This window comes from Streptomyces sp. NPDC054834, assembly GCF_053611185.1.
The window spans coordinates 111,951-168,860 of record NZ_JBSGZV010000009.1; the positions used below are offsets into that span (position 1 = coordinate 111,951).

The 56,910-nt window shown below is 71.9% G+C and carries 50 protein-coding genes, 1 tRNA gene, 2 pseudogenes and 1 riboswitch (2 of these 54 running past the window's edge); of the genes and pseudogenes, 13 read left to right on the forward strand and 40 right to left on the reverse strand.

All coding sequences use genetic code 11. The features are described from left to right. The 3 genes in view from ACWGJM_RS15080 to ACWGJM_RS15090 are tightly spaced (each overlapping or abutting the next) and all read right to left on the reverse strand, a layout consistent with a single transcriptional unit that may run on beyond the window. Positions 1-984, reverse strand: the 5' portion of a protein-coding gene (locus ACWGJM_RS15080; RefSeq protein WP_453412107.1) for a DegT/DnrJ/EryC1/StrS aminotransferase family protein. The gene continues 297 nt to the left of window position 1, outside the view; only the first 984 of its 1,281 coding nucleotides appear in the window; the start codon lies at positions 982-984; its stop codon lies off the left edge, out of view. Continuing rightward, positions 978-2,033: a 4-hydroxy-2-oxovalerate aldolase gene (dmpG, locus tag ACWGJM_RS15085; RefSeq protein WP_266529219.1), complete on the reverse strand. Its 1,056-nt coding sequence runs from the start codon at positions 2,031-2,033 to the stop codon at positions 978-980. Before dmpG ends, ACWGJM_RS15080 begins: the two co-directional genes overlap by 7 nt. Beyond that, positions 2,030-2,920 (reverse strand): acetaldehyde dehydrogenase (acetylating), encoded by an 891-nt coding sequence (locus tag ACWGJM_RS15090; RefSeq protein ID WP_453412108.1) that lies wholly within the window; start codon positions 2,918-2,920, stop codon positions 2,030-2,032. The genes dmpG and ACWGJM_RS15090 overlap by 4 nt, the downstream gene beginning before the upstream one ends. A 278-nt stretch (positions 2,921-3,198) precedes the next feature. Here ACWGJM_RS15090 and ACWGJM_RS15095 point away from each other — a divergent pair, with 278 nt between their 5' ends. From ACWGJM_RS15095 to ACWGJM_RS15135, 9 genes are all read left to right on the forward strand, one after another. Further along, positions 3,199-5,232: an amino acid adenylation domain-containing protein gene (locus tag ACWGJM_RS15095; protein WP_453412109.1), complete on the forward strand. Its 2,034-nt coding sequence runs from the start codon at positions 3,199-3,201 to the stop codon at positions 5,230-5,232. 6 nt (positions 5,233-5,238) lie between these two features. Then, on the forward strand, positions 5,239-6,060 hold the full coding sequence (locus ACWGJM_RS15100; protein ID WP_453412110.1) for a thioesterase II family protein: 822 nt from the start codon (positions 5,239-5,241) through the stop codon (positions 6,058-6,060). Continuing rightward, the gene (locus tag ACWGJM_RS15105) at positions 6,050-7,240 is read left to right on the forward strand and encodes a cytochrome P450 (protein WP_453412111.1); all 1,191 of its coding nucleotides are present in this window, start codon (positions 6,050-6,052) and stop codon (positions 7,238-7,240) included. The genes ACWGJM_RS15100 and ACWGJM_RS15105 overlap by 11 nt, the downstream gene beginning before the upstream one ends. 13 nt (positions 7,241-7,253) lie before the next feature. Continuing rightward, on the forward strand, positions 7,254-7,934 hold the full coding sequence (upp, locus tag ACWGJM_RS15110) for a uracil phosphoribosyltransferase (RefSeq protein WP_453412112.1): 681 nt from the start codon (positions 7,254-7,256) through the stop codon (positions 7,932-7,934). 67 nt (positions 7,935-8,001) lie between these two features. Then, positions 8,002-9,276 carry an ATP-grasp domain-containing protein gene (locus ACWGJM_RS15115; protein WP_453412113.1) on the forward strand — a complete coding sequence of 425 codons (1,275 nt, stop codon included), beginning with the start codon at positions 8,002-8,004 and terminating at the stop codon, positions 9,274-9,276. Positions 9,277-9,303: 27 nt separating this feature from the next. Next, entirely contained in the window at positions 9,304-10,578 is a 1,275-nt protein-coding gene (locus tag ACWGJM_RS15120) for a histidinol-phosphate transaminase (RefSeq protein WP_453412114.1), read from the forward strand. Positions 10,579-10,613: 35 nt separating this feature from the next. Next, on the forward strand, positions 10,614-11,042 hold the full coding sequence (locus ACWGJM_RS15125; RefSeq protein ID WP_266529243.1) for a cobalamin B12-binding domain-containing protein: 429 nt from the start codon (positions 10,614-10,616) through the stop codon (positions 11,040-11,042). Further along, on the forward strand, positions 11,042-12,313 hold the full coding sequence (locus ACWGJM_RS15130) for a methylaspartate mutase (protein ID WP_453412115.1): 1,272 nt from the start codon (positions 11,042-11,044) through the stop codon (positions 12,311-12,313). Before ACWGJM_RS15125 ends, ACWGJM_RS15130 begins: the two co-directional genes overlap by 1 nt. Before the next feature lie 96 nt (positions 12,314-12,409). Continuing rightward, entirely contained in the window at positions 12,410-15,310 is a 2,901-nt protein-coding gene (locus ACWGJM_RS15135; RefSeq protein ID WP_453412116.1) for an AfsR/SARP family transcriptional regulator, read from the forward strand. Here the strand turns inward: ACWGJM_RS15135 and ACWGJM_RS15140 are convergent. The 3 genes and pseudogenes from ACWGJM_RS15140 to ACWGJM_RS15150 all read right to left on the reverse strand — a co-directional run. Further along, entirely contained in the window at positions 15,276-18,395 is a 3,120-nt protein-coding gene (locus ACWGJM_RS15140; protein WP_453412117.1) for a BTAD domain-containing putative transcriptional regulator, read from the reverse strand. The genes ACWGJM_RS15135 and ACWGJM_RS15140 overlap by 35 nt on opposite strands. 220 nt (positions 18,396-18,615) lie before the next feature. Beyond that, complete coding sequence (locus tag ACWGJM_RS15145) at positions 18,616-18,735, reverse strand: CorA family divalent cation transporter (RefSeq protein ID WP_453412118.1); 120 nt, start codon at positions 18,733-18,735, stop codon at positions 18,616-18,618. Between the two features lie 2 nt (positions 18,736-18,737). Next, positions 18,738-19,126 (reverse strand): annotated as a pseudogene (locus tag ACWGJM_RS15150) (CorA family divalent cation transporter); the annotation flags it as partial. Positions 19,127-19,199: 73 nt separating this feature from the next. Here ACWGJM_RS15150 and ACWGJM_RS15155 point away from each other — a divergent pair. After that, positions 19,200-19,571: pseudogene (locus ACWGJM_RS15155) on the forward strand (tyrosine-type recombinase/integrase); the annotation flags it as partial. A gap of 99 nt (positions 19,572-19,670) precedes the next feature. Here the strand turns inward: ACWGJM_RS15155 and ACWGJM_RS15160 are convergent. The 13 genes from ACWGJM_RS15160 to ACWGJM_RS15220 all read right to left on the reverse strand — a co-directional run bounded on the left by ACWGJM_RS15160 (position 19,671) and on the right by ACWGJM_RS15220 (position 30,813). Then, positions 19,671-19,744: transfer RNA gene (locus ACWGJM_RS15160), tRNA-Pro, on the reverse strand. Between the two features lie 97 nt (positions 19,745-19,841). Then, entirely contained in the window at positions 19,842-20,201 is a 360-nt protein-coding gene (locus ACWGJM_RS15165; RefSeq protein ID WP_453412119.1) for an MmcQ/YjbR family DNA-binding protein, read from the reverse strand. Positions 20,202-20,647: 446 nt separating this feature from the next. Continuing rightward, positions 20,648-21,196 (reverse strand): GNAT family N-acetyltransferase, encoded by a 549-nt coding sequence (locus ACWGJM_RS15170; protein WP_453412120.1) that lies wholly within the window; start codon positions 21,194-21,196, stop codon positions 20,648-20,650. Further along, positions 21,193-21,771: a helix-turn-helix domain-containing protein gene (locus ACWGJM_RS15175; RefSeq protein WP_453412121.1), complete on the reverse strand. Its 579-nt coding sequence runs from the start codon at positions 21,769-21,771 to the stop codon at positions 21,193-21,195. Before ACWGJM_RS15175 ends, ACWGJM_RS15170 begins: the two co-directional genes overlap by 4 nt. A gap of 46 nt (positions 21,772-21,817) precedes the next feature. Further along, positions 21,818-22,720 carry a LysR family transcriptional regulator gene (locus tag ACWGJM_RS15180; RefSeq protein WP_453412122.1) on the reverse strand — a complete coding sequence of 301 codons (903 nt, stop codon included), beginning with the start codon at positions 22,718-22,720 and terminating at the stop codon, positions 21,818-21,820. A 31-nt stretch (positions 22,721-22,751) separates the two neighbouring features. Continuing rightward, entirely contained in the window at positions 22,752-23,945 is a 1,194-nt protein-coding gene (locus tag ACWGJM_RS15185) for a glycine C-acetyltransferase (RefSeq protein ID WP_453412123.1), read from the reverse strand. Positions 23,946-24,012: 67 nt separating this feature from the next. Further along, on the reverse strand, positions 24,013-25,041 hold the full coding sequence (tdh, locus tag ACWGJM_RS15190) for an L-threonine 3-dehydrogenase (RefSeq protein WP_453412124.1): 1,029 nt from the start codon (positions 25,039-25,041) through the stop codon (positions 24,013-24,015). A gap of 182 nt (positions 25,042-25,223) precedes the next feature. Continuing rightward, positions 25,224-25,799: a GAF domain-containing protein gene (locus tag ACWGJM_RS15195; RefSeq protein WP_453412125.1), complete on the reverse strand. Its 576-nt coding sequence runs from the start codon at positions 25,797-25,799 to the stop codon at positions 25,224-25,226. Then, entirely contained in the window at positions 25,796-26,395 is a 600-nt protein-coding gene (locus ACWGJM_RS15200) for a GTP-binding protein (protein WP_453412126.1), read from the reverse strand. Before ACWGJM_RS15200 ends, ACWGJM_RS15195 begins: the two co-directional genes overlap by 4 nt. Then, positions 26,373-26,744 (reverse strand): DUF742 domain-containing protein, encoded by a 372-nt coding sequence (locus ACWGJM_RS15205; protein ID WP_453412127.1) that lies wholly within the window; start codon positions 26,742-26,744, stop codon positions 26,373-26,375. The genes ACWGJM_RS15200 and ACWGJM_RS15205 overlap by 23 nt, the downstream gene beginning before the upstream one ends. 2 nt (positions 26,745-26,746) lie before the next feature. Continuing rightward, complete coding sequence (locus ACWGJM_RS15210; protein WP_361446690.1) at positions 26,747-27,181, reverse strand: roadblock/LC7 domain-containing protein; 435 nt, start codon at positions 27,179-27,181, stop codon at positions 26,747-26,749. A 62-nt stretch (positions 27,182-27,243) separates the two neighbouring features. Then, positions 27,244-29,214, reverse strand: a complete 1,971-nt coding sequence (locus tag ACWGJM_RS15215; protein WP_453412128.1) for a sensor histidine kinase — start codon at positions 29,212-29,214, stop codon at positions 27,244-27,246. Positions 29,215-29,535: 321 nt separating this feature from the next. Continuing rightward, on the reverse strand, positions 29,536-30,813 hold the full coding sequence (locus tag ACWGJM_RS15220) for an MBL fold metallo-hydrolase (protein ID WP_453412129.1): 1,278 nt from the start codon (positions 30,811-30,813) through the stop codon (positions 29,536-29,538). Positions 30,814-30,987: 174 nt separating this feature from the next. Between ACWGJM_RS15220 and ACWGJM_RS15225 the strand changes: the two genes are divergently transcribed. Both ACWGJM_RS15225 and ACWGJM_RS15230 read left to right on the forward strand, forming a co-directional pair. Beyond that, complete coding sequence (locus ACWGJM_RS15225; protein ID WP_453412130.1) at positions 30,988-32,166, forward strand: Glu/Leu/Phe/Val dehydrogenase dimerization domain-containing protein; 1,179 nt, start codon at positions 30,988-30,990, stop codon at positions 32,164-32,166. Between the two features lie 55 nt (positions 32,167-32,221). After that, positions 32,222-32,836, forward strand: coding sequence for a TetR/AcrR family transcriptional regulator (locus ACWGJM_RS15230; protein WP_453412131.1), 615 nt, complete (start codon positions 32,222-32,224; stop codon positions 32,834-32,836). Positions 32,837-33,176: 340 nt separating this feature from the next. Here ACWGJM_RS15230 and ACWGJM_RS15235 read toward each other — a convergent pair whose 3' ends face one another. From ACWGJM_RS15235 to ACWGJM_RS15245, 3 genes are all read right to left on the reverse strand, one after another. After that, positions 33,177-33,962, reverse strand: a complete 786-nt coding sequence (locus tag ACWGJM_RS15235) for an SGNH/GDSL hydrolase family protein (protein ID WP_453412248.1) — start codon at positions 33,960-33,962, stop codon at positions 33,177-33,179. A gap of 206 nt (positions 33,963-34,168) precedes the next feature. Beyond that, positions 34,169-35,092: a M23 family metallopeptidase gene (locus ACWGJM_RS15240; RefSeq protein ID WP_453412132.1), complete on the reverse strand. Its 924-nt coding sequence runs from the start codon at positions 35,090-35,092 to the stop codon at positions 34,169-34,171. 4 nt (positions 35,093-35,096) lie between these two features. Next, a riboswitch (cyclic di-AMP (ydaO/yuaA leader) is annotated at positions 35,097-35,256 on the reverse strand. 307 nt (positions 35,257-35,563) lie between these two features. Then, a complete protein-coding gene (locus ACWGJM_RS15245) occupies positions 35,564-37,636 on the reverse strand; it encodes an alpha-galactosidase (protein WP_453412133.1) in 2,073 nt (690 codons plus the stop codon). Between the two features lie 169 nt (positions 37,637-37,805). Here ACWGJM_RS15245 and ACWGJM_RS15250 point away from each other — a divergent pair, with 169 nt between their 5' ends. Beyond that, positions 37,806-38,603, forward strand: a complete 798-nt coding sequence (locus tag ACWGJM_RS15250) for a tyrosine-protein phosphatase (RefSeq protein WP_453412134.1) — start codon at positions 37,806-37,808, stop codon at positions 38,601-38,603. Between the two features lie 46 nt (positions 38,604-38,649). Here ACWGJM_RS15250 and ACWGJM_RS15255 read toward each other — a convergent pair whose 3' ends face one another. The 18 genes from ACWGJM_RS15255 to ACWGJM_RS15340 all read right to left on the reverse strand — a co-directional run. After that, complete coding sequence (locus tag ACWGJM_RS15255) at positions 38,650-38,772, reverse strand: DUF6126 family protein (RefSeq protein WP_453412135.1); 123 nt, start codon at positions 38,770-38,772, stop codon at positions 38,650-38,652. Continuing rightward, the gene (locus tag ACWGJM_RS15260; protein ID WP_453412136.1) at positions 38,769-39,392 is read right to left on the reverse strand and encodes a helix-turn-helix domain-containing protein; all 624 of its coding nucleotides are present in this window, start codon (positions 39,390-39,392) and stop codon (positions 38,769-38,771) included. Before ACWGJM_RS15260 ends, ACWGJM_RS15255 begins: the two co-directional genes overlap by 4 nt. Before the next feature lie 85 nt (positions 39,393-39,477). After that, positions 39,478-40,863, reverse strand: coding sequence for an aspartate aminotransferase family protein (locus ACWGJM_RS15265; RefSeq protein WP_453412137.1), 1,386 nt, complete (start codon positions 40,861-40,863; stop codon positions 39,478-39,480). After that, positions 40,860-42,833, reverse strand: coding sequence for a 1-deoxy-D-xylulose-5-phosphate synthase (dxs, locus tag ACWGJM_RS15270; protein ID WP_453412138.1), 1,974 nt, complete (start codon positions 42,831-42,833; stop codon positions 40,860-40,862). The genes ACWGJM_RS15265 and dxs overlap by 4 nt, the downstream gene beginning before the upstream one ends. A 36-nt stretch (positions 42,834-42,869) precedes the next feature. Continuing rightward, the gene (gene ispG / locus ACWGJM_RS15275; RefSeq protein ID WP_453412139.1) at positions 42,870-43,985 is read right to left on the reverse strand and encodes a flavodoxin-dependent (E)-4-hydroxy-3-methylbut-2-enyl-diphosphate synthase; all 1,116 of its coding nucleotides are present in this window, start codon (positions 43,983-43,985) and stop codon (positions 42,870-42,872) included. 4 nt (positions 43,986-43,989) lie between these two features. Then, positions 43,990-45,012, reverse strand: a complete 1,023-nt coding sequence (gene hpnH / locus ACWGJM_RS15280; RefSeq protein ID WP_453412140.1) for an adenosyl-hopene transferase HpnH — start codon at positions 45,010-45,012, stop codon at positions 43,990-43,992. Positions 45,013-45,017: 5 nt separating this feature from the next. After that, the gene (locus ACWGJM_RS15285; RefSeq protein ID WP_453412141.1) at positions 45,018-45,671 is read right to left on the reverse strand and encodes a phosphorylase family protein; all 654 of its coding nucleotides are present in this window, start codon (positions 45,669-45,671) and stop codon (positions 45,018-45,020) included. Then, positions 45,671-47,740 carry a squalene--hopene cyclase gene (shc, locus tag ACWGJM_RS15290; RefSeq protein WP_453412142.1) on the reverse strand — a complete coding sequence of 690 codons (2,070 nt, stop codon included), beginning with the start codon at positions 47,738-47,740 and terminating at the stop codon, positions 45,671-45,673. Before shc ends, ACWGJM_RS15285 begins: the two co-directional genes overlap by 1 nt. A 129-nt stretch (positions 47,741-47,869) precedes the next feature. After that, entirely contained in the window at positions 47,870-48,934 is a 1,065-nt protein-coding gene (locus tag ACWGJM_RS15295) for a polyprenyl synthetase family protein (protein WP_453412249.1), read from the reverse strand. 68 nt (positions 48,935-49,002) lie between these two features. Next, positions 49,003-50,481 carry a hydroxysqualene dehydroxylase HpnE gene (hpnE, locus tag ACWGJM_RS15300; RefSeq protein WP_453412250.1) on the reverse strand — a complete coding sequence of 493 codons (1,479 nt, stop codon included), beginning with the start codon at positions 50,479-50,481 and terminating at the stop codon, positions 49,003-49,005. Next, positions 50,436-50,576 carry a DUF6380 family protein gene (locus ACWGJM_RS15305; protein WP_453412143.1) on the reverse strand — a complete coding sequence of 47 codons (141 nt, stop codon included), beginning with the start codon at positions 50,574-50,576 and terminating at the stop codon, positions 50,436-50,438. The genes hpnE and ACWGJM_RS15305 overlap by 46 nt, the downstream gene beginning before the upstream one ends. After that, the gene (gene hpnD / locus ACWGJM_RS15310; RefSeq protein ID WP_453412144.1) at positions 50,576-51,538 is read right to left on the reverse strand and encodes a presqualene diphosphate synthase HpnD; all 963 of its coding nucleotides are present in this window, start codon (positions 51,536-51,538) and stop codon (positions 50,576-50,578) included. Before hpnD ends, ACWGJM_RS15305 begins: the two co-directional genes overlap by 1 nt. Next, entirely contained in the window at positions 51,535-52,431 is an 897-nt protein-coding gene (gene hpnC, locus ACWGJM_RS15315; RefSeq protein ID WP_453412145.1) for a squalene synthase HpnC, read from the reverse strand. The genes hpnD and hpnC overlap by 4 nt, the downstream gene beginning before the upstream one ends. A gap of 360 nt (positions 52,432-52,791) precedes the next feature. Then, positions 52,792-53,580 carry an ABC transporter ATP-binding protein gene (locus ACWGJM_RS15320; protein ID WP_453412146.1) on the reverse strand — a complete coding sequence of 263 codons (789 nt, stop codon included), beginning with the start codon at positions 53,578-53,580 and terminating at the stop codon, positions 52,792-52,794. Further along, positions 53,573-54,502: an ABC transporter permease gene (locus ACWGJM_RS15325; RefSeq protein WP_453412147.1), complete on the reverse strand. Its 930-nt coding sequence runs from the start codon at positions 54,500-54,502 to the stop codon at positions 53,573-53,575. Before ACWGJM_RS15325 ends, ACWGJM_RS15320 begins: the two co-directional genes overlap by 8 nt. Positions 54,503-54,551: 49 nt before the next feature. Continuing rightward, a complete protein-coding gene (locus ACWGJM_RS15330; protein WP_453412251.1) occupies positions 54,552-55,424 on the reverse strand; it encodes a glycosyltransferase family 2 protein in 873 nt (290 codons plus the stop codon). An 8-nt stretch (positions 55,425-55,432) separates the two neighbouring features. Continuing rightward, positions 55,433-56,212, reverse strand: coding sequence for a CDP-alcohol phosphatidyltransferase family protein (locus ACWGJM_RS15335; protein WP_453412148.1), 780 nt, complete (start codon positions 56,210-56,212; stop codon positions 55,433-55,435). After that, positions 56,190-56,910 carry the 3' portion of an iron-containing alcohol dehydrogenase family protein gene (locus ACWGJM_RS15340; RefSeq protein ID WP_453412149.1) on the reverse strand. 341 nt of this gene lie beyond the right edge of the window, so only the last 721 of its 1,062 coding nucleotides appear in the window; the start codon falls outside the window, past its right edge — the gene reads right to left on this strand; its stop codon occupies positions 56,190-56,192. Before ACWGJM_RS15340 ends, ACWGJM_RS15335 begins: the two co-directional genes overlap by 23 nt.

Here is a 56,910-nt window from a genome sequence, read left to right on the forward strand (position 1 = left end):
CGGCCGGACGAAGAAGGTGAACAGGTGGTGGGGGTGGTGGATGTCCTCGGGCACGTCGGCCAGCCGCACCTGCGGGAACTCCGCCAGCGCCTGGGCGAGGCGCCCGGCGATCCACCGCCGCCGCCCGGCCAGCTCCCCGAGACGCTCCAGCTGGACGAGCCCCACGGCCGCCCCGGCCTCGCTGAGCGTGGCGTTGCTCCCGGGGTGCCGGATACGCAGGCACTCCTTCTCGTACGAGTCCCCCGCCCACATCATCCAGGGCTCCGAGCGGTCGTACGGCCCGGCCGGCAGCGGTGACGGCACGAGGACCCCGTCGGCGGCGTTGGAGCGGATGCGGTCGACGCGCTCGGCCCACTCCGGGTCGTCGAAGGTGAGCATGCCGCCCTCGCCGAGCGTCGTGATGTTCTTGCTGGAGTGGAAGCTGAAGCACCCGATGTCGCCGAGCACGCCCGGCCGCCGGCCGCGGTAGAGGGCGCCCAGCGCGTGCGCGCAGTCCTCGATCACCCGGACGCCGTGCCGGCGGGCCACCCGCATGATTTCGTCCATGCGGGCCGGCCGGCCGCCGTAGTGGACCAGGATCAGGGCCCGGGTCCGCGGGGTGATCAGCGACTCGAACGAGTCGACGTCCACGTTCAGGGTGTCCGGCTCCACGTCGCAGAAGCGGACCGTCACGTCGTGGGCCAGCAAGGGGTCGGCGGTGGCCTTGAAGGTCTGCGGGGTCACGATCACCTCGTCACCGGGGGCGAGGTCCAGCAGGTGCACGGCGAGCGCGACGGCGACGGTTCCGCTGGTGACGGTCATCGCGTACCGGCTGCCGACGTGCTCGCGCATCGCCTGCTCGAACGCGTCCCGCCACCGCCCTTGCGAGAGGCTCTCGCCGGAGCGGACGACCTCGCCCAGCGCGGCCAGCTCGGCCTCCCCGAGGATGCTTCCCACAGCGGGGGCCGGCACGAAGTACCGGGAGTTCTCGTTCACGGTCAGCATGAGCCGGTCCCACGGCCCGCCGGGCTTCCCCCGTCCCGGGCGGCGCGCAGGGCCAGCGCCACCTCCACGATCAGGTCCTCCTGGCCCGCGACCACCTGACGCCTGCCGAGTTCGAAGAAGACGTCGCGCGGGTCGACCCCTTCCCGCGCTGCGATGTCGAGCACCGGTTTCTTGAACCCGGAGAACACGCCGGCCAGCCCGCTGACGATGGAGACGGAGTCGATGGTGGGCGGCGCCGGCATCAGCTCCCGCCCGGCGATGTCCGCGGCGTCCAGGAGCCGGTACAGGTCGATGCCCGTCCGGAATCCCAGCCGTTCCAGCACCGGCACCAGGACCTCCAGCTGGGTGTTGCCGGCGCCGGCGCCGAAGCCCCGGGCACACGCGTCGAGGATGCCGGCCCCCGCCTGAGCCGCCGCGATCGAGTTCGCCACGGCCATGCCGAGGTTGTTGTGCCCGTGGAACATCACCGGCACGTCAACGGCGGCGCAGATGGCCCCGATGCGGGCCGTGACGTCCGAGGGCAGGAAGTGCCCCGAGGAGTCGAGGATGCCCACGCCGGTGGCGCCGTACCCGACCAGGCGCGCGCACTCCTCGGCGAGCTGGTCGGGGCTCGCCATGTGCGTCATCAGGAGGATGCCGTGCGCCTCCACGCCCTCGTCGCGCAGGAAGCCGAGGTGCCGCTCGGCGACGCTGGCCTCGGTGCAGTGCGTCGCGATGCGCACCAGGTCGACCTCGTACGCGAGGGCGTTCTTGATGTCCTGGGTGGTGGCCCAGCCCGGGAACATGAGGACCCCGAGCTTGCTGGTCGTCAGGGTCTCCCGGGCGATCGACATCATCTCGTCGTCGCTCAGCCGGGCCCGGCCGACCTGGAGGGACGAGGCGGCCAGCCCGTTGCCGTGGCCGACCTCGACGACCGGGACGGCCGCGGCGTCCGCGGCCTTCAGATAGGCGCGGAACTGCTCCGCGCCGAGGCTGTGCCGCACGGCGTGCTGGCCGTCGCGCAGCGTCGGGTCGTGGATCTGGACCGGCCTGCCCGCTTCCTGGCTCATGCCGTCTCCCTGCCTGCCAGTGCGAGCCGGTCCGCCGCGTAACACTCGGCGGCCTGGATCGCGGCGGAATTGATGATGTCGAGATTCCCGGCGTAGTGCGGCAGCCGGTCGCCGGACGAGGTGACCTCCACGGAGACGAAGGCCGTGGAGTCGTTGACGGTGCACACGCTGACGCCGAATCCCTTGACGTACGTACGGATCTCGTCAGCCGCTCTCGTCACCAGCGCGCGCACCGAGTCGGTGGTGAGGTCCCGGCCCCGCAGGTACATGGCGACCCTGAAGGTGGCCGCGGGCCGGGCGGGGCTGATGTTGACGAGCGCCTTCACGTCCTCGACGCCGGTGAACCAGCGGATCGCGTCCTGCGTGGTCTGCACGTACTCGTCGAGGTTCAGGCGCGAGGCGCGGCCCACGCTCAGGGTGGCGGCCGTGGTCACGACCTCGACGCAGTCGATCTCGTGCACTCTCGCGATCGCGTGCAGGATCGGTACGCACGCCTGCCCGCCGCAGGTCACCATGCTGATGTCGCGGTGGGAGCCGATGTCCTCCCGGTTGACGGTCGGGACGATCATCTGCCCGACTCTGCTGGGCGTCAGGTCGACGATCATCGCCCCGGACGCCGCGAGCTTCTCCGCGTGCTCGGCGTGGAACGACGCGTTGGTGGCGTCGAACACCACGTCGAAGTCCTCCTCGGCGTCGACGAGGGACTGGATGCCCCCGGTCGCCACCGGCAGCCCGCGCCGAGCCGCCCGCCGCAGCTCGGCGGCGTCGTGCCGCCCCGCGACGAGCCGCAGGTCGAGACAGTCTGAGCGCATGATCTTGGTCGCCAGGTCCATACCGATGAGTCCGGCGCCGAGGACCGATACGGACAGCCGTCCAGTTGCTTGCATGTACGGTCGCCTTTCCGTCAAGGTGCGGCGTGATCCGCCCTGGGACCGCCCGCGGAGGCCGGCCGCGGTGGTCCCTACGCGGCCCAGCCTGGAACCGGGGCCTTGCCGACGGCTCGCCGTCGCGCTGACCGGTCGTCGCCGCGGGCGGGGCAAGCGAGGCGGCGAGGTCCTTGCAGGGACGCGGCGACATGCTGTGCGGGCACCACCCCGGGGGGCTTCCCCCGCTACAACGCCAGTCCGTACGCCGCACCTTTAGCATCCGAAGGGGACTGCGAGCCGTGGTCAACCCGATTCATGACGACAACGGTGTCTCTCTGGTCCTGGTGAACAGCGAGAACCGGCACGCTCTGTGGGCCGGCGGCCTCGACGTACCGCCGGGCTGGCGCGTCGCGCACCGGGCGGCGAGCCGCCGGGAGTGCCTGGAGTACATCGGCGCCCACTGGCCGGACATCCGGCCCGCGAGACTCCCGGACGCCGGGAAGGACGCGGGCGCCTGCCTGCACGACCTGTTCGCCGCCCAGGCCGCGCGCACCCCCGAGGCGCCGGCCCTGATCTGGCGGGACCAGGAGCTGACGTACCGTCAACTCGACGACGACTCCAGCAAGTTGGCCGCACACCTGCGGCAGCGCGGCGTCGGGCCCGGCGCGTTCGTGGGCCTGTGCGTCGAGCGGTCGCCGCAGATGATCACGGCCCTGCTCGGCGTCCTGAAGACCGGCGCCGCCTACGTGCCCCTCGACCCCGAGTACCCGGTCGAGCGACTGCGGTACGTCCTGTCCGACACGGGCGCACGCCTGCTCCTGACCCAGGAGCCGCTTCGCCCGCTCTTCCCGGACTACGACGGCGAGATCGTCTGCCTCGACCAGCACCGGCAGGACATCGACGCCCTGCCCACCGCGCCCGCGCCGGACAGCCCCGTCCCGGTTCCTGCGGACGCCGCCTACGTCATCCACACCTCCGGCTCCACGGGCCGCCCCAAGGGCGTCCTGGTGACGCACCGCTCCCTGGCGAACCACAGCTCCGCCGTGAACCGGCACTTCGCGTTCGCCCCCGGCGACCGCGTCCTGCAGTGCAGGCCGGTGAGCTTCGACGCCGCCGCCGAGGAAATCTTCCCGCCGCTCCTGCACGGCGCGGCCCTCGTCCTCGGCAGCGACCCCCTGCGCCAGACGTTCCGGGCCCTGACCCAGCAGGTCATCGACACCGGCACGACCTTCCTGAGCGTGCCCACGGCCTTCTGGCACAGCTGGGTCGCGGAGGAGGACTGTCTGCTGCGGCTGGCCACGGAGTCCGGGCTGCGCACGATGATCGTGGCCGGCGAGAAGGCGGCCCGCCAGGCGCTGCTGACCTGGAAGAAACGGGTCGGCGAGGACATCCGCTGGTTCAACGTCTACGGCCCCACCGAGGGCACCATCACCACGACGGTCCACGAGCCGGGCGCCGACTGGGAGGCCGGCGAGTACGGCTCCGTCCCGATCGGCCGCCCCATCGACAACGTCCGCACGTACGTCCTCGACGACGCCCTGCGGCCGGTCCCGGCGGGAACGCCGGGCGAGCTGTTCATCGGCGGGGCGGGCGTGGCCGTCGGCTACCTCAACGCGCCGCAGACCACCGCCGAGCGGTTCCTGCCCGACCCCTTCTCCGGCGTGCCCGGCAGCCGGCTCTACCGCACCGGGGACCTGGTGCGCGCGGACGCCGACGGCTGCCTGGAGTTCCTCGGCCGCCGGGACCACCAGGTGAAACTGCGCGGCTACCGCATCGAACTCGGCGAGATCGAGACCGTGCTCGCCGAGCACCGGGACGTCCGGTCGTGCGTCGCCCAGGTGACCGGCGACGGCCCCGACAGCACCCTCGTGTGCTTCGTGACCGCCGACGAGCGGACCGCACCGCCGGCCGCCGAACTGATCGCCCACCTGCGGAGCCGGCTGCCCTGGTACATGATCCCGACGGCCGTCCACGTCCTGGACGCCTTCCCCATGACCCCCAACGGGAAGATCGACCGGACCGCCCTGCTCGCCCTCGAACCCGACGACGACGGCGAGGCCGTCCACATCGCGCCGCGCACCCCCGTGGAAGCGGTCCTGGCGGACATCTGGGACGACATCCTCGGCCGCCGCGGCATCAGCGTCGACGCCGACTTCTTCCAGGTGGGCGGACACTCCCTGCTCGCCGCGAGCCTCATCGCCCGCATCCGCGCCCGGTTCGACGTCGCCATGACGGCCCGCGTGCTGTTCGAGTCCCCGACCATCGCCGGGCTCGCCGAAGCCGTCACCCGGGCGACCGGCGACGGCGCGGCGGACCGCGCCGGGCGGAGCTGACCGGCGGTGGCACCGCGACAGATCGCCGCCGCGCGGCCCGACAGCCCCTGGCTGCGCACCTTCGGGCCGCCGGAGCCTTCGGCCCCGGCCCGGCTCGTGTGCTTCCCGCACGCCGGGGGCGCGGCCAGCTACTTCCGGGACTGGGGCGGCCGGGACCTCGCCGGGGCCGAGGTGTGGGCCGTCCAGTACCCGGGCCGCGAGAACCGGATCCGGGAGGAGTTCCCGCCCGACCTGCACACCCTCGCCGACCAGGTCACCGAGGAGCTGCGCGGACTCCTCGACCGTCCCGCCGTCTTCTTCGGGCACAGCATGGGCGCCGTCGTCGGCTACGAGGTCCTGCGCCGCCTCACGGCCGGCAGCCGGGGCGGCGCCGTACGCCACCTCGTGGTCTCGGGGTGCGGCGCCCCCCACCGGGTGCGCCCCTTCGCCGGACAGGAAGGCGCCCACCTCCTGGACGACGACCGGCTCGTGGCCCTCCTCAAGGAGCTGGGCTCCGGCAACGCGGGCCTGCTGGACGACCCGGACATGCGCTCGGCCTTCCTGCCGGCGGTCCGCGACGACTACCGCATCGTCCAGTCCTACGTCCCGCGCGCCGGCGGCCCGCCCCTGCGGACCGACGTCACCGCGTTCGTGGGCCGCCGGGACGAGGCGGTCGGCGTCGGCGACGCGAGCGCCTGGGCCGGCGCGACCCGGGGCCGCTTCACGCTCCGCACCTTCCCCGGCGGCCACTTCTACCTGGGAGAACACCCGGACGACGTCCTGCACGCCCTGCGCGAGGTCCTCCGTCCCGCCACCACGATCGACACCGGGAGAGCTGATGAACGTTGACCTGTCCGACCCGCTCCTGTACCGGGACTCCGACCCCGGACCGGTCTGGTCGCGGTTGCGCGCCGAACACCCCGTCTACCGCAACGAGCGGGCCAACGGGGAGCACTTCTGGGCGGTGATGACCCACGGCCTGTGCACGGACATGCTGACCGACCCCCGCGTGTTCAGCTCCCAGAACGGGATGCGCCTCGACTCCGACCCGCAGGTCCTCGCCGCCGCAGCCGGCAAGATGCTCAACATCACCGACCCGCCCCGGCACGACAAGATCCGCAAGGTCGTCAGCTCGGCGTTCACCCCGCGCATGGTGAGCCGGCTGGAGGCCACCATGCGCAAGACGGCCGCCAAGGCCATCGACGAGGCGCTGGCCGCAGGGGAGTGCGAGTTCACGCGCGTCGCCCAGAAACTGCCGGTCTCGGTCATCTGCGACATGCTCGGCGTCGCGCCCGCCGACTGGGACTTCATGGTCGAGCGCACCCGCTTCGCCTGGAGCTCCACCGCCCTCGACGAGGCCGAGGAGGCGCGCAAGATCCAGGCCCACACCGAGATCCTGCTCCACTTCCAGGACCTCGCCGCGCAGCGCAGGCGGGAGCCGAAGGACGACCTCATGAGCGCCCTGGTGTGCGGCGAGATCGACGGCGCCCCGCTGACCGACCAGGAGATCCTCTACAACTGCGACGCCCTGGTCTCCGGCGGCAACGAGACGACCCGGCACGCCACTGTCGGCGGACTGCTCGCCCTCATCGACAACCCGGACCAGTGGCACCGCCTGCGCGACGAGCCCGCCCTCATGCCCTCGGCGATCCAGGAGATCGTGCGCTACACCTCGCCCGTCATGCACGCGCTGCGCACCGCGACCGAGGACGTCGAGTTCGGCGGCGAGCTGATCAGCGCCGGGGACCACGTCGTCGCGTGGCTGCCCTCGGCCAACCGCGACGAGATGGTCTTCGACGACCCCGACCGCTTCGACATCGAGCGCGAACCCAACCGCCATCTGGGCTTCATCCAGGGCAACCACTACTGCATCGGCTCCTCGCTCGCCAGGCTCGAACTCACGGTGATGTTCGAGGAACTCCTGGCGCGGGTCGAGGTCGCCGAACTCGCCGGCCAGGTCCGCCGCCTGCGCTCGAACCTGCTGTGGGGGTTCGACTCGCTTCCCGTGAAATTCGTTCCGAGGGCCTGAGGAGAGCTGCCCCATGACCACGCCGACCGCCCCCTCGATCGACAAGTACCTCGGCACCAACGTCCGTCTGCTGCCCCAGACCGACCAACTGTGCGCCCTGCACACCGCGATCCGCGACCGGGACGCCCGCCGCGAGGACTTCGTCCGCTACGCGCGCCGGATCATCCGCCTGCTGATCGAGGCGGGCATGGACCTGCTGCCCTTCGAGCCGCACGAGGTCCGCACCCCGACCGGCGCCGCCTACCAGGGGCTGCGCTTCGCCTCCGGGCTGTGCGGGGTCACCGTGGTGCGCGCCGGGGAGAGCATGGAGGGCGAACTGCGGGACGTCTGCCCGGGGATCAGGATCGGGAAGATCCTCATCCAGCGGGACGAGACGACCAAAGAGGCCCGCCTCTACTACACCGCCCTGCCCGCCGACATCGCCCGGCGGCACGTCCTGCTGCTCGACCCGGTCATGGCGACCGGCGGGACCGCGCTGGCGGCGCTGCGGGTGCTGACGGACCTCGGCGTGCCCGAGGAGAACATCGTCTTCGTCAACTTCATCACCGTCCCCGAGGGCATCAGCGCCGTCAGCGAGCAGTACCCGCGGGTGCGGATCGTGACCTCCGCCATCGAGGAGCGGCTGACCGAGGACGCGTGGATACTGCCCGGCATCGGGGACTTCGGGGACCGCTACTTCGGCACGGACGCCTGACGCGTGCGCGGCGGCTTCCCCGACCGGCCTGGAAGACCGTGAAACGACGACTGATCGAAGGATGCACATGAAGGCCGAACAGGGGCCGTTTCTCCTGCTGAACACCAAGGAGATCGTCTCGCGCCTGCACGAGTGGTTCCCCGACGCCGCGCGGGAGCTGGTCGTGGTGACCACGAGAGCGGACATCCCCTCCGCCGACATCGCCGCGTACGCACAGCGCTTCCTCCACCTGGAGGTGGTGCCCAACCTCTGGGAGCTGCCGGACGACGAACTCCTGGACCTCGCCCGGCGGTTCGGCGTACGCCGGATCCTGTCGCTCGGCGAGCGCGAGGTGCTGCGCGCGGCGCGCATGCGGGCCGAACTCGGCCTGCCCGGCCAGAGCCTCGCCTCGGCCACGGCGTACCGGGACAAGCACGTCATGAAGTCGACCCTGGCGGCGGCGGGCATCGACGTCGCCCCCATGCGCAAGTTCCGGTCCAACGACGAACTCGCCGAGTTCACGTGGAAGGTCGGCTTCCCGGTCGTCGTCAAGGAACTCGACTCCGGCGCGTCGAACGGCACCGTGGTCCTGATGGACGAAGAGGACCTGCGCGCCCTCCCGGAGCGTGCCACCGGAACCCCCCGGCTGGCCGAAGCCTGGGTCGAGGGCGACTTCTACCACGTCAACGGCCTCATGAAGGACGGCGAGGTGGTGCTGGCGGTGCCCTCCCGCAACCTGTACTCCGACTGGTTCTCGGTCGCCTACGACGCCCCGACCATGACGGGGATGATGCCCGACGAGCACCCCCTGTCCGAGCGGCTGCGCAGCACCGCGCGGCAGGTCGTGGCCGCGCTGCCCGCCGTACCCGACCTGTGCGCCTTCCACCTCGAACTGTTCCACACCGCCGACGACCGCGTGGTCGTCTGCGAGATCGCCTGCCGGGCGGGCGCGGCCCTCGTCACCGACGTCCACGAAGCCGTGCTGGGTATGAACTTCTACGGCGCGAGCCTGCTCGGCCAGGCCGGACGCGGTGACCATGTCGAGATCCGCCCGACCGGCGAACGGCTCGGCTTCGTCTGGTTCCCGCCGGCCAAGGGAGTCCTGCGCGCGCTGCCCGACACGTGCCCGCTGCCGGGGACGGTGAGCTACCGGCCCTGCGGCGACGTCGGACGCCTCTACGGCAGCTCCCCCGGACTCGGCCGGCCCGTCGCCGAGATGGTCTTCCGGCTCACCGAGCCGGACACCGGGGCGGAGCTGCGGCGGATCGAGGAGTGGTGGGACGACAACGTCGTCTGGGAGCACCGGACCAACGCGGTGCCCGAGCGCTGGAAGACGCCCCGAAGGAAGCCGGCCGACGCGTAGCGGCCCGGCGATCGGACCGGAGGACCTGTGTACGAACTGCTGAAGACGATCATGATCGAGGAGCTGGAGGTGGAGGCCGACCATGTGTCCCCGGACGCGAGCCGCGAGGACGCGGGCCTGGACTCCCTCGCCACCTTCGAACTCTCCCTGGCGCTCAGCCAGCGCCTCGGCGTCACCATCGCCGACGAGGACCTGTTCGGCCTCAAGACGCTGGCGGACATCGCCGAGTTCCTGGAGAAGCTCACCGGAGGGGGAGCTCCCCAGGACGCCGGGCTCGCCCGGCTGCTCGGCGGCGAGGACGGCTTCCACCCCGACCGCCCCGCCCCCGCCCACCAACTCGCCCGCAACGAAACCCCGTTCCAGCCCCCCGAGTCCGTGCTGGACGCGATCACCCGCGCCGCCGCCGAGGCCAACCGGTACCCGGACCCGGCCTGCGGAGCGCTGCGCGCCGCACTCGCCCGGCACTACGACCTCTCCCCGGACCGCGTCGCGGTGGGCGCGGGATCGATCACGCTCCTCCAGGCACTGCTCACGGTGACCGCCGAACCGGGAGCAGCCGTCGCCTACTCGTGGCCGTCCTTCGACGGCTACGAGGTGCTCGCGGACCTCGCCGGATTCCGCACGGTACGCGTCCCGCTGGCCGAGGACGGGCACGACCTCGACGCCCTGGCCGCGGCGGTCGACGAGCACACCCGCCTGGTGCTGCTCTGCAACCCCAACAACCCCACCGGCACCGCGTCGGGCGAGGCCGACCTCCTGCGGTTCCGCGACGCCGTCCCGCGCACGTGCCTGGTCGTGCTCGACGAGGCGTACTGCGAATACGCGCGGGACCCCGGCCTCGGTGCCCGCCTGCTCACCGCGTGGCCGAACCTGATCGTCGCCCGCACCTTCTCCAAGGCGTACGGCCTCGCCGGCCTGCGCGTCGGCTACCTGCTCGCGGAGCCCGGCCTGATCTCCCGCGTCCAGCGCATGGTCATGCCGTTGAGTGTCAGCGACGTCGCCCAGGCCGCCGCCGTCGCGTCGCTGGCGGCGGAGAAGGAGCTCCTCGGCCGCGTCCAGGACACGGCCGCCGAACGGGACCGCGTCCGCGCCGCACTGCTCGCCCTGGGATTCGACGTGCCGCCCTCGGAGGCGAACTTCCTCTGGCTGCCGCTCGGCGCTCGTGCCCAGGAGTTCGCCGCCGCGTGCGCGTCGGCCGGAGTCGACGTACGGCCCTATCCGGGTGACGGCGTGCGCGTGACGACAGGAACCGCGGAGGACAATGACGCGTTCCTGGCAGCGGCCGAGATGAACCGCCCGTGAATTCTGTTTCCCGTGGAAACGGAAGGACATTCGTCGTGACCAGTGTTTCGTCGGATTCCCACATGTGGAACCTCGTTTTTCTCCAGTTATTGCTTGAGGAGAACGGCGGACAGGTGGTCAACCTCGGCGCGTGCACTCCGGACGAACTGGTCATGTCCGAATGCCTCAGAATCCGTCCGGACGCCTTGGTCATCAGCACGGTCAACGGGCACGGCCATATCGACGGCCTACGGCTGATCAGAAAGATTCGCGGGCATTCGGGGCTCGCCTCCATGAAAGTCGTCATCGGGGGAAAGCTCGGCGTCCACGGTTCCCGGCACGCGGGGTCCCGGGCGGAACTGGTCGCGAACGGCTTCGACGCGGTGTTCGAGGCGGACGCCGATCTCGACCGGTTCCTCGACTGCCTCGGACTGGGCACGCCCGCGCCGAAACGCGTCGCCTCTACGGAAATCCGGAGTACCTGATGGCACCTCCTGCCGGACCCGGACGCTTCACCCGGTTCGTCCGGCGGGCGTCGAGCGAAGGGAAACTGGTCGTCCAGCCGCGCATGGGGTTCGGCACGGTCGAGCAGATGCGCGCGGGACTCGATGCGGTCAGGAACGTCGACGCGGCCACGATGGGCACCATCACCGTCGACAGCTACACACGGGTGAACGATCACGCCTCGGCCCTTCTCGCTCTGGAGAAGGGCGCGGACCTCAACGGGTTCCCGCTGGTGGCCCACGGCGCGGCGGTGACCCGCGAGGTGCTCGCCGGGATCGCGGGCGACGACTTCCCGGTGCAGGTGAGGCACGGCTCGGCGTTGCCCCGCGAGTTGTTCGAGGGACTGGTGGCGGCCGGCGCCGACGCCACCGAAGGCGGCCCTGTCTCCTACTGTCTGCCGTACAGCCGCGTCCCTCTGGCACAAGCCGTCGACGCCTGGGCGGAATGCTGCGAGATGCTCGCGGGAATCAGCGAACCGGTGCATCTGGAGAGTTTCGGCGGCTGCATGCTGGGACAGTTGTGCCCGCCGAGCCTGCTGATCTCCCTGAGCGTTCTGGAAGGCTTGTTCTTCCGCGAACACGGACTGCGGGACATTTCCGTCAGCTACGCCCAGCAGACGAATCAGCAACAGGACATCGAGGCGATCCACGCCCTGCGCGCCCTGGCGAAGGAATGGCTCGGAGACACCGACTGGCACGCCGTCCTGTACACCTACATGGGCGTTTATCCCCGCAGCCGACAGGGGGCGTACGGGCTGCTCGAAGCGAGTGCGAGGCTCGCCGCCAGATCCGGGACCGAGCGGCTGATCGTCAAGACCGCGGTGGAGGCCAGCAGAATCCCGTCGATCACGGAGAACGTCGACGCCCTGGAACGCGCCGCGAGGGCGGCCGAGCGGGAGGCGGTGGCCGAACCGGCCGGAATTCCGGACTCCGGGATCTACGAGGAGGCCCAGGCGATCATCACGCACACGCTGACCCTCAGCAGCGATGTCGGAAAGGCGCTCGTCCGCGCGTTCGCCCTCGGGCACCTCGACATCCCGTTCTGCCTGCACCAGGACAACGCGAACCGCTGCCGGGCCCGCATCGACGACCGTGGCCGGCTCACCTGGGCCGACCCCGCAGGGGTGCCGATTCCCCGGGCGCGCGATCTGGCCGGGAACCGGCAGCGGCTCACCGCCCGGGGCCTCCTCGACATGCTCAGTTACAACGAACGGCGCTACGACCACCCGTCCCGGACCAGCCACCCTCGTTGACGGGCCGCACGGCGAGGAAGATCACGAACTAGGGTTGGAGCGTTCAAGATCCTCCTACCGGGACCAGTGAAGATGAAAGAAGACCAGGATCATCACATGCGGTTCGCGGTCCTGGGGTCGGTCAAAGTGTGGCGGAGAGGCGCCGAGTTACCCCTCGGACCACCGAAGCAGCGCGCCTTGCTGGCGTTGCTCCTGCTGCACGCCGGACAGACCGTCGGCCTGAGCCAGATCGTCGACGTCCTGTGGCACGGCGACCCTCCGAACAGCGCCGTGAACGTCGTCCACCGCCACATCGGCTCCTTGCGGAAACTGCTGGAGCCCGACCTCCCGCCCCGCGCCCCGGGCGCCGTGCTGGTGCGCCGCGCCGGGGGGTACGGCATCGACGCCGACGCCACCACCCTCGACCTGCTGCGCTTCCGTGAACTTCTCGCCCGCGCCCGCGACGCCGCCGACGACGGCGAGGTGAGCGCCGCCGCCGAGCTCTACACCCAGGCCCTCTCCCTCTGGCGCGGAGAAGCAGCGCAGGGAGTCTCCCCGGACATCCGGGTGCATCCCCTGTTCTCCGCCGTCGACAGCGAACACCTGGCGGCCCTGCGCGAGGGCGCCGACCTGATGCTGGCGCTGGGCACACCCGCCCCGGTCCTGCCCCTGCTGCACCGGGCGATCGCGCGGTACCCGCTGGACGAGGCGGTGCACGCCCGGCTGATCCAGGCGCTCGCCCGGACGGGGCGTCAGGCGGAGGCGTTCGGCCTGTTCCAGGAGATGAGCCTGCGGCTGAAGAACGAGCTCGGCATCGAGCCGGGCCGCGAGCTCCGCCTCGCCCACGCGAGCCTGCTGCGCAGCTCGGAACAGGCCGCGACACCGAAGGACGAGCGCCGGGAAGCCCCGCCGGCGGAGAACCCCACGCCGCCGAACGCGCCGGCTACGGTCCGTCCCACCCAACTCCCGCTGGACCTACGCACCTTCGTCGGCCGCCGGGACGAACTGGCCCGGATCACCAGCGCCCTCGACAAGCTCGACGAAGCCTCCGCGACCAGCTCGGCGGTGATCAACACCATCGAGGGAATGGCCGGCGTGGGCAAGACGGCCCTCGCCGTGCACCTCGCCCACCGCCTCGCGCCCCGGTTCCCCGACGGCCAGCTCTACGTCAACCTCCGCGGCTTCGACGCGAGCGGACCCTGCGTCACCGCCGCCGAGGCCCTGCGCTCGTTCCTCATCGCCCTCGGCGTCTCCGCCCGCCACCTGCCCGCCGACCTCGACTCCCAGATGGCCCTCTACCGGAGCATCCTCGCGGACCGCCGGGTTTTGATCGTCCTCGACAACGCGCGCGACTCGCAGCACGTACGCCCCCTGCTGCCGGGCAGCTGCACCTGCCTCGTCGTCATCACCAGCCGCACCCAGCTGCGCGGCCTCGTCGCCACCCACGGAGCCGCCCCCCTGATCCTCGGCCCGCTCAGCGAGGCGGAGTCCCGTGAGGTCCTCGCGCGCCACCTGGGCCAGGACCGCACCGCCGCCGAACCCGAGGCCGTCGACGCGATCGTGGAGTTCTGCCACCGCCTGCCCCTCGCCCTCGCGGTCATCGCGGCGCGCGCGGCCACCCTGCCCGGCTTCTCCCTCGCCTCCATCGCCGCCGAACTCCGGGCCGACCACGACAGCCTCGACGCCTTCGCCGACGACGACCCCTACACCGACCTGCGCACCGTCTTCTCCTGGTCCCTCGACGGCCTCGGCCCCGAGGCGGCCAGGCTCCTGCGGCTGCTGTCCCTGCACCCCGGACCGGACCTGTCCGCCTCGGCCGCGGCGAGCCTGGCCGCGCTGCCGCCGCGCCGGACCACGACGCTGCTGGCCAAGCTCGCCGACGCCCACCTGATGATCCGGCCGCTGCCGAACCGCTTTGTCTTCCACGACATGCTCAAGATCTACGCGTCCGAGCAGCTCCAGGACCACGACGACGCCGACACGCGCGCAGCAGCCGTACGGCGGCTGCTCGACCACTACGTCCACGGCGCCCACGCCGCCACGACCGCGCTGACCCCCGACCGCATCGACGCCGCCCCCGACGCCCCCGCCGAACCGGGCGTCGAACTGGAGCCCCTCACCGACCCGGCCTCGGCCGCCGCCTGGCTGGAGCGGGAACTGCCCGTGCTGCTGGCCACCGTGGAGCGGGCCGGGAGCACGGGCTACCCGGACCGCGCCTGGCTGCTGGCCCAGACCCTGGAGCTGTACCTGGACCGCAGGGGCCGCTGGCAGGACCAGATCGACATCCAGTCCATCGCCGTGGACGCCGCCCTCGCGCTCCAGGACCGGCGCCGCGAGGCGAAGGCCCGCCGGGCCCTGGGATTCGCGTACGGGCGCCTCGCCCAGGACGACCGGGCCCACACCGAACTCCAGGAAGCGATGGCCCTGTTCACCGGACTCGGCGATCAGGGCGGCCAGGCCCGCACGCACCGGTCGCTGGCCTTCCTGGCCAACGTCCGCGACGACCACGACGCGGCCCTGCGCCACTACGCGCAGGCCCTCGACCTGTACCGGGCGGTCGGCAACCTCACCGGACAGGCGCTCGTCCTCAACGAGACGGGTTGGACCCACATCCTGAACGGCGCCTACCAGCAGGCCTTGGCCGTGTGCGCCCAGGCGGTGGCCCTGCACCAGGGGAGCGGCGACACCAACGGCGAGGCCGCGGCCTGGGACAGCCTCGGCTACGCCCACCACCACCTGGGCCACCACGAGGAAGCCCTCCGCTGTTACGAGCGCGCCCTGAAGCTCTACCAGCACATGAACGACCGCTACCTGGAGGCCGACACCCTCCTGCACATGGGAGACACCCACGAGGCCCGGGGAAACCGCGCCGCCGCCCTGCCCCTGTGGCGGGAGGCGGTGCGGATCCTCGACGGACTCGGCCACCCCGAGGCCGGACAGGCCCGCGCCCGGCTGAGAGGCGAAGGAGCCGACGACCCGGCCGCTACGAAACGGACGTCAGGGGACACAGCCGGGTGAACGGCAGAGTGCGGCTCACATAGGCGAACTCCCCGCGGGACCTGACCTCCGCGGCCGACGACCGCAGCGTCCGCCTGGCGTCCTCGACCGCCCCGCTGCTGTGCTGGGCGTGGGCCAGCAGGCCCAGGTGGAGCGGCAGCCGGATGAGCAGCCGCCGCTCGCGCAGCTCGGCGACCGCCGACTCCAGGCTGTCGAGCGCGGCGGCCTCGCCGGTCTGCTGGAGCGCCCAGCTCCGGCACACCTGGAGCATGGCGGTCCAGTGGCTCAGCCCGTGGGCGCGGGCGATGTCCAGGCCCCGGCCACTGGAGGCCGCCGCCCCGTGGGGGTCCTCGCCCAGGGCCGCTATCAGGGAGTGGAAGTAGTACGCGCTCGCATGGTCGACCGGCGTGCCGTCCCGGCCGGTGGCCACGAGCAGCTCCTCGCACAGCGCCCGCGCCTCGTCGGTGGCGCCGAGCAGCCACAGGGTGAGGACGCGATGGTTCGTGGCCAGGAACCGCGGGTCGTGCTGGGAGCGGCGGATCATGCCCTCCCGCTGTTCGGGGGTCAGCTTCTCGGCCATTCGCTCCGCCTCGGTCAGGGAGGTGAGCGCGTCGGCGGTCTCGCTGGGCAGCTGGAGCAGCCCGCGCGCGATCCGCTCGTAGAACCGGATCTCCGGGGCGCCGGACCGCTCGGCGAGGGCGCGCAGCTGCTCCACGTGCCGGGCGCCCTCGGCGTGCCGGCCGGTGACCAGTTCGGCCGCGAACTGCTGCAGCAGCATGGCGCCCTCCTCGGTGGTCCGGCCCGCCGTGGCGGCGGACAGCTTCCGGATGCGCCCGGCCTCGGCCGCCACCTGCCGGTCGCCGTAACCGCGGGTGACGCTCGCCGTGTAGAGGAGCGTGGTGCGCAGGTCCAGCGTCTGCTCGGATGCCGCGTCACCGTCCCGGGGCGAGGCGCAGAGCAAGGTGTGCGCGTGCTCGAACCAGGTCTGCGCGCGCCGGTAGTCGCCGTCGCCGATGGCCTGTTCGCCGGCGCGCCTGAGGTGCGGCAGCACGTCCTCGGCCGGCAGGGCCAGCACGGCCTGCCAGGCGTGCTCGGCCATTTGCTCGCTCACCTCGGGGGAGCCGCCGTGGCGGGCGCCGAGCACGCCGACGGCGCGCGCGTGCAGGGCCGCCCGCTCCTGGCAGCGCAGCTCCGCCAGGAGGACATCGCGGATGAGGCCGTAGCGGAAGACGAGCCGGTGCGGGTCGTCGGGGTCGCTGCGCATGAGCCCGGTCCCCAGGACCTCTTCCAGGACGTCGTGGCCGGCCCCGCCGTCGTCCAGCATGGCGGTCAGCGAGGCCAGCGCCGCCTCGCCGCCGAGCACGGCGCAGCACTGGAGGAGGTGCAGGACGCGCGGGGGCAGCTCGGCGAACCGCCGGCGCAGCATGCTGCGGACGCCCGTCGGGATCCCGGCGCGGACGACGTCGGCGGCACGGGGGTCGCGCAGGCGCCGCGCCCCGCCGGCGTCGGCGAGCAACTGGTCGAGGAGGTAGGGGTTGCCGGCGCTGCGCTCGTACAGCGCCCGTACGACGGACGCGTCGACGCCGGGCCCGGCCTGGGCCGTGACCGCGGCCCGGACGTAGTCCTCGGTGAGGTTGTCCAGGTGCACGACCTTGGTGCGGGAGTCGGCCAGGAGGTCGACGAGCGGGCCGTCGGTGTCGGGCCCGGCCCCGAGACCGGGTTCGCGGACCGTGATCACCACGCTGACGGGCCGCCCCTGTGTGCGGCTGCTGAACAGTCCCAGCACGTCGAGCGTGAGCCGGTCCGCCCGGTGCACGTCTTCGAGGACGAGCAGGAGCGGGCTGTCGTCGGCGCACTGGAGGATCGCCTCGCACAGCACGTCCTGGGCGAGGAAGTCCAACTGGTCCGAGGGGGGTTCCGACAGCGTTGTCATCGGATGCCGTTCGGCGCACTGCTTGCGCAGGTCGTCGAAGGACACCCCGTACAGGATGTCGAGCCGGCGCAGCACCTGCTGCCACACCCAGCCGACGGGCATCCCCTCGCTGCCGCGGCAGTTGACGCGGATCACCTCCGCCTGCGGGTGCGGCGGCTGCGCCTGATCCGTGGCCCGCGCCACCAGTTCGGTCTTGCCGACGCCCGCCTCGCCGACGACGGCGGTGGTGTGCCCGCTGCCGCGCAGGGCGCCGGTGATGGACGACCGCAGAGCGTCGAGGGCGTCGTCGCGGCAGGGGAAGGCGGACCAGGCCGCCGGTGCCGTACCCCGCTGTCCGGCCTCGGGGACGGCCGCCGGACCGTCCGCCGGCGCGGGCCCCTCCGCCTCCCGCTCGGCCACGGCGCCGGGCCGGACGCGTACCTCGACGGCGGCCGGGGCGGGCGTCTGGTCGTCGAGTTCGTGGCGCAGCAGGGCGAGGTGGACGCGCTGGAGCTCGCGGGCCGGGGCGACCCCGAGTTCCTCGGAGAGGTAGGCGCGCGTCCGGTCGTACAGCTGGAGCGCCTCGGCCTGCCGGCCCAGGCGGTACAGGCCCGTCATGAGGCTGCCGACCAGGCGTTCGTCGGTGGGCTGGAGGGACACCTCGCGGCGCAGCAGCGCGACGGCGTCACCGGCCTCGCCGAGCGCGAGGAGCGTGTCGGCGTGGGCCGCGACGGCGGTGGTCCGCAGGAGGCTCAGGCGGGCGGCCTCCTCCGCGAGCGGGGTGTAGGCCGCGAGGTCCAGGAAGGGGTCGGCCCGCCATAATCGCAGCGCCTTGTCGAACACGTCGCGGGCGTCATGGAGCCGGCTGTCGGCCACATGGCGCTGCCCCTGGGAGACGAGGCTCTCGAACCGGGACAGGTCGAACGTGCCCGGCTCCACCGTCAGGACGTACCCGGGGGCCTGGTAGCGCAGCGGGGCGATCGGCCCGTGCCGCCCCGTCAGCACCCGCCGCAGGTGGGACAGGTACGTCTGCAGGGTGGCCTGCGGGCGTCTGGGGAGGCTGTCGCCCCACAGTTCGTCGACGAGCTGCTCGGCGGGCACCACCTGGCCCAGCCGGATCAGCAGCAGTCCCAGCACGGCCCGGTGCCGTGGGGGACCGAGAGGCACCTGCTCGGCCCCGCGCCGAGCCGTCATCACACCGAAAGCCTCGAACGACAGATCTGCCAGGGACGCGGTTTGTTGCTCTTGAGCTGTGTACGCCATGCCGGGGGCTCTTGCCTTTCGACGGTCACTTGACGGGCGGTCGATCGTACGGCGGGGCAGGTGCTGAAACAGTGCCGATCAAGTGACGCACTGAACACGCCATGACACGGACGGGTACGAGCCATGTGCCGGGCGCCGGGCGGCGGACGGCTCAGAGCCAGTCGCGGCGCTTGAAGACGACGTACAGGCTCACGCACACCACGCCCATCAGCGCGATGGCGAACGGGTACCCGAACGCCCAGCGCAGCTCCGGCATGTGTGTGAAGTTCATGCCGTCTCCTCCATGCGCCGGCGTACGGCGGAGAGGTCGGGGGCGTCCGCGTGACGGACCGTCAGGACGAAGCCGGGGCCCGGGGAGACGTGGAGTTCGCCGAAGTCGATCTCCTCGGGCGCGTCCAGGTACCGTGCCGCGCGCAGGACGACGAAGAGGGTGTCGCCGTAGCGTTCGAGCTTGGGGCGCTGGTGGGCCTCGTTCGCGTCCTCGACGGCGAGGGGTGCAGGTCGAACTCGGTCGTCAGGGAGTGGAGTTCGGACTCCGCGGGGCGGGCGAGGCCGATCCAGGCCATGCTGTCGGGCTGTTCGCGCAGTTCGCGGTAGGTGTCGGCGAGGATGGCGGGGGAGGAGACGCGGACGCCGTCGCGGTAGAGGGCCGCGTCGATCACACCGCCGGGTTCCGTGCCGCCCGCCTCCCCTTCGGGGCGCCGTACCTCCTTGCAGGGAAACCTCGCGCCACGCCTCGTCGCCCAGCGCATCCTGTCCGCCGGCCCGAATCCCGACGCCCGCCTGTTCACCGGCCCGCGCGGCGGACGCATCTCCACCGCCGTCCTGCGCGACGCGACACACTGGGACGACGTGGTCACCAGGCTCGGCTACGAGCAGCTGCGCCGCCACGACCTCCGGCACACCGGACTGACCTGGTTCGCCGACGCAGGCGTGCAGGTCCACGTCCTGCGACGCATCGTCGGCCACGGCTCCCTGACCACCACTCAGCGCTACCTGCACCCGGACGTACACAAGATCACGGCCGCCGGGGCGGCGCTCTCCGCGCACCTCAGCGTGCTGCGCGCACCACGCTCACTGCCGAGTCCGATCGTCGTGACCCGCTGACCTCGGTCAAGGACGCCGGTCCCCAACTGGTCCCCAACAATGGTCAAGGGCCGGTTCCGGATGTCTCCGAAACCGGCCCTGACCTGCGACTGTCTCCAGTCGGGACGACAGGATTTGAACCTGCGACCCCTTGACCCCCAGTCAAGTGCGCTACCAAGCTGCGCCACGTCCCGGTGCCCGTTGACCTGGGGTTTCCCTGGTCGAACGCGCATGGAAACCATACCGCACTCGGGTCGGTGGTCGCGCACTCCTTTTCCGGTGCGGGCCGTGTCACTCCCCGCCGGACCGTCCCAGCTCCGGATGGGCTTCCAGCAGGCGGGGCGGGGCCGCCTGACGCCAGGAGTCGGCGAGGATGTCACGCAGTTCGCCCTCGTCCTCCAGAGCGGCGAGCCGGGCCCGGACCCAGGCGAACTGGGCCTCGTGGTCGGCGATCCAGAACTTCTCCGGCTCGGCCATGACCAGTTCGTCGCGCTCCTCCTTCGGGCACCGCACGGCGATGGAGGTCTCGTCCTCGGGCAGCGTGGCGAACATCTTCCCGGCCACCCGGAACGTGGGCATGCTCCAGGCGGTCTTCTCCGTGGTGTCCGGCAGGGACAGGGCGATACGGCGTACGTCTTCGGCGTCCGGCATGCCCCGCACGGTAACCCCTCGCACTGACAGTCACCGGGCCGCGGCCTCGGGACGCTTGTGGTTGCGACTGTTCGCGCTGGTTGACACGTGGTCGCGATGGTTGCCACGAAGCCGGGCGGGAAGCTCAGCACCGCCACCGGACCCGCCCGCCCGCCCCAGAACGGCGGCAACCGTGGTCGGTGAAGCGGCGGATGCGAGCAGCAGGAGATCCAGCACGAGGCCGGAACGAGGGTGACCCGCAGGGTGTGTCGACCGAGTACGCGGCGCCACTGGCCAGCCTGATGGTCGAGGTCTTCGACGGCCGCAGGGCCGACGTGACCGACACCGTCGTCCTCCGGTGGAGCCTGACAAGACCAACAGCCCAAGATCATGATCAAGTTCAGAGAACACGTCAAGCTCGGCAGGACCCTCTACTCGGTGCCGTGGCGGCACATCGGCCGCAAGACCTATGGCACGGTGTCATCTGTCGCGACCAGTCGCACGAGGTGCTTGTAGTAAAGCGTCGTCGGGCGCAGCACTCCGGCGGGGCTCGCCGCGTAGTCGGGGATGACGCCGGCCCGGGTCCAGCCGGCGGAGCGGTACAGGTGCTCGGCGGGGCTGCCGGTCTCGGTGTCCAGGTGCAGCAGGGTGATCCCGGCCGCGCCGGCCGCCTGCTCCTCGGTGGCCAGCAGCCTGCCGCCGAGGCCCTGTCCGCGGGCGTTCCGGTGGACCATCAGCTTGACGAGTTCGGCGCGGTGCCGGCTGTTGGGCTTGCCGGGGAAGGCCAGGCCGACGGTGCCGGTCACCCGGCCCGCGCCGTCCAGGGCCACCCAGACCGCGAGGTGCCCGGCGGCCACGGCCGCCGCCCGCTCCCGCCACCAGGCGGCGGCCTCCGCGCGGCCGAACGGGGCGAGGAAGCCGACCGAGGCGCCGCCGGCCACGGTGTCGGCGAGCAGGTCCGCCAAGCCGGCCACGCCGTCGCGCACCTCGGCGTCGTTCCAGCGGAGGACTCTCATGGCCGCACCACCGCCAGCAGGTAGCGCGCCTCGCATGGACCGGTGCTGCGGAAGCGGGTCGGCCCGAAGACGCGCATCCGCAGGCAGTCGCCCGCCTCGACGCGGTGGTCCGCCTCCCCCACGGTCACGTCGAGTACGCCCTCCAGGAGCCACAGGTGCTGTTCCAGTCCGGGCACGGGCGGACGGTCGTAGGCGATGTCGGCGCCCGGCGTGAGCCGGCCCTCGACCAGTTCGCCGCGCAGACCGGCGTGCGACGGGGACACGGACCGGCGTACGAAGCCGGAGGCGCGGTCCTCCCACACCTGCTGCTCGGCGGCCCGTACCAGGGGGGCGGGTGCCGTCTCGACCTCGCTGAGGAGCTGGGACATGGTCCGCCTGTAGACATGGCAGAGCCGGTTGAGGAGCGCGGCCGTGGGGCTGGTCTCCGCCCGCTCCGCCCGTGACAGGGTGGACCGGCTCACTCCGCTGCGTTCCGCCAACTCCCCGAGGGACCAGCCGTGCTGGGACCGGAGTTCGGCGAGCCGGGCACCGATGCGGTCGTCGATGGGGTCCGCTTCCCCAAGGTCTTCTCTCATATCCGGGACGATATCCCGGATATGAGACGTGCGGGTTACGGAAGCCTCACGCCCGCGCCGCCTCGCCCAGCGCGTCCAGTACGGGGCGGATCAGCGGGTGTCCCTCGGCTCCCCGCCGTACGGCGGCGAAGACGCGGCGGGTGGGGGCCACGCCGTCGACGGGGCGGACGACCACGCCCGTCAGGTCCATGCCGCGCAGGGCCGAGCGCGGGACGAGGGCGACTCCGACATCGGCCGCGGCCAGGGCGACGACCGCGCGGAAGTCGTCGGAGGAGTGTTCGAGGCGGGGCTGGAATCCGGCGTTCTCGCAGGCCAGGACCACCACGTCGTGGCACGGGTTGCCGGGGTAGGGGCCGATCCACGGGTCCTTGGACAGGTCCGCGAGAGGCACCTCCCCGGCTTCCGCCAGCCGGTGGGTGACCGGGACGACCGCGTCGAAGGGCTCGGCGTACAGCGGGACATGGGTCAGCCGGGGGTCGTCGGCGGGGGGCGCCCCGCGGTACTCGACGGCGACCGCCACGTCCACCTGCCGGTCGAGGACCATCGGCAGGCTGGCGTCGCCCTCGGCGTCCTGGACGCGGATGCGTATGCCGGGCGCGGACTCGGCGAGGCGGGCCACGGCCGGTGCCACGACCTGGGCGATGCCGGTCGCGAAGGCGGCCACCGTGACGGTGCCGGCCTCGCCCGACCCGTACGCGGCGAGTTCCGCCTCGGCCCGCTCCAGCTGGGCGAGGACCGCGTTGGTGTGGCCGAGGAGGATCTCGCCGGCCGGGGTCAGCCGTACGCCCTTCGCGCCGCGCTCGACCAGCCGGTGGCCGGTCTCCTGCTCCAGGGCCGCGAGCTGCTGGGAGACGGCGGAGGGCGTGAGGTAGAGCGCGGCGGCAGCCGCGGTGACCGTACGGTGGTCGGCCACCGCACGGAGGATGTGGAGCCGCCGCGCTTCGATCATGCGGTCAATTATCGCAAGGTGTCCGCGCTGGTCAGGCCTCCAGCTCGGCACGCGCCGCCACGAACGCGTCGACCGCGCGGTTCACGTCCTCGGTGGAGTGGGCGGCGGAGAGCTGGACGCGGATGCGGGCCTGGCCCTGCGGCACGACCGGGTAGGAGAAGCCGATCACGTACACGCCCCGTTCGAGGAGCAGCTCGGCCATGCGGCCCGCCTTCGCCGCGTCGCCGATCATGACGGGCGCGATGGCGTGGTCGCCGGGGAGGACGTCGAAGCCCTGCTCGGTCATCCGGCGGCGGAACAGCGCGGTGTTCTCGTTCAGCCGGACCCGCAGGTCGTCGGCCGCCTCCAGCAGGTCGAGCACCTTCAGCGAGGCCGCCGCGATCACGGGCGCGAGGGTGTTGGAGAAGAGGTACGGGCGGGAGCGCTGGCGCAGCAGGGCGACGATCTCGGCGCGGGCGGCGACGTAACCGCCGGAGGCGCCGCCGAGCGCCTTGCCGAGGGTGCCGGTGACGATGTCGACGCGGTCCATGACGCCGTGCAGTTCGGGCGTGCCGCGGCCGGTGGGGCCGACGAAGCCGACCGCGTGGGAGTCGTCGACCATGACCATCGCGTCGTAGCGGTCGGCGAGGTCGCAGATCTCCGCGAGGGGCGCCACGTACCCGTCCATGGAGAACACGCCGTCGGTGACGATCAGGCGGCGCCGGGCGTCGGAGGCCTCCTTGAGCTTCGCCTCCAGGTCGGCGAGGTCGCGGTTGGCGTAGCGGAAGCGGCGGGCCTTGGACAGGCGGATGCCGTCGATGATGGAGGCGTGGTTGAGGGCGTCGGAGATCACCGCGTCCTGCTCGCCGAGAAGGGTCTCGAAGACACCGCCGTTGGCGTCGAAACAGGAGGAGTACAGGATCGTGTCCTCCTGGCCGAGGAAGGCGGACAGCCGCGCCTCCAGCTCCTTGTGCACCTCCTGGGTGCCGCAGATGAAGCGCACGGACGCCATGCCGTAGCCCCAGCGGTCCAGGGCCGCGTGGGCGGCGGCGACGACCTCGGGGTGGTCGGCGAGCCCGAGGTAGTTGTTGGCGCAGAAGTTGAGGACCTCGCCGGGGCGGCCGCCCGCGGTGACGGCGACGGTCGCGGACTGCGGGGTGCCGATCACGCGCTCGGGCTTGTGCAGGCCGGCGGCGCGGATCTCGTCGAGGGTGGCGCGCAGGTCGTCGCGCACGGAGTCGAACATGGGGAAGCTCCTGAAGGTGCTCGCGCGGAAAGGGTCCGGGGTGCGTGAAGGGCGTGCGTGAAGGGCGTTACGCGGTCCAGTCGAGGATGACTTTCCCGCCGCGGCCGCTCGCCGCGTCGGCGAACGCCGCCTCGAAGTCCCGGTAGTCGTACCGGCCGGTGATCACGGGTGCGAGGTCCAGGCCGCCTTCCAGCAGCACCGACATCGCGTACCAGGTCTCGAACATCTCCCGGCCGTAGATGCCCTTGATGGTGATCATCTTGGTGACGATCCGGGCCCAGTCGACGGGGAACTCTTCGGCCGGCAGGCCGAGCATGGCGATCCGGCCGCCGTGCGTCATGTTGGCGATCATGTCCCGCAGGGCCTCGGGGCGGCCGGACATCTCCAGGCCGATGTCGAAGCCCTCGCGGAGGCCCAGTTGCCGCTGGCCGTCGGCGACGGTGGCGTCGGAGACGTTCAGGGCGAGGGTCGCGCCGGTCTTGCGGGCGAGGTCGAGCCGCTCCTCGCTGACATCGGTGATCACCACGTTCCGGGCGCCCGCGTGCCGGGCCACGGCGGCGGCCATCAGGCCGATCGGGCCGGCGCCGGTGATCAGGACGTCCTCGCCGACCAGCGGGAAGGACAGCGCGGTGTGCACGGCGTTGCCGAACGGGTCGAAGATCGCGGCGACGTCGAGGTCGACGGGGACGCGGTGCACCCACACGTTGGCGGCGGGCAGGACGACGTACTCGGCGAACGCGCCGTCACGGCCGACGCCGAGGCCGACGGTGGCACGGCACAGATGACGGCGCCCGGCCAGGCAGTTGCGGCACTTGCCGCACACCAGGTGGCCCTCGCCGCTGACCCGGTCGCCGATCCGTACGTCGGCGACGTCCCGGCCGGTCTCCACGACCTGGCCGACGAACTCGTGCCCGACCACCAGCGGGGTGCGGATCGCCTGCTGCGCCCAGCCGTCCCAGGACCGGATGTGCAGGTCGGTGCCGCAGATGCCGGTCCGCTGGACCTTGATCAGTACGTCCCCGGGTCCGACGGCGGGCTCGGGCACGTCCGCGAGCCACAGCCCGGGCTCCGCCTTTTCCTTGACCAGCGCCTTCAACGCTACGGCTCCTGTGGGTGTGATCCCGGTCCGCGGGCATGCCGAAGGCACCCGTGTCCGGGGAGAGGAGTGGATTCGCGTAGCAATCTGCCTCAAGTGGCGGCTGTGGTCCATCGAGGATTTCTTAAGCGGTGCCACAGCTCCGCTTCACAAGGCCCACTTCAGGGGCCTCGCGGCGGCGGTCACAGCGGGAATCCGTCGTACGCGCGCCGCTCGAGGCGTACGGCCAGTTCCGCGGCCCGGGCCTTGATGGTCTCCAGTCCCGCCTTCCCCCAGGGCCGGGGGGTGACGTCGGCGACGCACACCGTGCCGAGCACCATCCCCGTGCTGTCGATGAGCGGGGCGCCCAGGTAGGAGTGGATGCCGTACTCGTCGACGACCGGATTGCACGCGAACCGCGGGTAGTCGCGGACGTCCTCCAGGACCAGCGCCTTGTGGCGTACCACCACATGGGGGCAGAACCCGTGGTCGCGCGGCAGCCGGCGGCCGACCTCGGGCCGGGTGCCGTCGGCCTTCACGAACGGCCCGGTGACCGGCGTGCGCAGGCCCGCGAAGAACTGCCGTTCCGCCCCGATGAAGTTGACCATGGCGTACGGCGCGCCGGCGAGCTCGGCGAGGTGGTCCGCGAAGGCGTCGAGGGCGGGCTCGGGGCGCTCCCCCAGGCCGAGCAGGTTCAGCCGCCGGGTGCGGGCGGGGGCCTCCTTGTCCTCGGGCGTGAGCAGCAGACCCCGGGCCGGGCGCGGCGGGTCGTAGCTCATGACCGGGCTCCGTGGCTCGGCACGTGCGCCGGGGAGTGGGCGATGAGGTGGCGTACGAGGGTGAGCAGCGTCTGGACTCCGGAGGAGGAGATACGGGCGTCGCAGCGGACGACCGGGATCCCGGGGTCGAGGTCGATGGCGGCGCGCACCTCCTCGGCGTCGTAGCGGTAGGACCCGTCGAACTCGTTGACGGCGACGACGAAGCCGAGGCCGCGTTCCTCGAAGAAGTCGACCGCCGCGAAGCATTCCTCCAGCCGGCGGGTGTCGGCCAGGATGACGGCGCCGAGCGCGCCTTCGGACAGCTCGTCCCACATGAACCAGAACCGCTCCTGCCCGGGCGTGCCGAACAGGTACAGCACGTGGTGCGGGTCGAGGGTTATGCGGCCGAAATCCATGGCCACCGTGGTCTCGATTTTGTTCTCGATGCCGTCGAGGCTGTCGGTGGCGGCGCTGACCGTGGTGAGCAGTTCCTCCGTGCTGAGCGGGGCGATCTCGCTCACCGCGCCCACGAAGGTCGTCTTGCCCACTCCGAACCCACCGGCCACCAGGATTTTCAGCGCGGTGGGGAACGGGTCAGAGCTGTCGTCGTAGTCCATCGAGCACTGCCTCCAGAAGGGACTGGTCAGTGGGTTTGTGGTGGAAGGCGGGGGGCTTGGTGGTGAGCGCCCCGCCGTCGACGAGGTCGGAGAGCAGCACCTTGGTGACCGCCACCGGGAGCCCCAGATGTGCGGCGACCTCGGCGACCGGGACGGGTGCCCGGCACAGTTCGAGGGCCTGGGTGTGCTCGGGGCCGAGGTAGCCGAGGGGGGTGACTCCGGTGGCCATCACCTGCGACATCAGGTCGAGCGCGATGGTGGGCCGGGTGCGGCCGTTGCTGACCGTGAAGGGGCGCACCAGCCGTCCGGCCGCGTCGTCGAGCCAGGGCCCGTCGCCGGCCGCGGCCACCCTCAAGGCCTCGTCGCCGTGGGGTCGACGGCATGCTGGCGGGGCGCGGTCACCAGGTAGGGGCGGACGCTCTTGACCAGCATGGCCATCTCGTAGCCGAGCACGGCCGCGTCGGCCTCGCGGCCGGCCAGCACGGCCAGGCAGGTGCCGGAGCCGGCGGTGGTGACGAACAGCAGGGCCGAGTCGAGTTCGACGACGACCTGCCGGACGTCTCCGCCGTCGCCGAACCGGACGCCCGCGCTGCGGCCGAGCGAGTACAGGCCGGAGGCCAGGGCGGCCATGTGGTCGGCGCTGTCGGGGTCGAGGCCGTGGACGGACTTCACGAGCCCGTCGCAGGACAGGAGCACCGCGCTGGTGGTGTGCGGTACACGCTGGACGAGGCCGCTCATCAGCCAGTCGAGGTCGGAAACCTGGGCGGTCGGCGCATCGCTCGCCATGGTGGATCGACTCCTTGGGGTACGAAGGTCTGCGGGAGCGCTGGGGGTGGGGGCAGGGGTGGTCATCCGGCCGGTGCGCTCCCGTCGGGCCGGACGGTGAGATCGAGGTGGGCCGGGCCCAGGGGGCCGGGCGCCGTGGGGGCCGGCCTCGTGTGTGCCGCATCCGTGTGTGCCGGCTCCGTGTGGCCCGTCCTCGTCGGCTCTCCCGAGAGGGCATCGGCCTGCTCCAGGTGCTGCTGGGCCTCGGCCAGGCCGATCCCCCGCTGGAAGGCGGCCATCAGGCCGGGGTCGTGGCCGACGAGGGTGTCGCTGTCCTGGCGTGGTGCCGGGCCACCCCGGAGCTGGGGCACGATGTGCTCCTGGGCGCGGCGCCGGGGCAGTCGGGGCTTGCCCATGGTGCCGCGCACCGTGCCGCCGTCTCGCGGGGTGGGGGGTGTGGCCGTGTTCTCCACGACCGTGCGCCGCTCGTCGGGCCGGATGCCGGGGGTGGCCTCCGCGGGTGTGGGCCGCGCCTCGTGGGCGCCGCGTACCGGCAGGGGCGGCGGGGCGCCCTCGTCCGCCGGGGCTCCCACCCGGCCGGGGCCGCGCTGCGCGTGCCGGCCCGGCCCGTCGCCGGCGGCCGGCCGGCTCCCGTGCGCGGTGCCGTCGCCCCGGAGCCCGGCCCGCGCCGTCCTTCCGTCCGCTCCGCTCCGGGGCTGCGGGACCTGCGGAGCCTGCGGCGGCTGATGCGGGGCCTGCGGAACCGGCGGGATCGGCGGGATCGGCGCAGCCGAGGGCACCGGGATGTGTCCCGTGCCCGCATGACCCGCGTCCGGTGCGTCGTCCGGCTCCGTGCCCAGAAGGCCCTGCGGCACGACGAGGACGGCCTGCACACCGCCGTAGATGTTCGACTGCAACCGGACGGTGATGCCGTGCCGCCGGGCGAGCTGCGAGACCACGAAGAGGCCGATGCGCCCGTCCGCCAGCAGGCTGGCGACATTGACCTGGTCGGGGTCGGCGAGCAGGGCGTTCATCCGGGCCTGCTCGTCGACCGGCATGCCGAGCCCGCGGTCCTCGACCTCGACGGCGAGCCCGGAGGTGACGAGGCTCGCGCGGAGCAGCACCTGGGTGTGCGGGGCGGAGAACAGCGTGGCGTTCTCGACGAGTTCGGCCAGCAGGTGGATGACGTCGGCGACGGCGTGCCCGCGCAGCCGGCCGTCGACGGGCGGGACCAGCCGGACCCGGGAGTACTGCTCGACCTCGGCGATGGCGGAGCGCAGCACCTCGGTCATGGAGACCGGGTTGCTCCACTGCCGCCGGGAGACGGCGCCGCCGAGCACGGCGAGGTTCTCGGCGTGCCGCCGGATGCGGGTGGCGAGGTGGTCGACGTGGAACAGGCCCTTGAGCAGGTCGGGGTCCTCGATCTCGTTCTCCAGCTCGTCGAGGGTGGAGATCTCCCGGTGCACCAGGGACTGAAGCCGCCGGGCGAGGTTGACGAAGACCTCGAGTTTCTGTTCGCTGCCCGCCTGGCTGGAGAGCTGGGCCGCCTGGACGACGGCGGCGAACGCGCCGTCGTGGGCGCGGGCGAGGTCGGCGGCGAGCAGTTCGAGGTCGTCGGCGTCCTGCGGGGGTCCGCCGCGCGGCTTGCGCGGGGCCGGGTTCTCGCCCTTGCGCAGGGCCTCGACCAGGGCCCGCAGGTCGGCCTCGCCACGGGCGGCGCTGCGGCGCAGGGCGCCGACCCGGTCGCTCACCGAGCGGGCGGTCCGGTCGGCGGCGACGGCGGCGATGAGGATGCCGGCGACGGTCACCGAGACCGATCCTGAGAGCACGGCCCACAGGGTGAGGCCGGGGCGGACTCCGGCGGAGCGGACGGTGACCAGGACGGCCGCGCTGGCGCTGAGCGCGACCGCTACGGGCGGAAGTACCGCGAGACGGAGGAGCTGTGGCCGTATGTGGGTCTCGGGCAGTGCGGGAACGGGGCGGGCGACCGGCCGCCCGTGCCGGCCGCCCTCACGGCGGTCGGCGCGCGCGGCCGGTGCGCGGAGGTGAGACATGGGTGTCCTCGTGCTGGTCCGGCGGGCACAAATCGGCCCTGCGTCGTCCGACGGACACTCACAGTAGTCGCCTCGGCATCATGTGCGGTGGGCAGTTGACAAAGTCCCCCAGGGAGGGTCCCGCTCTGGTATGAGGCGTCGTACGACAGACCGATAACCCTGCCGGAAACACCGGAACGGAGTCGTAAATTCTCGATCTGACCTGGTCGGATGCGGTCACGAACAGACCGCGAGGGCCGGGGAGTTCATGACTCCCCGGCCCTCGCCGGCCCTCCCCGGCCCTCGCCGGCCCTGCGTCGTGCGGCTGCCGTTCCGCGGCGCTCAGCCCGCCGGAACGGCCGCCGGGTCCCCTTCGTCCTCGGCCGTGCCGCCGGGGGCGTCACCGGCCGTGTCGGCCCCCTGGGCCTGGGCCTGGACCTTGGCCGCCGAACCTGCGGTGACCCGCACCGCGGCCTCCGTGACCGTCTCCGGCCAGCCGCCCGCAGGGGCGAGGGCCACATCGCGCCACCACGGCTCGGAGGGGACGGTCTCGGCGGTGGGTTCGAAGGGCTCGCCGGGGCGGGGCAGCGCGACGCGGGCGCCGGCCTCCCGGGCGGCCGCGACGGTGCCCTCGCCGGGCTCCGCCCAGGGGTGGGGCGCCAGGTTGAAGGTGGCCCAGTGGATCGGCAGCATCACACCGGAGGCGGCCTGACCGCCCTGGAGGTCGAGGTGGGCGCGCACACCCTCCTCGGGCGTCATGTGTATGTCGGGCCAGAACTCGCTGTAGGCGCCGATCTGGATCATCGTGGCGTCGAACGGGCCGTGGTCGGCGCCGATGTCCTTGAAGCCGTCGAAGTAGCCGGTGTCGCCGCTGTGGTAGATCCGGTGCTCCTCGCCGGTGACGGCCCAGGAGGCCCAGAGGGTGTGCTGGGTGTTGCGCAGCCCGCGTCCGCAGAAGTGGCGGGCCGGCGTGGCGGTCAGGGTGAGACCGGCGACCTTGGTCGCCTCGTGCCAGTCCAGCTCGCGCAGCCGGCTCTCGGACACACCCCACTGCTCGAGGTGGGCCCCGACGCCGAGCGGCACGGCGAAGAGGGTGTCCGTCCCGGCCAGCGCCTTGATGGTGGGCATGTCCAGGTGGTCGTAGTGGTCGTGGCTGATGACCACCACGTCGACCGGGCCGAGCGCGGCCAGCGGCAGCGGCACCGGGTGCAGCCGCTTGGGCCCGGCGAACGGGAACGGGGAGCAGCGCTCGCCCCAGACGGGGTCGAACAGCACGCGCTGCCCGTCGATCTCCGCGAGCACGCTCGAGTGGCCCATCCAGGTCAGCCGCAGCCCGGTGGCGGGCGGCCGGGCGAGGTCGGCGAGCGTGGTGGGGTGCACCGGGACGGTGCCGTGCGGGGAGCGCCGGGGGCGGGTGTCCTTGTCGAGGAAGACCTTCGCCAGGTCCAGGGTGGAACCGGAGGGCCGGGTGCGGGCGGTGCCTCCGGGATTCTGGAAGACACCGTCCTTGAAGTGGGGCGATCTGCGGATGCGGGCCAGGCGCTCACCGCCGGGCTCCGCGCCGAAGGCCTCGGGCCGCAGCGCGCGCAGCCCGGAGCTCAGGGAACCCAATCCGGTCACGGTACCTCCAGGTGGAGTCGGCGAGGTCATCCATTATGGTGGCCCGCTTCGACAACCGGGGACGGGGTCCGGTTGTTCCTTGCCCCGCCGGCCGGAGCCCCGATATCGTCGACACTCCACTGTACTGACCGGCCGTTCAGTAGACGGTCCGGCCGCCGTTTCCGGGAGCCCCGCATGACGACCCCCCTGATGTCGCTGGTCTGGACGGACCACGTCACCGGACGCCAGGGGTTCCTGGTCGTCGACCGGCTGGTGCGGGGCGTGGCCAGCGGCGGCTTGCGGATGCGGCCCGGCTGCACCCTCGAGGAGGTGACCGGGCTCGCCCGCGGCATGACCATGAAGGAGGCCCTGCACTACGACCCCGCAAGCCGGTACGTGCCGCTGGGCGGCGCCAAGGGCGGCATCGACTGCGATCCGCGGGACCCCGGGGCGTACGGGCTGCTGGTGCGCTACCTGCGTGCGATGCGGCCGTACGTCGAGAGCTGCTGGGCCACCGGTGAGGACCTCGGCCTCACCCAGGACCTGGTCGACCGGGCCGCCGCCGAGGCGGGGCTGGTGTCCTGCGTCCAGGCCGTGTACCCCTTGCTCGACGACGAGGCGGCGGCCCGGCGGCGGCTCGCGGACGCCTTCGCCGTCGAGGTGGACGGCATCGGCCTGGACGAACTCGCCGGCGGCTGCGGGGTGGCCGAGTCGGTGCTCGCGGCGCTGGACCGGGCGGGGGTCCCCCATGCGGGCACGCGGGTGGCGGTGCAGGGGCTGGGGACCATGGGCGGAGCGACGGCGCGGTTCCTCGCGCGCGCGGGTCTGCGGATCGTGGCCGTGGCCGACATCAAGGGCACGATCGCCAACCCGGCCGGTCTGGACACCGAGGCGCTGCTCGCCGCGCGGGACGCGTACGGCACCGTGGACCGCGCGGTGCTGCGCCCCGGTGACCGGGAACTGCCGGGCGAGGCCTGGCTGTCCGCCGAGGCGGAGGTACTGGTGCCGGCGGCGGTGTCGTACGCGATCGACGCCGCCGGCCAGGAGCGGATCACCGCCCGCTGGATCGTCGAGGCGGCCAACATGCCGGTGCTGCCGGAGGCGGAGGACCTGCTGTCCGCGCGCGGGGTGACCGTGCTGCCCGACGTGGTGGTCAACTCCGGTACGAACGCCTGGTGGTGGTGGACCCTCTTCGGGGACGTCGGCCCGGACGCCGAGGAGGCGTTCGCCCACACCCGGCGCTCGATGCGTGCCCTGATCGACCTGATGCTCGCGCGCGCGGAGGCCGACGGCACGACTCCCCGGGCCGCCGCGCACGCCCTGGTGGCCGACCGGCTGCCGGTGATCGCGGAGCGCTTCGGGTGGTACCGCTGACCGGACGGCCGGACTGCGTCGCTGCCGTGCCCGCGTGACCGATTAGGGTGACGGCGTGGCGAGAGTGCGGTTGAGCGTGGCGGAGCGGCGGGAGGAACTGCTGCGGGCCGCCGTCGAGCAGATCGAGGCGCGGGGCGTGGCGGCGGTACGGATCGCCGACGTGGCCGCGGTGCTCGGTGTGAGCAACGCGCTGGTGCTGTACCACTTCTCGACGAAGGAGAAGCTGGTCGCCGCCGCCTTCACGCACGCGGCCGAGGGCGACCTCGCGCATCTGCGCAAGCTGCTGGGCCGTCGCACGTCCGCACTGCGCCGGCTGCGGGCCGCCGTGCGCTGGTACGCGCCCACCGGCCAGGCCAAGGGCTGGCGGCTGTGGATCGAGGGCTGGGCGGTGGCGCTGCGCGAGCCCGCCCTGCGGGAGGTCACCCGCGATCTGGACCGGCAGTGGAAGGCGGCGATCGCCGAGGTCATCGCCGAGGGCGTCGGGGCGGGCGAGTTCGACTGCCCGGACCCCGCCGCCACGGCCATGCGCCTGACGGCCCTGCTCGACGGCCTCGCCGTCCAGTTGACGTCCTACGCCGGCGCGGTGCCCCGCTCCCGCGCCCAGGAGTGGGTGGACGAGGCACTGGCCCGGGAACTGGGCCTGGACCGGGAGAATGTGACGGAACGCTGACGCTCCGCGCGGGCGGCAGAGGCCGCGGCACCGGAGGCCACGGCCGGTGGCGCGGGCGCCCTCGGCCTGGAGCGCCCGGCCGCGCGTACGGGGGCCGGCACTCCTCGGCGCGGGCGGCGCCCCGACGGGGGTGTACCCGGCGGCGGCAGGGCGGCAGGGGCATCGCTCCCGCCCGCGCATGACCGCGCTGGAATCGCCCGCGCCCGCTGCCCGGCGGCTGAGGCCGCGCCGGCCGGGGACCGTGCGGGCCCGTCCCCCGATCGCCGGGGGCGGTACGGCACCGCAGCCCGGCGCCGTACCGCCTCCGGGCAGCCACCGCCGACCCCCGGAGGGAATCCGCTCAGGCCACCGAGGCGATCCGCGTCCTGATGTCGTCCGGGGACAGTGCGCCCTTGGCCGTCACATGGTCGCCGGATGACTCGCCGCGCAGCCGGCGGCCGATCCACGGGACCAGGTACTCGCGGGCCCAGTGGACGTCGTCGCGGCGGATGTCGAGCGTGCCCCGGGGCGGGAGCGGCGGCCAGGGCTGCTCCGGGTCGGCGGGGACGTCCAGGCCGAGCACCTGGCCGGCCCGCAGGGCCACGCGCGTGTGCCCCTCGGCCGAGAGGTGGAGCCGGTCGTGGTCCCAGGCGCGCCGGTCCTGGACCGTCCTCAGGGACCACAGGTCGAGGACGGGACAGCCGTAGCGGTCGGCGATGGCCCGGACATGACCGTTGTACGTGGCGATCTTGCCGCGCAGATGCTTGAGCACGGGCACGCCACGCGTGTCGAAGCCGGTCGTCACCATGACCGTGCCCGCGACCGAGGTGAGCTGTGCCACCGCCAGCTCGAAGCGCTCGGCCACCTCGTCGGGGTCGGTGCCGGGGCGGATGATGTCGTTGCCGCCCGCGCAGAAGGACACCAGGTCCGGGGCGAGTTCGACGGCGCGCGGGAGCTGGTCCGCCACGATCTGGTCGAGCAGTTTGCCGCGTACCGCGAGGTTCGTGTACCGGAAGTCGCCCTCGGGCCGCCGGTCCGCGAGGAGCACCGCGAACCGGTCGGCCCAGCCGACGAACTCCCCGTCCGGCCCGGGGTCGCCCACGCCCTCGGTGAAGCTGTCCCCCACCGCCACGTACGACCCGATCACTGATCTGTTGTCACTCTTCGAATCGTCTGCCACATCGGCCCATGATTCACCTTCCGATGTGACCTACGCGACCGTAATACGGGGTTGACGGACGGTGAGATAAGCCACGGCGCCGAAAGGCGCCGGACGGGAATACACCCGCGTGCACCGAAGGCCGGACCCGGGGATCAGGGGTCCGGCCTTCGGTGGTCCGAGCACCGCGCTTGTCAGGCGACGGCGACGCCGTGCGAGCGGAGGTAGCCGACCGGGTCCACGTCCGAGCCGTAGTCCGGCGTGGTGCGGATCTCGAAGTGCAGGTGCGGGCCGGTCACATTGCCGGTCGCGCCGGAGAGGCCTATCTGCCGGCCCGCGGCCACGGTCTGCCCGGCCGAGACGGAGATCGAGGACAGGTGGCCGTACTGCGCGTAGTAGCCGTCGGCGAGCCTGATCACGACCTGGTTGCCGTAGGCGCCGCCCCAGCCGGCCGAGACGACCGTGCCCGCGCCCACTGCCTTGACGGAGGTGCCGGTCGGGACGACGAAGTCGACGCCCGTGTGGTAACCGCTGGACCACATGCCGCCCGGCACGTGATAGCCGGTGCCGATGGCGGCACCCGACACCGGGAGGGTGAAGCCGGTGGCGGCGTTCGGCGCCGCGGCGGACGACGGCTGGGTCCGCGTGGCCGAGCGCGAGGTCGAGGGCGTGCTCGCGCGCGAGGAGGACGAAGTCTTCTTCTGGTCGGAGGACTTGGTGCTCGTGCCGGTCCCGGCGGCCTTCTTGCCGAGGGTCAGCTTCAGGCCTGGGTGGATCAGCGAGGGATCGCTGCCGACGGCCTCGCGGTTGTCCGCGTAGAGCCGGTGCCAGCCGCCGCGGACGTTCTGCTCATCGGCGATCTTCGCGAGCCAGTCGCCCTCGTGGACCGTGTAGGTGCGCGCGCCCGAAGGCGCGGCGGCGGCCTTCTTCTCGGCCACCGGCACGGCCTGGACGGCCTTTTCGGAGACGGAGTCCTTCGCGGTGGCCGCGGAGGCCGCATGGGCGCCGGTGGCCCCCATGAGGGGCAGCGCCAGCGCGGCGCCGCCGGTTCCGGCGAGGGCGATGGAGCGGGTGAAACGCCGGTTCTTGGGACGGCGGTGCTTACCCTTCGCGGGCATGGCGGATTCCTCTCCGGCGCCTGCGAGGTGAGCTGTCGGGTTCGGGCTGGAGCTGCCCGGCCGCCCACGGAGCGCGGCTTCACCCCTAGCCGTCCCGGAGACCGGGACAGGCAGTCGTACCTGGTGGGTCCCCCGCTCCTGCCGTGCACGGGTGAGTGTGTCCGGGCTCCGGGCGGCGGCAGGATTCGGCGTTCCGTCCGGATTGGTGGCGAACGTAAGCGAGCGGGACGCGAAGGGACAAGCAGATGGTTCCCCCTGTCCGCGTTTCGCTTGATCCGTTGCGGGAATTCCCGGTCACCCTCCGTGAATTCCCTTCTTCTCCACCCCTTCAAATCCGAGGAAAACCATACGGATTACGTGAACATGACGCACAACGGACGGTCACGAATATGATGCTCATCACCCACTCGACCTCCATGACCCCCTATTTCATGGTTAGTTGCAATGAAGGGTCCAATTCGGGCATATTACTCAGATGCGACGCAGGCGGAGAACCGTCGCATCGAGGTCACCGCGCAATTCCGTGCGCAGCCCGTGGTGCAGCAGGACGGCACCTCGATGGATTTCGCCCGTTTCACGGCATTCGTACGACGCCGTGGGATCGAGCCCGCGCAGCCGCAGCGCGGGGACCGGCTCGCCGTACCGCTGCGCCTGGAGCCAGGCGAGTACGACCGTCTCGTCCCCGAGGACGTACTGCACCGCGCTCAGCCCGCCCTCCGGCGGCCGCAGCCGATGAAGGTCGCCGCGCTGCACGACCGGGCGGATCTCCTTGTAGAGCTCCACCCACTCCCGGGCCTCGGCGAGCTCCTCCTCCGTCCATTCCGAGAGGTCGCCACCGACGCCGAGGACCCCGGCCATGGCACTCACGAAGCGGAACTTCAGGGAGCTGACCCGGTCGTTGAGCTGGGTGTTCGGGCTGTCGGTGACCCAGGCGGCCATGACCCGCGCGGGGTGGACCTGGCTGAAGCCGTGCTGGATGGCCAGCCGGTCCAGCGGGTCGGTGTTGTCGGAGGTCCACACCTGGTCCGTACGGCTCATGACACCGAGGTCGATCCGGCCGCCGCCGCCCGAGCAGGACTCGAAGGCGACGCCCGGGTGGGCCGCCCGCAGCCGGTCGAGGAGACCGTAGAAGCCGCGGACGTGGTCCACCCACAGTCGCTGCGGGTACGGCTCGCCGGGCCAGCCGGCGTCGGTGAAGCAGCGGTTGAAGTCCCACTTCACATAGTCGACCGGGGCGCTGGAGAGGAGCCCGTCGAGCTGCTCCCAGAGGTACTGCCGGACGTCCTCGCGGGCGAGGTTGAGGACGAGCTGATTGCGGAACTCCGTCCGCTTTCGTCCAGGTTGGAACTGCACCCAGTCGGGGTGGGCGCGGTACAGCTCGCTGTCCGGATTGACCATCTCGGGCTCGACCCAGATGCCGAACTGCATGCCGAGGGCGTGCACATAGTCCGCGAGGGGCCCCAGGCCGTTCGGGAAGCGGTCGGGGTTGGGCGTCCAGTCGCCGAGGCCGGCGCGGTCGCTGGTGCGGGCGCCGAACCAGCCGTCGTCGACCACGAACAGCTCGACGCCGACCGCCGCCGCCCGCCGGGCGAGGGTCGCCTGCTGCTCCTCGGAGATGTCGAAGTTCGTCGCCTCCCAGGAGTTGAACAGCACGGGCCGGTCCCGGTCGGCGTCCGGGATGACGTACGCCCGCTGGTAGGCATGCCAGGCACGGCTGGCACCGCCGAAACCGCCGTCGCTCCACAGGCCCGCGAAGACGGGCGTGGTGTACGACTCCCCCGGCGCCAGGGACAGCAGGCCCGAGTCGTCGTAGCCGGCGCCGCCGGTGATCTGTACTCGGGCGTCGGGGAGCTGGGCGACCGCGATCCGCCATGACCCCGACCAGCCGAGGGCGCAGCCGTAGACCTCGCCGTGCTCCTCGCCGGCGCCGGTGTCGAGGGCCACCCAGGGCAGGTGCTGGTGGCCGGTGTGGCCGCGCCGGCTGCCGATCACCTTGTCGCCGTAACTGAGCGGCGCACTTGTCAGCCGGGACTCGGCGGCCCACCGGCCGTGCAGCTGGGACAGCCGCCAGCCGTCCCGGTCGGGCAGGGTCCAGGTGGCGGCGTCGGCGCGCAGCAGCTCCACGCGCGCGTCACCGCCGTTGCCGACGGTCACCCAGCGCTCGACGACGTCCCCGCGCATCCGGTAGTGGAGCGTGACGGTCAGACCGCCGTCCCGGAAACGCAGCCGCAGCCCGTCGCCCTCGGTGTCGTACGCCTCGAAGGTCCACTCGGTGCCGCGCCGCTCCTCGGTGCGCACGGACAGGGCGGGCCGGACGAAGCGGGGGCCGCCCTCCACCGGGTACTCCTCGCGGCCGTCGAGCGGGGATTCGAAGGGCCAGTAGCCGGGCAGCGGACGGACGGCGAGGGCCTCGGCGTCGGCGAGCGCGATGCGCGGGCCCCAGTGGAGGTGGAGCAGTTCGTGCGCCTCCGTGAGGTGCAGCGCATAACTGCTGGTGGGCCCCGTCAGGAGCCACGTACGACCGTCTTCGGCGATGTCCACCATCAACCCTCACAGGTGTCAACAGATCCGCTCACGCACCAACATCATCAAGGTTTTCCGGCCCCGGAGGCAACGCCTGTGGACAACTCATTGCCTGAGAAAACCGATGTCGTATCGTCGTCAGCGTGCCCGCCGGCGAGCCGCGACGGCGGGAGCGACGCAAGGAGCCCACGTGACGCAGCAGGTCCCGTCGACCGAGCCGGAGCTGGCCGGAGTACGCAATTTCCGGGACGTGGGCGGCCTGCCCACGGCGGACGGACGGCGGGTGCGGTCCGGGGTGCTGTTCCGCAGCGGTCATCTCGCGCACGCCACCGATCAGGACGCGGCGTTCCTCGCCTCCCTCGGCCTGCACACGGTCTTCGACTTCCGCAACGCGGCCGACAAGAAGCTCGAGGGCCCGGACGTCGAGCTGCCCGGCGTGCGCAATGTGAACCTGCCGCTGAGCGACCCGGCGGACGGCGCCGAGTTCTGGAAGATGGTCCGCGACGGCGACCTCGACCAGCTACGCGTCATCCTCGCGGACGGCAAGGCGGCGAACCGGATGATCACCTCGTACCGCAGGATCGTGACGGAGCGCACGGCCGAGCACTCCCAGGTGCTGCACGCCCTCGCCGAGGACAGCGTCCCCGCGCTGATGCACTGCGCGGCGGGCAAGGACCGCGCGGGCATCTCCATAGCCGTGACACTCCTCGCGGTGGGCGTGGAGCGCGAGGCGATCGTCGCCGACTACCTCGAGTCCAATGCCAAGCACCGCCGTTACCGGGTGCGCCGCAACGGCAGCCCGGACACCGCGTACACCCCCGAGGTGATGGAGCTGCTCAGCCCGCTCTTCGACGCGCGCGCCGAGTATCTGGCGGCGGCCTTCACGAGCCTCGAGGAGACGTGGGGCGGGGTCGATGCCTACCTGGAGCAGGGCCTGGGACTCACCCCTCGGACCCGGGAGCGGCTGCGCGAGCGCCTCCTCGACTGACGGCGGCTGACGGCAGCTGACGGCAGGTGACAGCGACCGACGGCGGTCAGCTCTTGGCGCCCACCGCGAACAGCAGGTAGAGGAACGCGGCGAAGAGGTGGCCGACGGCGATGTAGATGATCAGCCGGATCCACAGGGAGCGGGGGAACTTCTCCTCGTAGTCGCTCATGGCAGCTCTCCAGTCAGGGGGCCCAGGCACAGTGTGGCCGTGGGGCTCTGCAGCAGGGTGTGGACGAACAGCAGCTCCACGCCGTCGTGGTCCTCGGCGGCGAGGCGGTGCGGGGTGAGCGAGTCGAAGTGCGCGCTGTCGCCGGGCGCGAGCAGGTGCGCGCTGTCGCCGAGGCGCAGTCCGAGGCGGCCCTTCAGGACGTAGAGCCATTCCTCGCCGGGGTGGACCCGCACGATGTCGCCCTGGGTGCCGTACGGCACCCGGACGCGCAGTGCCTGCATGCCGCGCCCGGGGGATCCGGCCTGGAAGTACGTCCAGCCGCCCGCCCGGGTCGGTTCCATGTCGGCGGCGCGCACGATGGCGTCCCGGTCGGCGACCGTCTCGCCGAGCAGTTCCGAGACGGTCGTACCGTAGATACGGGCGAGCGCGAGCAGCATCGGCAGCGAGGGCTGGCGCCCACCGGTCTCCAGCCGGGAGAGGTGGGCGGGCGAGAGGCCGGCGGCGCGGGCCGCGGCCTCCAGGGTGAGGCCGGCGCGTCGGCGCAGGGCGCGCAGCTGCGGCGCCACGGCGGGCAGGTCGTCGCCCTGGCCCGCCGGCGGTGCGGCTTCTGAGGCGTTCATGCCTCCATTCAGCCGGAATATTGCCTTATTGGCAAAATTTTTGCCTCAGAGGCAAAGACGCCGAGACGGCAAGGACCGCGCGGCTTCAGCGGTTGGCCACCGCCTGCTTGATCAGTGTCTTGCCGAAGTCCCACATCAGGCCGCCGCCGCTGTGCGCGTCGTCCATCACGGCGGTGAAGGCGTCGACGAACCGGTCCACCTCCCGCTCGCCGATGACCAGCGGCGGGATCAGCTTGATCACCTCCAGGTGGTCGCCGGAGACCTGGGTGAGGATCCGGTGCCGCTGGAGCAGCGGGACGACCACCATCTGCGCGAACAGGCCCCTGCGGGCGGCCTGGAGCATGGTCCAGCGGCTGCGCAGCTTCAGCGAGCTGGGCCTGCCGAACTCGATGCCGATCATCAGGCCCCGGCCGCGGACGTCGGCGAGCAGCTCGTACTTGCCGGTCAGCGCGGCGAGCCGGGACTTCAGCTGCTCGCCGGTCGCGCGGGCGTTCGCGACGATCTGCTCGTTCTCCATGACCGACAGCACGGCGAGGCCGGCCGCCATGGCCTGCGCGTTGGAGCCGAAGCTCGCCGAGTGGACCAGCACCCGGTCCATGGACGAGTAGACCTTCTTGAAGATCCACTCCTTGCCGAGGGTCGCGCCGACCGGGACGTACCCCCCGGACAGGGCCTTGGCCACGCACACCAGGTCCGGCTCGACACCGTCCTCGTGCTGGTAGGCGTAGAAGTCGCCGGTGCGGCCGAGACCGGTCTGCACCTCGTCTGCGATGAGCAGGGCCTTGTGCTTGTGCAGCAGCTCCTGGGCCGCGCGCAGATAGCCGGGCGGGGCCTCGTGCACGCCCTTGCCCTGGATCGGCTCGACGATCAGGGCGGCGACGTCACCCTTCTTCAGCTCCCCGGCCAGAGCGTCCAGATCGCCGAGGGGTACGGCCGTGTCGGGCAGCAGCGGGGCGAAGCCGTCCCGGAAGCCGTCCTCGCCGTTGACCGACAGGGAGCCGGTGGTCAGGCCGTGGAAGGCGTGGTCGCAGTACAGGATCCTGGGTCTGCCGGTGGCGTACCGGGCGAACTTCAGGGCGGTCTCCACCGCCTCGGTGCCGCTGTTGCCGAAGAACACCCGCTCCAGATGCGGACTGTGGGCGAGGAGCTTCTCGGCCAGCAGGCCGGGCAGCGGCTGGCAGTCGAAACGGGTGAGGTCCGCGAGGGAGGCGTCGAGCACGTCGTGCAGCGCCTTGCGGACGACGGGGTGGTGGCGGCCGAGGCCCATCACCCCGAACCCGGCGAGCATGTCGAGGTAGTCGTCGCCGTCCGTGTCCCAGAAGTAGGCGCCCTCGGCCCGCTCGTAGATCTTGTCGAAGCCGATGGTGTGCAGCATGCGCGGCAGCTGGTGGTTGAGGTACCTGGCGTGCAGCTCGTAGCGCTCGGCTCCGCGCTCGGCCAGGAGTGCGCCGAGGTCGAACTCCGTGGTCATTCAGCCTTCTCCTGTTTCTCGGCGTTCTCCAGTTTCTCGGCCTTCTCCGTCTTGTCAGCCCTATCCGCCCTGTCCGCCTTCTTCGGGCCCGGTCCGGCGGCTTCCTTGACGGCCAGGCTCGCGCCGATCCGTCCGGCCACCTCGACCGGCGTCAGCCCGATGTCGGCGAGCACCTCGCCGCGCTTGGCGTGCGCGAGGAACTGCTCGGGGATGCCGAACCGCCGTACGGGAACGTCCACGTCGGCGTCGCCGAGGGCCAGCGCCACGGCGGCGCCGACACCGGCCGCGCGGCTGTTGTCCTCCACGACGGCCACCAGACGGTGCTCGGCGGCGAGCCCGGGCAGCGCCGGGTCGACGGGCTTGACCCAGCGGGGGTCGACCACCGTGCACCCGAGGCCCCGGGCCTCCAGCAGCTCGGCCGCCTGGAGGCACACCGGTGCCATGACACCGACGGCGACCAGGAGCACCTCGGGGTGTCCGGCGCGGTGCAGCACGTCCATGCCGCCGACGTGGCCGACGGCCGGGATCTCGGGGCCGACGGTCTCCTTCGGGAAGCGGACCAGGGTGGGCGCGTCGTCGACGGCGACGGCCTCGCGCAGCTGGGCGCGCAGCTGCTCGGCGTCGCGCGGCGCGGCGATTCTGAGGCCGGGGACCACCTGGAGGACCGACATGTCCCACATGCCGTTGTGGGAGGGCCCGTCGGAGCCGGTGACACCGGCCCGGTCCAGGACGAAGGTGACCCCGCAGCGGTGCAGCGCCACGTCCATCAGCAGCTGGTCGAAGGCACGGTTGAGGAACGTGGCGTACACGGCGACGACCGGGTGCAGGCCCCCGGTGGCCAGGCCCGCCGCCGACACGGCCGCGTGCTGCTCGGCGATGCCCACGTCCCACACCCGGTCCGGGAAGCGCTCGGCGAACTTGCCGAGGCCCACCGGGTGGAGCATGGCCGCCGTGATCGCCACGACGTCCTCCCGCTCCTCGCCGATCCGCACGATCTCGTCCCCGAAGACCGAGGTCCACGACGGGCCGCCGGCCGGCACGAGCGGGGCGCAGGTCAGCGGGTCCATCACGCCGACGGTGTGGAAGTGGTCCTCCTCGTGGGCGAGGGCGGGTTCGTAGCCGCGCCCCTTCTCGGTGAGGCAGTGCACCAGGACGGGCCCGTGGAAGCGTTTGGCCCGGCGCAGCGCGGACTCGACGGCCCCGATGTCGTGGCCGTCGATCGGGCCGAGGTACTTCAGGCCCAGGTCCTCGAACATGCCCTGCGGGGCGAAGGCGTCCTTGAACCCCTTCTTCGCGCCGTGCAGGGACTCGTAGAGGGTGTTGCCGACCACCGGGGTGCGCAGCAGTACGTCCTTGCCCCAGGCCAGGACCTTCTCGTAGCCGTCGGTGGTGCGCAGGGTGGCCAGGTGGTTGGCGAGGCCGCCGATGGTGGGCGCGTAGGAGCGCTCGTTGTCGTTGACGACGATGATCAGCGGCCGGTCCTTGGCGGCCGCGATGTTGTTCAGCGCCTCCCAGGCCATGCCGCCGGTCAGCGCGCCGTCGCCGATGACCGCGACGACGTGCCCCTTCTCGCCCTGCACCTGGTGGGCCTTGGCGAGTCCGTCGGCCCAGCCCAGTGCGGTGGAGGCGTGGCTGTTCTCGATGACGTCGTGTTCTGACTCCTCGCGCGAGGGATAGCCGGACAGGCCGCCTTTGCCGCGCAGCTTGGAGAAGTCCTGACGGCCGGTCAGCAGCTTGTGCACATAGCTCTGGTGTCCGGTGTCCCAGAGGATGCGGTCGACCGGCGACTCGAAGACCCGGTGGAGCGCGACGGTGAGTTCCACCACGCCCAGGTTGGGTCCGAGGTGCCCGCCGGTGCGGGCCACCGCGTGCACCAGGAACTCGCGTATCTCTTCGGACAGTTCACCGAGTTCCGCCTCGGACAGCGCCTTCAGGTCGCGTGGTTGCCGGATGGTCTCCAGAATCGTCACGTCGGGCCCCCTCTAGGTCAGTGCCTGGCTTCGGACTCACTTCGTCTGCTCGGCGAGCTTCAAGGCCTCTTCGATGAGGGTCTCTACGATCTTGGACTCGGGGACGGTCTTGATGACCTCGCCCTTGACGAAGATCTGGCCCTTGCCGTTGCCGGAGGCGACGCCGAGGTCGGCCTCGCGGGCCTCGCCGGGGCCGTTGACGACGCAGCCCATCACCGCGACGCGCAGCGGGACCTCCATGCCCTCCAGGCCGGCCGTGACCTCGTCGGCGAGCTTGTAGACGTCGACCTGGGCGCGGCCGCAGGACGGGCAGGAGACGATCTCCAGCCGGCGCTGCCTGAGGCCCAGCGACTCCAGGATCTGGATGCCGACCTTGACCTCCTCCACGGGCGGGGCGCTCAGCGACACCCGGATCGTGTCACCGATCCCCCTGCTGAGCAGCGCGCCGAAGGCGACGGCCGACTTGATGGTGCCCTGGAAGGCCGGACCGGCCTCGGTGACGCCCAGGTGGAGGGGGTAGTCGCACTGCGCGGCGAGCTGCCGGTAGGCCTCGATCATGACGACCGGGTCGTTGTGCTTGACGGAGATCTTGATGTCCCGGAAGTCGTGCTCCTCGAAGAGGGACGCCTCCCACAGCGCCGACTCCACCAGCGCCTCCGGGGTCGCCTTGCCGTACTTCTGGAGCAGCCGCCGGTCGAGGGAGCCGGCGTTGACGCCGATGCGGATCGGCGTCCCGTGGTCCTTGGCCGCCTTCGCGATCTCCCTGACCTTGTCGTCGAACTGCTTGATGTTGCCGGGGTTCACCCGGACCGCCGCACAGCCCGCCTCGATCGCCGCGAACACGTACTTCGGCTGGAAGTGGATGTCGGCGATGACCGGGATCTGGGACTTGCGGGCGATCGTCGCGAGCGCGTCCGCGTCGTCCTGCGTCGGGCAGGCGACCCGCACGATCTGGCAGCCGGACGCGGTCAGTTCCGCGATCTGCTGGAGCGTGGCCCCGACATCGGACGTACGGGTCGTCGTCATCGACTGCACCGACACCGGGGCCCCGCCCCCGACCGCCACCGGTCCGACCTGGAGCCGCCGCGACTCACGCCGCGGCGCCACCGGCCGGGCCGGTACCTCGGGAACGCCCAAGGGGACGGCGGTCACGACGTCACTCCCGGTTCCCGGAGACCGTCTCGCGCATGGCGCGCAGGGACTCCTTGAGAGAACCCATGGTGGCCAGCACGGCGGTGGGCTCGTAACCGCAGTGCGCCATGCAGTTGGCGCAGCGCGGGTCCTTGCCGCGGCCGTACTTGTCCCAGTCGGTGTCCTCGATGAGTTCCCGGTACGTCGGCACGTACCCGTCGCTCATCAGATAGCAGGGCCGCTGCCAGCCGAAGAGCGAGTAGTTCGGGATCGCCCAGGCGGTGCACGGGAAGTCGACCTTGCCCTCGAGGAAGTCGAGGAACAGCGGGGAGTGGTTGAGCCGCCAGCGGCGCCGGTTGCCGCCCGCGAAGGCCTTCTTGAACAGCTCGCGGGTCTGCTCCACGCCGAGGAAGTGCTCCTGGTCGGGCGCCTTCTCGTAGGCGTAGGCGGGCGAGATCATCATCTCGTCGACCTTGAGGTCGTCGTTGAGGAAGTTGAGCACCTCGATGATCGTCTGCGGGGTGTCCGTGTTGAAGAAGGTCGAGTTGGTGGTCACCCGGAAGCCGCGCCGCTTGGCCTCCTTGATGGCCTCCACCGCCTCGTCGAACACGCCCTCCTTCGCGACCGACTCGTCGTGCCGCTCCCGCAGCCCGTCGATGTGCACCGCGAACGCGAAGTAGGGAGAGGGCTTGAAGTTGTCCATCTTCTTGCGCAGCAGCAAGGCGTTGGTGCACAGGAAGACGTACTTCCGCTTCGCCACCAGCTGACGCACGATCTCGTCGATCTGAGGGTGCATCAAAGGTTCGCCACCGGCGATGGAGACCATGGGCGCGCCGGATTCGAGCACCGCCCCCACGGCCTGCGCCACCGGCATGCGCTGCTTGAGCACCCCGGCCGGGTGCTGGATCTTTCCGCAGCCCTCGCATTTGAGGTTGCAGGCGAAGAGGGGCTCCAGCTCCACGATGAGCGGGAACTTGTCCCGCTTACGGAGTTTCTGTTCGGCCAGGTATGTAGCGACCTTGATGGACTGACGCAGCGGCATGGCCATCTGGCTCACCTCCGGGGGAGCAGCAAAGAACGGTGCCATTCGTGGAAAGCGGGAAGGACGGAACGAAGAACACGGAAAGCCGATATTCCACCGCGCACCGTGCCGATCCGGACGAGTTCATGTTCTGGAGCGTCCACGACCACCCGGACGGCCGCAACCGGGCGCTCGCCCGCGCGGACGGCGCTCAGGAGTGTGGCCGCCGACTCCATGTCGACCGCGATCGCGCCGGTCGAGAGCAGATCGGCCCGCTCCTGACCACGGACGACGTGGTCGGAGCCGGTGAGCGGGCCGGTGTGGACGGTGCGCCCGGGCAGGATGCGCGCGAGTTCCTCGACGAGCAGGTCGGTGCCGACGCAACCGACGCTCCCGCGCGGGTCCCGGGTCTCCTCGGCGACGACCAGGTCGCCGGGGTGCATGCCGGGAGCCAGCCCGGCGCAGAAGCCGGAGGCCAGGACCGCGGCCCCGGCGGACCCCGGGTCGGCCAGCAGCCGGGTGACGGACCGTTCCGCCGCCTTGGGCCCCATGCCCGTACGCAGGACGGTCACCGGCCCGCCCGCACTGTGCTTGTTCGGTTCACGGGCCCGCCTGCGCAGGGCGAGGCGTTCGATGCCGAGCGCGCAGGCGATCAGCAGCGGACGCGGGGCAGGGTGCGCGCTCATCAGCTCCCCTCGGCCTCGGCGAGGGGCTTGTCGGCGGACTGCGCGACGAGCTCCGGGACGGGCCGCTCGGCCGGCTGCCGAGGGGGCTTCTCGGTGAACGGCTCGCCGTTCAGGTAGCGGCCGAGCGCGGTGAGCGGGAAGACCTGCCGGTAGAGGTGGTAGTTGATGGAGAAGTCCCAGGGGAAGCCGGTGCCGGTGAAGTACGGCTCGTCCCAGGAGCCGTCCTCCCGCTGGGTGTCCGCGAGCCACTGGACGCCGCGTTCCACGGCCTTGGAGTCCCCTTCCCCCGCCGCGAGCAGTGCCATCAGCGCCCACGCCGTCTGGGAGGCGGTGGAGGCGCCCCGGCCGCTCCATTGCCTGACGTACTTGTAGGAGCGCAGGTCCTCGCCCCAGCCGCCGTCGTCGTTCTGCACCGACTCCAGCCAGGACACCGCCCGGCGGATCGCGGGGTGCGAACCGGGGAGGCCGGCCGCGGTGAGGGCGGGCACCACCGACCCCGTGCCGTAGACGTAGTTGACGCCCCAGCGCCCGAACCACGAGCCGTCCGGCTCCTGTTCGGCGAGCAGCCACTGGATGCCGCGCCGGGTGCGCGGGTCGTGGGCGAGGCCCTCGACCGCGAGCATCTCGACGACGTGCGCGGTGACGTCCGCGGACGGCGGGTCGATGACCTCGCCGAAGTCGCAGAAGGGCAGCCGGTTGGGGAACGGGCTGGTGTTGTCGGCGTCGAAGGCGCCCCACGCGCCGTTCTTCGACTGCATGCCGAGGTTCCAGCGCACACCGCGCCCGATCGCGTTGTCCACCCGCTCCGGGTCGTGGTGCCTCACCCGGCGCAGGGCGAGGGCGACCTCGGCGGTGTCGTCGATGTCGGGGTAGTTGTCGTTGTGGAACTCGAACGCCCAGCCGCCCGGCGGAAGTCCGGGCCGCCGGACCGACCAGTCTCCGGGCCGCACGACCTGCTCGCCCAGCATCCAGTCGGCGGCCTTGACGAGCGCCGGGTGGTCGGCGGGCAGGCCCGCGTCGGCGAGGGCGATGGTGGCCAGGCAGGTGTCCCACACCGGCGACTGGCAGGCCTCGATCATCCGGGCCCCGTCCTCGCGCCACACGGCGAAACGGTCCAGCGACTCCAGGCCCGCGCGCATCACGGGGTGCTGGAGGTCGTAGCCCAGCAGGTACAGCGCGATGACCGAGTACACGGCGGGCGGCTGGATGCCGCCCCAGCAGCCGTCGTTCTCCTGCCGTTCGATGATCCAGCGGGCGGCGGAGTTCATGGCGGCCCGGCGCAGCCGGCGCGGGGCGACCTTGCGCAGCCGGTGCAGCGCCTTGTCCAGACGCTGGAACGCGCCGTCCCAGCTCGCCGCCGGAGCGAGCGGCTTGGCCGGGTTGGGGTGCGCCGGGTCGGTGTGCAGCTCGTCGAGCGGGAAGGGCGCCGGACGCACCGGGCGCTTGGCGGAGACGACGGTCAGCGGCACGATCGTCTGCCGGGCCCAGCAGCCGAAGTCGTAGATGTTGAGCGGGAACCACTTCGGGAAGTAGATGAGCTCCGGCGGCAGTTCGGGCAGGTCCTCCCACTTCCACCAGCCGAACAGGGCCAGCCAGATCCGGGTGAAGACCCGGGCGGCGGCGATGCCGCCCCGCTCGCGGATCCACGCCGAGGCCCTGCGCATGTGGGGGGCGTCCGGCTCGTCGCCGGCCAGGCGGAGCGCGACGTAGGCCTCGATGGTGGCGGAGAGTTCGCCGGGGCCGCCGTAGAAGGTGGCCCAGGTGCCGTCCTCGCGCTGCTCGCCCCGGATGAAGAGCGCGGCGGCGGTGGTGGTCGCCTCGTCCCGGATGCCCAGGAACTGACGCAGCAGCAGGTCCTCGGCGTCCATCGTCACATTGGTCTCGAGGTCGCCCTTCCACCAGCCCTCGGTGTCCTGCCGGGAGAGCAGGAAGTCGGTGGCGCGCCGGGCGGCGCGTGCGGCGGCGTCGTGCACCCCGGCCGCCACGGGAGTGGTGATGTCGGTTTCGCTGGCCGCGGCAGCGCGGGGCGGCAGTGTGGCCCCGGTGCTTCCGTCGGTCGTCGCTGTCATGGCTTCCCCTTCGTGCAGTCGTGCTAGTCGTGCTGCTGTGGGTCCGCCGTCGGCCGGTGCGCGGGTGCGGTACGCAATGCCACGCCGCACCGGCCGGCGACTACGCGAGGGCTGTTCGACCGATAATGATCATCTCTTTCGTACGACGACGAAGTCGGCGAGCGCCGTGAACGCGGCCCGGACGCGGTCCGGCATGCCGACGGCGTCGAGGGCCTCGATGGCGATGGTGTGCTGACGGCGCGCCTCCTCGGCCGTCCAGTCGCGGCCCCCGGCCTTCTCGATGAGGGCGGCGCGGGCCGCGAACTCCTCCTCGGAGAAGTTCTCGAAGTCGCTGCTCTTGGCGTCGGCGGCGAGGATCTCGCCGAGCCGCTCGGAGGCTTCTCCGCCCGCCGCGAGCGCGGCCACGACCGGCAGGGACTTCTTGCGCTGGCGCAGGTCGCTCCAGGTCTGCTTGCCGGTGGCCTCCGGATCGCCCCAGATGCCGAGGATGTCGTCGACGGCCTGGAAGGCGAGGCCGAGGTGGTAGCCGTACTTCTCCAGGGTGTCGGCGGTGCGCTCGTCGGCGCCGCCGAGCACCGCGCCGATGGAGGAGGCGCAGGCCAGCAGGGCGCCGGTCTTGTTGCCCTCCATCTCCAGGCACTCCTCGACGCTGACGCGGTCGCGGTGCTCGTAGGAGATGTCCTGCGCCTGACCGTCGATCAGGGCCCGGGTGGCGGTGGTCAGCCGGCGCGTGGCACGGCCCGCCTCGACCGTGCCGAGCTCCAGGAGGACCTCGTTGGCCAGCGCGAACAGGGCGTCGCCGACGAGGATGGCCTGGGCGGGGCCGTGCACCTTCCACACGGTGTCGCGGTGCCGGCGCTGTTCGTCGCCGTCCATCAGGTCGTCGTGCAGCAGCGAGAAGTTGTGGACCAGTTCGACGGCGACCGCGCCGGGGATGCCGGTCTCGGGCGCGGCGCCGGTGACCTCGGCGGAGAGTACGGCGAGGGCGGGACGCACGGCCTTGCCGCCGTCGCCGTCGGCCGGGTTGCCCGCCGCGTCGATCCACCCGAAGTGGTAGGCGGCGACGGTGTCCATGGGGGGCGCGAGCCGGTCGACGGCCGCCCGCAGCACCGGTGTGGCCAGCGTCCGGCCGCGCTCCAGGAGCGCGGCCACGTCCACCGCGGTCTCTCGAGCGGCCTTGTCGGCCGGGGGCACAGTGGGCACAGTTACTCCTCTTGTTACGGTGCCGGAGGTGCGGTGGCCTGCCGCGTGCCGGTCGGGCGTCACGCCGCCTCCTCGAGCTCGAAGAGGTGGCGGGGACGGGGCCGGCCCAGGGCGCTCAGCGCGGCGTCGGCCGCGCTCACCCCACTGCGGACCGCACTCTCCATGGTCGCGGGCCACCCCGTGGCGGTCCACGCTCCGGCCAGGTAGAGACCGGGGGCCTTGGTGCGGGCGCCGGGCCTGAGGCGCCCGACGCCGGGGACGGGAGCGAAGGTCGCCGTGCGCTCCCTGGTGACGAAGAAGTCCCTCACCTCGGCGCCGCGCGCGCGGGGCAGCAGCCGCTGGAGTTCGGGCAGATAGCGCTCGCGCAGCGCGGCGACCGGTGCGTCGATCTCGTCCTGCGCGGCCGACTGGGACAGGGCGAGGTACTGGCCCTCGCCGAGGCCGGACGCCTCCGTGCGGTCGAAGACCCACTGCACGGGTGTGCCCAGGGCGGCGAAGAAGGGCCTGGCGAGCACCTTGCGGTCGTAGACGACGTGGACGTTGAGGATCGGGGCGGTGCCGATCCCGAGCAGCCGCTCGGGGGCGTCGAGGGCACCGGGCGGCAGCAGGTCGTGCGCCTCGCGCTGCGGTACGGCGAGCACCACCGCGTCCGTCTGGAGCGTCTCGCCGGGAACCTGAACGTTCCAGCTCCCGTTTTCGTTGGTAGAGACGGAGGTGACGCGTGAACGGACCTCGGTACGCACGCCCGCGGAGTCGAGCGCCTTGCGGGCGAGACGGTCGTGCAGTTCGCCCAGCGGCACTCGGGCCCAGCCGATGTCGGCCGCACCCGGGTCGGACAGCAGACCGGTCTTGAACACCATCGCGGCGAGCCCCAGCGAGGCGTCGCCCGCGACCGCGTTGAGAGTGGCGACCCCGACCAGGTCCCACAGGGCCTCGACGGCACGCGCCGACTGGCCGTGAGCGGCCAGCCAGCTGCCGAAGTCAGTTGCGTCCAGGGTCGGATCGGCGAGGTCGAGCCCCTTGAGCGCGAGCGCGGCACGCCCGACCGCGGCCCGCTCGGCGAGCGAGAGGTGCGGATACGTGGCGAGGCTCCGGCCCAGGTGCAGGGGTACGGGCAGCGCGTCGCGCCGCAGCCTGCCGAGCCGCCGGCCCTCGGGCCGTGCGACGTCGAGAACGGGCACGTCGAGACGATCCTGCAACGGTGCCAGCGCCGCCCCCTCGATACGGTCGAGGAACCAGCGGTAGGCGGTGCAACAACGCAGGTACACGTGCTGTCCGTTGTCGACGGTCAGCTCGCCGCGCCGGAAGGAGAAGGCGAGTCCGCCCAGTCTCGGCCTGCCTTCGAGCAGGGTCACATGGACGCCCGCGTCGGCGAGCGCGAGCGCCGCGGTGACACCGGCCAGCCCGCCGCCGACCACCACGGCGGTGCGCCCGGCCCTGCCCGGGGCGGCATGGTGGTCAGCCGGCGGTCGGTCGGACCGCGTGCCGTCGGTCATCGTGCGCCCTCCTGTGCAGGCCCGCCGTGCTGACGGAACGATGCACCGCGGACCGTCGCAGTCAGGGACGCCGCGCCGCGGCGGAGGGTTGCGTGCCGCATGCCGGGGGTGGAGTCCCCCGCACCCAGGGGGTCCATCAGGCGCGCCTCCTGACGGTCCGCCGGGAGCTGTGGCGGGTCACGTGCCGGGTGTCGAGCCCGGACAGGCCGCGCACGGCGACGTACGCCTTCTCGCGTCCGGGCAGCGAGACCCGGCCGCGCAGCACGGCCTCCGGCTCGCGCTCGATGCGGTCGAGCAGCCGGCGGTAGATGCCGGCCATGGCGGCGACACAGGCGCCGCTGCGCCGGTCGAGCATGGGCAGCAGCCGGTAGCCCTCGGCGAAAAGGGCCCGGGCCCGCCGCACTTCGAAGTGCACGAGGCCCGGGAAGTCGGAGCCCTCCGGCGGCGTCGGCCCGTCCAGGCCCGCGGAGCAGCCGAATTTGGCGAGGTCGTCGGCGGGCAGGTAGGTGCGGCCGCCCTCGGCGTCCTCGCGGATGTCCCGGAGGATGTTGGTGAGCTGAAGGGCGAGCCCGAGCGTGTCGGCGTACTCGGGTGCGCGTTCGGCGCCGCGCGCCCCCGGTTCCGTACCGAACACGCCCAGCGAGAGGCGGCCGATGGCGCCGGCCACGCAACGGCAGTACACCTTGAGGTCGTCCCAGGTCTCGTAGGTCTCGCCGCGCACGTCCATCTGGACGCCGTCGATGAGTTCGTCGAGCCCGCCGAGCGGGATCGGGAAGGCCTCGGCGGCGTGGGCGAGGGCGACCGCGACCGGGTCGGTGTGGTCCTCGGCGACCGTGCCCTCGCGGATCCGGGTGAGCAGCGCCCGGGTGTCCTGGAGGCGTTCGGTCTTGACGTCGTCCGCCAGCGCGCCGTCGCCGATGTCGTCGACGCGCCGGGAGAACGCGTACAGCGCCGACATCGCGCGGCGCTTGGGCGTGGGCAGCAGCCTGATGCCGTACGCGAAGTTCCGGGCCTGCTGCCCGGTGACGGCCTCGCAGTAGCGGTAGGCGGCGAGTACCGGTGCGGACACGTGCGGCACAGACTCCACGGTCCGGATCACCCCTCTCCTCGCAGAATCGAGCCCACCTCACGCAGCAGCTGAGCTTTGCCGGGCTTGGGCGGGCCGGGAAGTACGTCGTATTCGGCGGCGGCGATCGCGTGGATCGCCGCCCTTCCCCCCGCCACGAACCCCGCGAGCAGCAGCCTCAGCCTGCCGTGGACGCTACCCACCAGAGGGGCGCCTTCATTCAGGAGATCGCGGGCGCGTTCCGCTTCGTACGCAACCAGTGCGCGCACCGGTGCGCCCGCGGTCGTCATGGCGAGATCCGCCTGCTGGACGTGAAAGCGTTTCAGGTCCTCGGCGGGCAGATAGATCCGGTCGCGGCCGAGGTCCTCGGCGACGTCCTGGAGGTGTTCCACGATCTGGAGAGCGGTGCAGATCCGGTCGGACAGCCGGATCCGCTCGGGGGTGGCGGTGCCGGTGACGGCCAGCACGAGACGGCCGACGGGGTTGGCGGACAGTTCGCAGTAGGCGAGCAGGTCGTCGTAGGTCTCGTAGCGGGTGACGAGCTGGTCCTGGCGGTTGGCGGCGATCAGGCCGAGGAACGGCTCGGGGGTGAGGGAGCGGCGGCGCACGGTCGGCTGGAGGCGGCGCAGCAGGGGGTGGTACGGGGTGGCGTCGAAGACCCGGCGCAGGTCGGTCTCGAAGGCGTCGAGGAGGACGAGGCGGTCCTCGGCCTCGGTGGCCGACACGCCGAGCAGCCGGGCGTCGGCGCCGCCGGGGGCGAGGTCGCCGTCGCCGATGTCGTCGACCAGGCGGGCGAAGCCGTAGACGGCCATGAGGTCGTCGCGCCAGGCGCGGGGCAGGAAGAACGGCGCCACGGGGAAGTTCTCGCCCGCGGCCTTGTCGAGTGTGGCGCGCTCCGTCTCGCGCGCCGTGTCGGTTCCCGTCACCGTGCTCCGCCCGTGGCGGGGACGGCACGTGCTGCGTTGAGCTGGGGAGTTTCCGTAGCCATTGCCGTCACATCTCCCGTTCTACACCGCCGACCCAATACTCACTATTTCGGACACGCCGCCCGGCCCTCCGTGGGGCGGCCCTGGCGGAGGGTGTCGCGTATTATCGCCCCACTTGCCGCTTTCCGGGACCGGTACAGCTTACGTTGTACAACGCAGCGAGGACCCTCGGGGTGTCCTGCGCATCACAACAACACACCGATTGGCGTCAAGATTCCTAACGCCAGCAGGAGTTGACGTTTCCTTTGCAGACGCGGGGCCCCACCGGAAAGGTTCCGGCGGGGCCCTGGCCGAATGTGGTCACTTGCCCGTGAACTTCTCGTACTCCTTGAGGACCTCTTCGGTGGGGCCGTCCATGCGCAACTCGCCGCGCTCCAGCCACAGGACGCGGTTGCAGGTGTCGCGGATGGACTTGTTGTTGTGACTCACCAGGAACACGGTTCCGGCTTCCTTGCGCAGTTCCCGGATGCGTTCCTCGGAGCGCTTCTGGAACTTGCGGTCACCGGTGGCCAGGGCCTCGTCGATCATGAGGACGTCGTGGTCCTTGGCGGCGGCGATGGAGAAGCGCAGGCGGGCGGCCATGCCGGAGGAGTAGGTGCGCATCGGCAGGGTGATGAAGTCGCCCTTCTCGTTGATGCCGGAGAAGTCGACGATCTCCTGGTAGCGCTCCTTGATCTCCTCCCGCGACATGCCCATGGCGAGACCGCCCAGGATGATGTTCCGCTCGCCGGTGAGGTCGTTCATCAGGGCGGCATTGACGCCGAGCAGGGAGGGCTGGCCGTCGGTGTAGACCTTGCCCTTCTCGGCCGGCAGCAGGCCGGCGATGGCCCGCAGCAGGGTGGACTTGCCGGAGCCGTTGGAGCCGATCAGTCCGATGGCCTCGCCCCGGTAGGCGACGAAGGAGACCCCGCGCACGGCGTGCACCTTGCGCACACCCCGCGCCGCGTCGTCGGAGCCTCGCTTGAGGATGCGGCTCAGGGCCGCGGTTGCGCTGCCCTTTCCGGTCTTGGCGCCGTTGACGCGGTAGACGATGTGCAGGTCGTCCGCGATGACGGTGGGCAGGAGCTCCTCGGTGTGCTGGTCAGCCACGGCCGTACCTCTCCTCCGCCTTCCAGAAGTACACGAAGCCGCCGGCGAAGACGACCACGGCCCAGAACAGGGCGATGGCCCACACGTGCGGCGGCAGGTTCGAGGCGCCGTAGCCGTCGATCAGGGCGAAGCGCATGAGGTCCATGTAGACGGCGGCCGGGTTCACCTGGAGCACCCGGGCGATCCACTCGGGACGCCCCTCGAGCATCTTGTTGATCGAGAACATGACGCCGGATGCGTACATCCACGTGCGCAGGACGAACGGCATCAGCTGGGCCAGGTCGGGCGTCTTGGCACCCATGCGGGCCACGATCAGCGCGAGCCCGGTGTTGAACAGGAACTGGAGCGCCAGTACCGGCACGATCAGCAGCCAGGACAGGCCCGGGTAGCTGCCGAAGCCGATCGCCACGACGAACAGCACGAGCATCGAGAACAGCAGCTGCTGGAGCTGCTGCAACGCGAAGGAGACGGGCAGCGAGGCACGCGGGAAGTGCAGGGCGCGCACCAGTCCCAGGTTGCCGGAGATCGCCCGTACACCGGACATGAGCGAGCTCTGGGTGAAGGTGAAGACGAAGACGCCGGTGACCAGGAACGGGATGTACACGTCCTGGGACATGCCCCGGCTGGCGTGCAGGATCAGGCCGAAGATGAAGTAGTACACGGCCGCGTTGAGCAGCGGCGTGGCCACCTGCCAGAGCTGGCCGAGCTTGGCCTGGCTGTACTGGGCGGTCAGCTTCGCCTGGGAGAAGGCGAGGATGAAGTGCCGCCGCCCCCACAGCTGACGGACGTACTCGACGAGCGAGGGCCGGGCGCCGCTGACGGTCAACCCGTACGTGGCGGCGAGCCGTGCCGCCGTCAGTCCCTCGTCGGGCGACGGGGCCGCGCTCACCGCGATGCCGCCGTCGTGCGTTGTCTCACTCACGGGTTGGAAACTTTCGTCTTCGAGTGCTTCGAGTACTTCGTCGAGCTTGTCAGATCACCGGGGGGCGACCCAGTCGCGTGAGTCGCCACACGGTGCGCCACCTCATCGGCCGGCGGGGGCCGCACGGAGTGGTCCAGCCCTCCTTGAACCCGCCGAACCAGGCCTTCAGGGCCGGGCGGGAGGGGCGGCGCAGCAGGGTGAGCAGCATCCAGACCCCGAGGTAGACCGGGACCAGGAGAGCGGGGAGGTTCCGGCGGGCGAGCCAGACCCGGTTGCGGGCGACCATGCGGTGGTAGACCGCGTGCCGCGAGGGCGCGGTCGTCGGGTGGTACAGCACCATGTCGGACCGGTAGTCGATCATCCAGCCCGCGTCGAGGGCCCGCCATGCCAGGTCGGTTTCCTCGTGGGCGTAGAAGAATTCGTCCGGGAGCCCGCCGACTTCGGCGAAGACCCGGGTACGGACGGCGTTGGCGCCGCCGAGGAAGGTGGTGACCCGGGAGGAGCGCATGGGGTCGGAGGCCCGCAGCCGCGGCACGTGGCGGCGCTGGGTGACGCCGGTGTCGGGGTCGGCGATGCGGAAGCTGACGATGCCGAGCTTCGGGTCGGCGGTGAAGGCCTGCCGGCACAGCTCGGCGGTGTCGTGGCCGGCGAGCAGCCCGTCGTCGTCGAGGAAGAGCAATATGTCGACATCGCGGCCGCCGGGCCCGAAGGCCTCTATGCCGACGTTGCGGCCACCGGGGATGCCGAGGTTCTCGGGCAGCTCGATGGTCCGTACGCCCTCGGGGACGTCCGGGACGGGCGAGCCGTTGCCGACGACGACCACCTCGACCCGGTCGCCGTCCTGCTTGGCGACCGAGTCGAGCAGGGCGCGCAGTTCGTCGGGGCGGTTGCCCATGGTGATGATCACCGCGCCGACACGCATGGCCGTGTTCACTTCAGCCTGCTGGAGGCGAGGATGGACACCAGGTGCAGCACGGTCTGGAGCAGCGCGATGCCGGCCAGCACCGCGACGCCGAGCCGGGTGAAGAACAGGTCGCCGCGCACCTGGTCGACGATGGCCAGGACCAGGATGAGCAGGGACGCCTCGATGCCGAGGATCAGCCGGTGGAACTTGAACGCGGCGGCGGCGCGGCGGGCCAGCGCCATGCCGGAGGAGCGCATCTCGGCGGCGGCCTCCTTGACCGGCGGCTTGCCGGCCTGGTGCCGGGCGACGCCGACCAGGTCGGTCTCGGCCTTGATCAGGATCGCGCCGAGGGCGGCCAGCGTGCCGAGGAAGGCCCACAGCCAGTCGATACGGCCGGTGCCCCACAGGTCGGCTGCGCGCAGCCCGAAGCCGACGAGGACCGCGGCGTCGGTGAGGTAGGCGCCGACCCGGTCCAGGTAGACGCCGTTCAGCGAGTACTGCTTCTTCCAGCGCGCGATCTCGCCGTCGACGCAGTCCAGCAGCAGATACATCTGGACGCACACCACGCCGAGGACGGCGCCCGGGATCCCCGGCACGAGCAGTGCCGGGGCCGCGAGCACTCCGAAGACGGTCATCAGGTACGTGAGCTGGTTGGGCGTGACCCTGGTGTTCACCAGGTAGCGGTCGACCCGCAGGGACACCTCACGCATGTAGAGGCGTCCCATCCAGTGCTCACCGCTGCGCCGGTCCTTCACCCCCGCGGGGTGCACGACCGGACGGAGTTCAGCTACCGATGGCCTTGACATAGTCGGCGTAGATGTCCTTGATCTGGTGGGTCTTGAGGTCGAGGTGTTCGATGATCGTGTAGCGGCCTGGCCGGGTCTCCGGGGCGAACTCCACGGCCCGGACGAACTCGTCCACCGTGAAGCCGATCTCCTCCGGCAGCACCGGCAGCCCGTGCCGGCGCAGCACCTCGGCCATGTACGCCGACTCCTCGTGGGCGCCGCGCAGGTACATCGCGAAGGCCGCGCCGAGCCCGCACTGCTCGCCGTGGGCGGCTGCCCGCTTCGGGTAGAGCAGGTCGAAGGCGTGGTTGATCTCGTGGCAGGCCCCGGAGGAGGGACGGGAGTCGCCCGACACGGACATGGCGATACCGGTGAGGACGAGTGCCTCGGCCAGAACCTGGAGGAAGCCGTCGTCGCCGACGCCGCCCGGGTGCCTGAGCACCGCCTCCCCGGCCTGCCGGGCCATGGCGGCGGCGAGGCCGTCGATCTTCTCGCCGTTGACGCGGTTGGACAGCTCCCAGTCCGCGACCGCCGAGATGTTGGAGATGGCGTCGCCGATGCCGGAGCGCACGAAACGGACGGGAGCCTCACGGATCACATTGAGGTCGATGACGACCGCAATCGGGTTCGGCACGCCGTACGAGCCACGCCCGGCGTCGTTGTCGAGTGTCGCGACGGGCGAGCACAGGCCGTCGTGCGCGAGGTTGGTCGCGACGGCG

Excerpts from the sequence above, each read along its gene's own strand:
- ACWGJM_RS15130 (WP_453412115.1), top strand. The coding sequence starts at position 11,042 with ATGGCACCTCCTGCCGGACCCGGACGCTTCACCCGGTTCGTCCGGCGG.
- ACWGJM_RS15240 (WP_453412132.1), bottom strand. The coding sequence starts at position 35,092 with ATGCCCGCGAAGGGTAAGCACCGCCGTCCCAAGAACCGGCGTTTCACC.
- ACWGJM_RS15090 (WP_453412108.1), bottom strand. The coding sequence starts at position 2,920 with ATGCAAGCAACTGGACGGCTGTCCGTATCGGTCCTCGGCGCCGGACTC.
- ACWGJM_RS15115 (WP_453412113.1), top strand. The coding sequence starts at position 8,002 with ATGAAGGCCGAACAGGGGCCGTTTCTCCTGCTGAACACCAAGGAGATC.
- ACWGJM_RS15165 (WP_453412119.1), bottom strand. The coding sequence starts at position 20,201 with ATGCCGGACGCCGAAGACGTACGCCGTATCGCCCTGTCCCTGCCGGAC.
- ACWGJM_RS15105 (WP_453412111.1), top strand. The coding sequence starts at position 6,050 with ATGAACGTTGACCTGTCCGACCCGCTCCTGTACCGGGACTCCGACCCC.
- ACWGJM_RS15305 (WP_453412143.1), bottom strand. The coding sequence starts at position 50,576 with ATGGACCCCCTGGGTGCGGGGGACTCCACCCCCGGCATGCGGCACGCA.
- shc (WP_453412142.1), bottom strand. The coding sequence starts at position 47,740 with ATGACAGCGACGACCGACGGAAGCACCGGGGCCACACTGCCGCCCCGC.
- hpnH (WP_453412140.1), bottom strand. The coding sequence starts at position 45,012 with ATGGCCATGCCGCTGCGTCAGTCCATCAAGGTCGCTACATACCTGGCC.
- ACWGJM_RS15145 (WP_453412118.1), bottom strand. The coding sequence starts at position 18,735 with ATGAACTTCACACACATGCCGGAGCTGCGCTGGGCGTTCGGGTACCCG.
- ACWGJM_RS15285 (WP_453412141.1), bottom strand. The coding sequence starts at position 45,671 with ATGAGCGCGCACCCTGCCCCGCGTCCGCTGCTGATCGCCTGCGCGCTC.
- ACWGJM_RS15245 (WP_453412133.1), bottom strand. The coding sequence starts at position 37,636 with ATGGTGGACATCGCCGAAGACGGTCGTACGTGGCTCCTGACGGGGCCC.
- ACWGJM_RS15195 (WP_453412125.1), bottom strand. The coding sequence starts at position 25,799 with ATGAGCTACGACCCGCCGCGCCCGGCCCGGGGTCTGCTGCTCACGCCC.
- ACWGJM_RS15215 (WP_453412128.1), bottom strand. The coding sequence starts at position 29,214 with ATGTCTCACCTCCGCGCACCGGCCGCGCGCGCCGACCGCCGTGAGGGC.
- ACWGJM_RS15175 (WP_453412121.1), bottom strand. The coding sequence starts at position 21,771 with ATGAGAGAAGACCTTGGGGAAGCGGACCCCATCGACGACCGCATCGGT.
- dmpG (WP_266529219.1), bottom strand. The coding sequence starts at position 2,033 with ATGAGCCAGGAAGCGGGCAGGCCGGTCCAGATCCACGACCCGACGCTG.
- ACWGJM_RS15180 (WP_453412122.1), bottom strand. The coding sequence starts at position 22,720 with ATGATCGAAGCGCGGCGGCTCCACATCCTCCGTGCGGTGGCCGACCAC.
- ACWGJM_RS15255 (WP_453412135.1), bottom strand. The coding sequence starts at position 38,772 with ATGAGCGACTACGAGGAGAAGTTCCCCCGCTCCCTGTGGATCCGGCTG.
- ACWGJM_RS15210 (WP_361446690.1), bottom strand. The coding sequence starts at position 27,181 with ATGGCGAGCGATGCGCCGACCGCCCAGGTTTCCGACCTCGACTGGCTG.
- ACWGJM_RS15260 (WP_453412136.1), bottom strand. The coding sequence starts at position 39,392 with ATGAACGCCTCAGAAGCCGCACCGCCGGCGGGCCAGGGCGACGACCTG.
- ACWGJM_RS15185 (WP_453412123.1), bottom strand. The coding sequence starts at position 23,945 with ATGTTCGACTCCGTGCGCGACGACCTGCGCGCCACCCTCGACGAGATC.
- ACWGJM_RS15170 (WP_453412120.1), bottom strand. The coding sequence starts at position 21,196 with ATGAGAGTCCTCCGCTGGAACGACGCCGAGGTGCGCGACGGCGTGGCC.
- ACWGJM_RS15140 (WP_453412117.1), bottom strand. The coding sequence starts at position 18,395 with ATGACGGCTCGGCGCGGGGCCGAGCAGGTGCCTCTCGGTCCCCCACGG.
- ACWGJM_RS15265 (WP_453412137.1), bottom strand. The coding sequence starts at position 40,863 with ATGACCACGGAGTTCGACCTCGGCGCACTCCTGGCCGAGCGCGGAGCC.
- ACWGJM_RS15335 (WP_453412148.1), bottom strand. The coding sequence starts at position 56,212 with ATGTCAAGGCCATCGGTAGCTGAACTCCGTCCGGTCGTGCACCCCGCG.
- upp (WP_453412112.1), top strand. The coding sequence starts at position 7,254 with ATGACCACGCCGACCGCCCCCTCGATCGACAAGTACCTCGGCACCAAC.
- ACWGJM_RS15200 (WP_453412126.1), bottom strand. The coding sequence starts at position 26,395 with ATGGACTACGACGACAGCTCTGACCCGTTCCCCACCGCGCTGAAAATC.
- ACWGJM_RS15135 (WP_453412116.1), top strand. The coding sequence starts at position 12,410 with ATGCGGTTCGCGGTCCTGGGGTCGGTCAAAGTGTGGCGGAGAGGCGCC.
- ACWGJM_RS15330 (WP_453412251.1), bottom strand. The coding sequence starts at position 55,424 with ATGCGTGTCGGCGCGGTGATCATCACCATGGGCAACCGCCCCGACGAA.
- ACWGJM_RS15225 (WP_453412130.1), top strand. The coding sequence starts at position 30,988 with ATGACGACCCCCCTGATGTCGCTGGTCTGGACGGACCACGTCACCGGA.